This is a genomic window from Pedobacter sp. Leaf176 (genome assembly GCF_001424305.1).
Classification (GTDB): domain Bacteria; phylum Bacteroidota; class Bacteroidia; order Sphingobacteriales; family Sphingobacteriaceae; genus Pedobacter.
Window position 1 is genome coordinate 692,057 of the sequence record NZ_LMPD01000003.1, and the last position, 57,671, is coordinate 749,727.

At 37.2% G+C, this 57,671-nt stretch carries 59 protein-coding genes and 7 tRNA genes (2 of these 66 running past the window's edge); 23 read left to right on the top strand and 43 right to left on the bottom strand.

Features of this window, described 5'->3' with window-relative positions:
• The 11 genes from nusG to rpsU all read right to left on the bottom strand — a co-directional run.
• Nucleotides 1–52, bottom strand: partial view of a transcription termination/antitermination protein NusG gene (nusG, locus tag ASF92_RS11785; protein ID WP_056092813.1) — the start only. It extends 491 nt beyond the left edge of the window; 52 of the gene's 543 nt are visible here — the first part of the coding sequence; it begins with the start codon at nt 50–52; its stop codon lies off the left edge, out of view.
• A 7-nt stretch (nt 53–59) separates the two neighbouring features.
• A complete protein-coding gene (secE, locus tag ASF92_RS11790) occupies nt 60–257 on the bottom strand; it encodes a preprotein translocase subunit SecE (RefSeq protein WP_056092816.1) in 198 nt (65 codons plus the stop codon).
• Nucleotides 258–363: 106 nt separating this feature from the next.
• Nucleotides 364–434: transfer RNA gene (locus tag ASF92_RS11795), tRNA-Trp, on the bottom strand.
• Nucleotides 435–544: 110 nt separating this feature from the next.
• Nucleotides 545–1,732, bottom strand: coding sequence for an elongation factor Tu (gene tuf, locus ASF92_RS11800; protein WP_056092819.1), 1,188 nt, complete (start codon nt 1,730–1,732; stop codon nt 545–547).
• A 124-nt stretch (nt 1,733–1,856) separates the two neighbouring features.
• Nucleotides 1,857–1,928 (bottom strand) — tRNA-Thr (locus tag ASF92_RS11805).
• A gap of 86 nt (nt 1,929–2,014) precedes the next feature.
• Nucleotides 2,015–2,087: transfer RNA gene (locus ASF92_RS11810), tRNA-Gly, on the bottom strand.
• An 82-nt stretch (nt 2,088–2,169) separates the two neighbouring features.
• Nucleotides 2,170–2,252: transfer RNA gene (locus ASF92_RS11815), tRNA-Tyr, on the bottom strand.
• 38 nt (nt 2,253–2,290) lie between these two features.
• A tRNA-Thr gene (locus tag ASF92_RS11820) sits at nt 2,291–2,363 on the bottom strand.
• Nucleotides 2,364–2,595: 232 nt separating this feature from the next.
• Nucleotides 2,596–2,943, bottom strand: coding sequence for a ribosome hibernation-promoting factor, HPF/YfiA family (gene hpf / locus ASF92_RS11825; protein ID WP_056092822.1), 348 nt, complete (start codon nt 2,941–2,943; stop codon nt 2,596–2,598).
• 13 nt (nt 2,944–2,956) lie between these two features.
• On the bottom strand, nt 2,957–3,841 hold the full coding sequence (locus ASF92_RS11830; protein ID WP_056092827.1) for a tyrosine-type recombinase/integrase: 885 nt from the start codon (nt 3,839–3,841) through the stop codon (nt 2,957–2,959).
• A 136-nt stretch (nt 3,842–3,977) separates the two neighbouring features.
• Nucleotides 3,978–4,172, bottom strand: a complete 195-nt coding sequence (gene rpsU / locus ASF92_RS11835; RefSeq protein ID WP_056092830.1) for a 30S ribosomal protein S21 — start codon at nt 4,170–4,172, stop codon at nt 3,978–3,980.
• A gap of 249 nt (nt 4,173–4,421) precedes the next feature.
• Here rpsU and ASF92_RS11845 point away from each other — a divergent pair, with 249 nt between their 5' ends.
• Entirely contained in the window at nt 4,422–4,808 is a 387-nt protein-coding gene (locus ASF92_RS11845; RefSeq protein ID WP_056092835.1) for a hypothetical protein, read from the top strand.
• Nucleotides 4,809–4,835: 27 nt separating this feature from the next.
• Here ASF92_RS11845 and ASF92_RS21245 read toward each other — a convergent pair whose 3' ends face one another.
• The 3 genes from ASF92_RS21245 to ASF92_RS11855 all read right to left on the bottom strand — a co-directional run bounded on the left by ASF92_RS21245 (nt 4,836) and on the right by ASF92_RS11855 (nt 7,493).
• On the bottom strand, nt 4,836–5,012 hold the full coding sequence (locus ASF92_RS21245; RefSeq protein ID WP_197413284.1) for a DUF6496 domain-containing protein: 177 nt from the start codon (nt 5,010–5,012) through the stop codon (nt 4,836–4,838).
• 209 nt (nt 5,013–5,221) lie between these two features.
• Nucleotides 5,222–6,376 (bottom strand): acyl-CoA dehydrogenase family protein, encoded by a 1,155-nt coding sequence (locus tag ASF92_RS11850; protein WP_056092838.1) that lies wholly within the window; start codon nt 6,374–6,376, stop codon nt 5,222–5,224.
• 217 nt (nt 6,377–6,593) lie between these two features.
• Entirely contained in the window at nt 6,594–7,493 is a 900-nt protein-coding gene (locus ASF92_RS11855; RefSeq protein WP_056092840.1) for a ComEA family DNA-binding protein, read from the bottom strand.
• Between the two features lie 95 nt (nt 7,494–7,588).
• On the opposite strand from ASF92_RS11855, the gene ASF92_RS11860 reads away from it, so the two are divergent.
• From ASF92_RS11860 to ASF92_RS11870, 3 genes are all read left to right on the top strand, one after another.
• Nucleotides 7,589–9,340, top strand: a complete 1,752-nt coding sequence (locus tag ASF92_RS11860; protein WP_056092842.1) for a lysophospholipid acyltransferase family protein — start codon at nt 7,589–7,591, stop codon at nt 9,338–9,340.
• A 660-nt stretch (nt 9,341–10,000) separates the two neighbouring features.
• A complete protein-coding gene (locus ASF92_RS11865; RefSeq protein ID WP_369817093.1) occupies nt 10,001–11,215 on the top strand; it encodes a hypothetical protein in 1,215 nt (404 codons plus the stop codon).
• 121 nt (nt 11,216–11,336) lie between these two features.
• On the top strand, nt 11,337–11,612 hold the full coding sequence (locus tag ASF92_RS11870) for a hypothetical protein (protein ID WP_056092848.1): 276 nt from the start codon (nt 11,337–11,339) through the stop codon (nt 11,610–11,612).
• Here ASF92_RS11870 and ASF92_RS21250 read toward each other — a convergent pair.
• Nucleotides 11,609–11,761, bottom strand: coding sequence for a hypothetical protein (locus ASF92_RS21250; RefSeq protein WP_197413285.1), 153 nt, complete (start codon nt 11,759–11,761; stop codon nt 11,609–11,611). The genes ASF92_RS11870 and ASF92_RS21250 overlap by 4 nt on opposite strands.
• Before the next feature lie 146 nt (nt 11,762–11,907).
• Here ASF92_RS21250 and ASF92_RS11875 point away from each other — a divergent pair, with 146 nt between their 5' ends.
• Nucleotides 11,908–12,210 (top strand): hypothetical protein, encoded by a 303-nt coding sequence (locus tag ASF92_RS11875; protein ID WP_056092851.1) that lies wholly within the window; start codon nt 11,908–11,910, stop codon nt 12,208–12,210.
• Between the two features lie 63 nt (nt 12,211–12,273).
• On the opposite strand, the gene ASF92_RS11880 is transcribed toward ASF92_RS11875, so the two are convergent.
• The 14 genes from ASF92_RS11880 to rpsT all read right to left on the bottom strand — a co-directional run bounded on the left by ASF92_RS11880 (nt 12,274) and on the right by rpsT (nt 26,954).
• On the bottom strand, nt 12,274–13,731 hold the full coding sequence (locus ASF92_RS11880; protein ID WP_056092854.1) for a hypothetical protein: 1,458 nt from the start codon (nt 13,729–13,731) through the stop codon (nt 12,274–12,276).
• Nucleotides 13,732–13,814: 83 nt separating this feature from the next.
• Complete coding sequence (locus ASF92_RS11885; RefSeq protein WP_231729800.1) at nt 13,815–16,610, bottom strand: TonB-dependent receptor; 2,796 nt, start codon at nt 16,608–16,610, stop codon at nt 13,815–13,817.
• Nucleotides 16,611–16,721: 111 nt separating this feature from the next.
• A complete protein-coding gene (locus ASF92_RS11890) occupies nt 16,722–17,237 on the bottom strand; it encodes a DUF962 domain-containing protein (protein WP_056092862.1) in 516 nt (171 codons plus the stop codon).
• 93 nt (nt 17,238–17,330) lie between these two features.
• Nucleotides 17,331–18,902, bottom strand: coding sequence for a ribonuclease Y (rny, locus tag ASF92_RS11895; protein ID WP_056092864.1), 1,572 nt, complete (start codon nt 18,900–18,902; stop codon nt 17,331–17,333).
• Between the two features lie 309 nt (nt 18,903–19,211).
• On the bottom strand, nt 19,212–19,502 hold the full coding sequence (locus ASF92_RS11900) for a cell division protein ZapA (RefSeq protein WP_056092867.1): 291 nt from the start codon (nt 19,500–19,502) through the stop codon (nt 19,212–19,214).
• A gap of 32 nt (nt 19,503–19,534) precedes the next feature.
• Nucleotides 19,535–19,825 (bottom strand): hypothetical protein, encoded by a 291-nt coding sequence (locus ASF92_RS11905; protein WP_056092870.1) that lies wholly within the window; start codon nt 19,823–19,825, stop codon nt 19,535–19,537.
• 31 nt (nt 19,826–19,856) lie between these two features.
• Nucleotides 19,857–22,256, bottom strand: coding sequence for a phenylalanine--tRNA ligase subunit beta (gene pheT / locus ASF92_RS11910; RefSeq protein WP_056092872.1), 2,400 nt, complete (start codon nt 22,254–22,256; stop codon nt 19,857–19,859).
• Nucleotides 22,257–22,468: 212 nt separating this feature from the next.
• The gene (locus tag ASF92_RS21405; RefSeq protein ID WP_056092875.1) at nt 22,469–22,660 is read right to left on the bottom strand and encodes a hypothetical protein; all 192 of its coding nucleotides are present in this window, start codon (nt 22,658–22,660) and stop codon (nt 22,469–22,471) included.
• Nucleotides 22,661–22,667: 7 nt separating this feature from the next.
• Nucleotides 22,668–22,856, bottom strand: a complete 189-nt coding sequence (locus tag ASF92_RS11920; protein WP_056092878.1) for a hypothetical protein — start codon at nt 22,854–22,856, stop codon at nt 22,668–22,670.
• A gap of 1 nt (nt 22,857) precedes the next feature.
• Nucleotides 22,858–24,252 (bottom strand): radical SAM protein, encoded by a 1,395-nt coding sequence (locus ASF92_RS11925; RefSeq protein WP_056092882.1) that lies wholly within the window; start codon nt 24,250–24,252, stop codon nt 22,858–22,860.
• The gene (locus ASF92_RS11930) at nt 24,245–25,018 is read right to left on the bottom strand and encodes a prolipoprotein diacylglyceryl transferase (RefSeq protein WP_056092885.1); all 774 of its coding nucleotides are present in this window, start codon (nt 25,016–25,018) and stop codon (nt 24,245–24,247) included. Before ASF92_RS11930 ends, ASF92_RS11925 begins: the two co-directional genes overlap by 8 nt.
• A gap of 3 nt (nt 25,019–25,021) precedes the next feature.
• On the bottom strand, nt 25,022–25,858 hold the full coding sequence (locus tag ASF92_RS11935; protein WP_056092888.1) for an endonuclease/exonuclease/phosphatase family protein: 837 nt from the start codon (nt 25,856–25,858) through the stop codon (nt 25,022–25,024).
• A 69-nt stretch (nt 25,859–25,927) separates the two neighbouring features.
• Nucleotides 25,928–26,626: a DNA repair protein RadC gene (gene radC / locus ASF92_RS11940; protein ID WP_056092891.1), complete on the bottom strand. Its 699-nt coding sequence runs from the start codon at nt 26,624–26,626 to the stop codon at nt 25,928–25,930.
• A gap of 73 nt (nt 26,627–26,699) precedes the next feature.
• The gene (gene rpsT, locus ASF92_RS11945) at nt 26,700–26,954 is read right to left on the bottom strand and encodes a 30S ribosomal protein S20 (protein WP_056092894.1); all 255 of its coding nucleotides are present in this window, start codon (nt 26,952–26,954) and stop codon (nt 26,700–26,702) included.
• 235 nt (nt 26,955–27,189) lie between these two features.
• On the opposite strand from rpsT, the gene ASF92_RS11950 reads away from it, so the two are divergent.
• From ASF92_RS11950 to rodA, 9 genes are all read left to right on the top strand, one after another.
• On the top strand, nt 27,190–27,768 hold the full coding sequence (locus tag ASF92_RS11950; RefSeq protein WP_056092897.1) for a phosphoribosylglycinamide formyltransferase: 579 nt from the start codon (nt 27,190–27,192) through the stop codon (nt 27,766–27,768).
• 244 nt (nt 27,769–28,012) lie between these two features.
• Nucleotides 28,013–29,173 (top strand): tetratricopeptide repeat protein, encoded by a 1,161-nt coding sequence (locus ASF92_RS11955; RefSeq protein WP_157263850.1) that lies wholly within the window; start codon nt 28,013–28,015, stop codon nt 29,171–29,173.
• A 169-nt stretch (nt 29,174–29,342) separates the two neighbouring features.
• Nucleotides 29,343–30,869, top strand: a complete 1,527-nt coding sequence (gene purH, locus ASF92_RS11960; protein ID WP_056092901.1) for a bifunctional phosphoribosylaminoimidazolecarboxamide formyltransferase/IMP cyclohydrolase — start codon at nt 29,343–29,345, stop codon at nt 30,867–30,869.
• Nucleotides 30,870–31,061: 192 nt separating this feature from the next.
• On the top strand, nt 31,062–32,084 hold the full coding sequence (locus tag ASF92_RS11965; RefSeq protein WP_056092903.1) for a rod shape-determining protein: 1,023 nt from the start codon (nt 31,062–31,064) through the stop codon (nt 32,082–32,084).
• A gap of 36 nt (nt 32,085–32,120) precedes the next feature.
• Nucleotides 32,121–32,492, top strand: coding sequence for a four helix bundle protein (locus ASF92_RS11970; protein WP_056092906.1), 372 nt, complete (start codon nt 32,121–32,123; stop codon nt 32,490–32,492).
• Between the two features lie 58 nt (nt 32,493–32,550).
• Nucleotides 32,551–33,390: a rod shape-determining protein MreC gene (gene mreC / locus ASF92_RS11975; protein WP_056092909.1), complete on the top strand. Its 840-nt coding sequence runs from the start codon at nt 32,551–32,553 to the stop codon at nt 33,388–33,390.
• Nucleotides 33,387–33,902, top strand: coding sequence for a hypothetical protein (locus ASF92_RS11980; protein ID WP_056092912.1), 516 nt, complete (start codon nt 33,387–33,389; stop codon nt 33,900–33,902). Before mreC ends, ASF92_RS11980 begins: the two co-directional genes overlap by 4 nt.
• Nucleotides 33,902–35,884, top strand: a complete 1,983-nt coding sequence (gene mrdA / locus ASF92_RS11985) for a penicillin-binding protein 2 (protein ID WP_056092914.1) — start codon at nt 33,902–33,904, stop codon at nt 35,882–35,884. Before ASF92_RS11980 ends, mrdA begins: the two co-directional genes overlap by 1 nt.
• Before the next feature lie 14 nt (nt 35,885–35,898).
• Nucleotides 35,899–37,161, top strand: a complete 1,263-nt coding sequence (rodA, locus tag ASF92_RS11990; protein ID WP_157263868.1) for a rod shape-determining protein RodA — start codon at nt 35,899–35,901, stop codon at nt 37,159–37,161.
• On the opposite strand, the gene ASF92_RS11995 is transcribed toward rodA, so the two are convergent.
• Together ASF92_RS11995 and ASF92_RS12000 are read right to left on the bottom strand one after the other, a co-directional pair.
• Nucleotides 37,158–37,952 (bottom strand): SDR family NAD(P)-dependent oxidoreductase, encoded by a 795-nt coding sequence (locus ASF92_RS11995; RefSeq protein ID WP_056092921.1) that lies wholly within the window; start codon nt 37,950–37,952, stop codon nt 37,158–37,160. The two genes, rodA and ASF92_RS11995, sit on opposite strands and share 4 nt — an antisense overlap.
• An 8-nt stretch (nt 37,953–37,960) precedes the next feature.
• A complete protein-coding gene (locus ASF92_RS12000) occupies nt 37,961–39,121 on the bottom strand; it encodes a hypothetical protein (protein ID WP_056092924.1) in 1,161 nt (386 codons plus the stop codon).
• Nucleotides 39,122–39,242: 121 nt separating this feature from the next.
• On the opposite strand from ASF92_RS12000, the gene ASF92_RS12005 reads away from it, so the two are divergent.
• Both ASF92_RS12005 and ASF92_RS12010 read left to right on the top strand, forming a co-directional pair.
• Nucleotides 39,243–39,824, top strand: a complete 582-nt coding sequence (locus tag ASF92_RS12005) for a thymidine kinase (RefSeq protein WP_056092927.1) — start codon at nt 39,243–39,245, stop codon at nt 39,822–39,824.
• A gap of 212 nt (nt 39,825–40,036) precedes the next feature.
• Entirely contained in the window at nt 40,037–40,831 is a 795-nt protein-coding gene (locus ASF92_RS12010) for an SDR family oxidoreductase (RefSeq protein ID WP_056092929.1), read from the top strand.
• A gap of 31 nt (nt 40,832–40,862) precedes the next feature.
• Here ASF92_RS12010 and ASF92_RS12015 read toward each other — a convergent pair whose 3' ends face one another.
• The 6 genes from ASF92_RS12015 to ASF92_RS12040 all read right to left on the bottom strand — a co-directional run bounded on the left by ASF92_RS12015 (nt 40,863) and on the right by ASF92_RS12040 (nt 48,020).
• Entirely contained in the window at nt 40,863–44,246 is a 3,384-nt protein-coding gene (locus tag ASF92_RS12015) for a DEAD/DEAH box helicase (protein WP_056092931.1), read from the bottom strand.
• Nucleotides 44,247–44,282: 36 nt separating this feature from the next.
• The gene (locus ASF92_RS12020; RefSeq protein WP_056092934.1) at nt 44,283–45,143 is read right to left on the bottom strand and encodes an alpha/beta fold hydrolase; all 861 of its coding nucleotides are present in this window, start codon (nt 45,141–45,143) and stop codon (nt 44,283–44,285) included.
• Nucleotides 45,144–45,156: 13 nt separating this feature from the next.
• Nucleotides 45,157–45,624: a nucleoside triphosphate pyrophosphohydrolase family protein gene (locus ASF92_RS12025; protein WP_056092938.1), complete on the bottom strand. Its 468-nt coding sequence runs from the start codon at nt 45,622–45,624 to the stop codon at nt 45,157–45,159.
• 104 nt (nt 45,625–45,728) lie between these two features.
• The gene (locus ASF92_RS12030; protein ID WP_056092941.1) at nt 45,729–46,442 is read right to left on the bottom strand and encodes a LytTR family DNA-binding domain-containing protein; all 714 of its coding nucleotides are present in this window, start codon (nt 46,440–46,442) and stop codon (nt 45,729–45,731) included.
• Complete coding sequence (locus tag ASF92_RS12035) at nt 46,439–47,446, bottom strand: sensor histidine kinase (protein ID WP_056092944.1); 1,008 nt, start codon at nt 47,444–47,446, stop codon at nt 46,439–46,441. Before ASF92_RS12035 ends, ASF92_RS12030 begins: the two co-directional genes overlap by 4 nt.
• Nucleotides 47,447–47,537: 91 nt before the next feature.
• Complete coding sequence (locus tag ASF92_RS12040) at nt 47,538–48,020, bottom strand: GNAT family N-acetyltransferase (RefSeq protein WP_056092948.1); 483 nt, start codon at nt 48,018–48,020, stop codon at nt 47,538–47,540.
• 83 nt (nt 48,021–48,103) lie between these two features.
• On the opposite strand from ASF92_RS12040, the gene ASF92_RS12045 reads away from it, so the two are divergent.
• From ASF92_RS12045 to ASF92_RS12055, 3 genes are all read left to right on the top strand, one after another.
• Nucleotides 48,104–48,745, top strand: a complete 642-nt coding sequence (locus tag ASF92_RS12045; protein ID WP_056092954.1) for a DUF47 domain-containing protein — start codon at nt 48,104–48,106, stop codon at nt 48,743–48,745.
• An 82-nt stretch (nt 48,746–48,827) separates the two neighbouring features.
• Nucleotides 48,828–49,121 (top strand): hypothetical protein, encoded by a 294-nt coding sequence (locus ASF92_RS12050; RefSeq protein WP_056092957.1) that lies wholly within the window; start codon nt 48,828–48,830, stop codon nt 49,119–49,121.
• Between the two features lie 67 nt (nt 49,122–49,188).
• On the top strand, nt 49,189–49,788 hold the full coding sequence (locus tag ASF92_RS12055; protein ID WP_056092960.1) for an LEA type 2 family protein: 600 nt from the start codon (nt 49,189–49,191) through the stop codon (nt 49,786–49,788).
• A 135-nt stretch (nt 49,789–49,923) separates the two neighbouring features.
• Here the strand turns inward: ASF92_RS12055 and ASF92_RS12060 are convergent, their stop codons facing one another.
• Nucleotides 49,924–51,525, bottom strand: a complete 1,602-nt coding sequence (locus ASF92_RS12060; protein ID WP_056092963.1) for a S41 family peptidase — start codon at nt 51,523–51,525, stop codon at nt 49,924–49,926.
• Nucleotides 51,526–51,825: 300 nt separating this feature from the next.
• Here ASF92_RS12060 and ASF92_RS12065 point away from each other — a divergent pair, with 300 nt between their 5' ends.
• Nucleotides 51,826–52,251, top strand: coding sequence for an SRPBCC domain-containing protein (locus ASF92_RS12065; RefSeq protein WP_056092965.1), 426 nt, complete (start codon nt 51,826–51,828; stop codon nt 52,249–52,251).
• A 582-nt stretch (nt 52,252–52,833) separates the two neighbouring features.
• Nucleotides 52,834–53,970, top strand: coding sequence for a Gfo/Idh/MocA family protein (locus ASF92_RS12070; RefSeq protein ID WP_056092967.1), 1,137 nt, complete (start codon nt 52,834–52,836; stop codon nt 53,968–53,970).
• Nucleotides 53,971–54,107: 137 nt separating this feature from the next.
• Here ASF92_RS12070 and ASF92_RS12075 read toward each other — a convergent pair.
• From ASF92_RS12075 to ASF92_RS12085, 4 genes are all read right to left on the bottom strand, one after another.
• Nucleotides 54,108–54,180, bottom strand: a tRNA-Phe gene (locus tag ASF92_RS12075).
• Nucleotides 54,181–54,246: 66 nt separating this feature from the next.
• The gene (locus ASF92_RS12080; protein WP_157263852.1) at nt 54,247–54,606 is read right to left on the bottom strand and encodes a GNAT family N-acetyltransferase; all 360 of its coding nucleotides are present in this window, start codon (nt 54,604–54,606) and stop codon (nt 54,247–54,249) included.
• A gap of 12 nt (nt 54,607–54,618) precedes the next feature.
• Nucleotides 54,619–54,804 carry a hypothetical protein gene (locus tag ASF92_RS20815; RefSeq protein WP_082489547.1) on the bottom strand — a complete coding sequence of 62 codons (186 nt, stop codon included), beginning with the start codon at nt 54,802–54,804 and terminating at the stop codon, nt 54,619–54,621.
• Nucleotides 54,805–54,901: 97 nt separating this feature from the next.
• Nucleotides 54,902–54,974: transfer RNA gene (locus ASF92_RS12085), tRNA-Phe, on the bottom strand.
• A gap of 230 nt (nt 54,975–55,204) precedes the next feature.
• On the opposite strand from ASF92_RS12085, the gene ASF92_RS12090 reads away from it, so the two are divergent.
• Nucleotides 55,205–56,500 carry a 4Fe-4S dicluster domain-containing protein gene (locus ASF92_RS12090; RefSeq protein ID WP_056092974.1) on the top strand — a complete coding sequence of 432 codons (1,296 nt, stop codon included), beginning with the start codon at nt 55,205–55,207 and terminating at the stop codon, nt 56,498–56,500.
• 102 nt (nt 56,501–56,602) lie between these two features.
• Complete coding sequence (locus ASF92_RS12095; RefSeq protein WP_056092977.1) at nt 56,603–57,391, top strand: (Fe-S)-binding protein; 789 nt, start codon at nt 56,603–56,605, stop codon at nt 57,389–57,391.
• Between the two features lie 5 nt (nt 57,392–57,396).
• Here the strand turns inward: ASF92_RS12095 and ASF92_RS12100 are convergent, their stop codons facing one another.
• Nucleotides 57,397–57,671, bottom strand: the 3' portion of a protein-coding gene (locus ASF92_RS12100) for a hypothetical protein (protein ID WP_056092980.1). The gene runs 190 nt beyond the window's last position; 275 of the gene's 465 nt are visible here — the last part of the coding sequence; the start codon falls outside the window, past its right edge; it ends in the stop codon at nt 57,397–57,399.

Genomic DNA, 57,671 nt, shown 5'->3' on the forward strand with positions numbered 1-57,671 from the left:
TTTCTTTACCGCTTACAGCTCTAACAACATACCACTTTAAAAGATCGCTCATTAGTATATTAATTTGAAAGTGATTTGTAAAAAGTATCTAACACGAATACAGAACCTTTATCCATTGCAAAAATAATTAATGCAATAATTAAAGAGGCTACTAAAACAAGAACCGCAGAGTTTTGAAGTTCTCCCCAAGTAGGCCATGTAACCTTCTGGGTCATTTCATCATACGATTCTTTTATAAACTGAACTACTTTAGCCATATCTAAATTGTTGAATGAAAGAATGAGTGAGTGAGTGAATGGTACATTTGAAGATTTCTTTCAAATTCAATCATTCATCCATTCAAAAATCAATCATTATTTTAAGCACGGGAACAAGGATTCGAACCCTGATCAAAGGTTTTGGAGACCTCTATTCTACCGTTGAACTATTCCCGTGTATTTGTTTGTAGTTAGTATAAAGTACTTAGTACTTAGATTTTAGTCATTTTTGACCTAATCCAAGTACTAAGTAAGTTATTTATATACTAAGTACTATGTACTTAATACTATTTTAAAATTTCAGTTACCTGACCAGCACCTACTGTTCTACCACCTTCACGGATAGCGAAACGTAGACCTTTTTCCATTGCGATTGCGTTAATCAATTTAACTGTAATTGTAACGTTATCACCTGGCATTACCATTTCAGTACCTTCAGCTAATGAAATTTCACCAGTTACATCTGTTGTACGGAAATAGAATTGAGGACGGTATTTGTTAAAGAATGGCGTATGACGACCACCTTCTGCTTTTGATAATACGTAGATCTCAGCTTTGAAATCTGTGTGAGGTGTTACTGAACCTGGTTTACAGATTACCATACCACGACGGATATCAGTTTTCTCAATACCACGTAACAATAAACCAACGTTATCACCAGCTTCACCGTAATCTAAAATTTTACGGAACATCTCAACACCAGTTACTGTAGATTTTAAGTTCTCAGCACCCATACCTAAGATTTCAACCGGATCACCTGAGTTGATTACACCACGCTCAATACGACCAGTAGCAACAGTACCACGACCTGTAATTGAGAACACATCTTCAACAGGCATTAAGAAAGGAAGATCAGTTAAACGTGGAGGAATTGGAATGTAGTTATCTACAGCATCCATTAATTCCATAATTTTACCAACCCATTTCGGATCGCCGTTTAATCCACCTAATGCAGAACCTTGGATTACAGGAATGTCATCACCTGGGAATTCATAGAATGATAATAATTCACGAACTTCCATTTCAACTAATTCTAATAACTCAGGGTCATCAACCATATCCACTTTGTTCATGAATACAACCAATGAAGGAACACCTACCTGACGAGCCAATAGGATGTGCTCGCGAGTTTGTGGCATTGGACCATCAGTAGCAGCAACAACGATAATTGCACCGTCCATTTGAGCAGCACCAGTTACCATGTTTTTCACATAATCCGCGTGACCTGGACAGTCAACGTGTGCATAGTGACGGTTAGCTGTTGAATACTCAACGTGAGCTGTATTGATTGTAATACCTCTTTCTTTTTCCTCTGGAGCAGAGTCAATAGATTCGAATGAACGTGCCTCAGATAAACCTGCATCAGCTAAACATTTTGTAATAGCTGCTGTTAAAGTTGTTTTACCGTGATCGACGTGACCGATTGTACCGATGTTTAAGTGCGGTTTACTGCGGTCAAATTTTTCTTTTGCCATTTTATTTATAACTAATTAGTAGGTTAACTTTTTATTATTTTTATTTATTGTTTTGATACAATGCAACACAAAAAACCTTGTCCATTCTGTTATTTAACAGATTTAACAAAGCTTCTTTTTTATGAGCCAACTATGGGAATTGAACCCATGACCTCTTCCTTACCAAGGAAGTGCTCTACCGCTGAGCTAAGTCGGCTTTTTTTTCAGCTCATTAGTTCAGTAGTTTATCTGTTCATTAGGCTACAAATGAACCAGTGAACCAATTACTAATGAACTTCCAAGAGCGGAAGACGAGGTTCGAACTCGCGACCTATAGCTTGGAAGGCTATCGCTCTACCAACTGAGCTACTTCCGCTTATTAATCTACGATTTCAGATTTACGAATTACGATTAGCTTCAATCGTCAATCTAAAATCTCTCAATCTAAAATCAATTTGTGGGGAGAGAAGGATTCGAACCTTCGAAATCTTGCGATAACAGAGTTACAGTCTGTCCCATTTGGCCGCTCTGGAATCTCCCCGTCTTTATTCTAAAATGCGAACATTTTAAAATAAAAAGAGCCTCCTATCGGAATCGAACCAATGACCTACTGATTACAAGTCAGTTGCTCTACCAGCTGAGCTAAGGAGGCTTTTATTTTTTTTTTGCATCGTTTAAAAAAATGGTTTCTTAAACAAATAAATGCGTATTTTAATAATTTTATACTTTCACAGAACTACCCACTTCATTATTTGAGGTCACCCCCTTTCCGAATTGGAATGCAAATCTACACATTTATATTTCTATTCAAAATAAATTTAAAAAAAAATTAGCGGGCAGAAAGCGCCGCTAATTTCCTTTGGAAAGTTAAAAAAAATATTTGCTTAGTAATCAGATATTTCGCTATCAATTAAAACTGTTTTCTGCTCACTAATTTTTTTTCTTGTTTTTTCTTTATGCTTGGTGATTTGCTTTCTTAATGATTCAATTGCCAGGTCGGTAGCTTCCTCAAATGATTTACATTGTTCTTTTGCAAATAAAGTTCCGCCAGGCACAATCAGCTTTATCTCACTAATTTTGTTCGCTTCATCTTCTACATTCTCCAGCTTTAAGTACACTTCGCCACTAATAATTTGATCAAAGAACTGATCAAGCTTATTCGCCTTTTTCTGTATAAAATCTAACAACTTACTGTCTGCATTGAAGTGGATTGATTGAACTCCGATTTTCATTTTTCCTCCTTTTTTATGCCTTTGGATGGGCTTGTTTATAAATTGTTTTTAATCTTTCGATTGAATTGTGTGTGTAAACTTGTGTAGCAGCTAAACTGGCGTGACCTAACAGCTCTTTTATTGCATTCAAATCCGCACCTGCATTGAGTAGACTTGTTGCGTAGCTGTGCCGAAGCACATGCGGGCTTCTTTTATCATGCGTAGAAACCAAGCTTAAATAACTGTTTACGATCCGATATATTAATTTGGGATAAGCTCTAGCACCAGTATTGGTAACGATCAGGTAGGGCAAATTGTTATCCAAATTCTGCGTTTTTTTAAGGTCAATATAATCATTCAACTGGTTTATAAGCTGTTTATTTACCGGAATAATACGCTCTTTATTCCTTTTACCTAAAACTTTTATACTATTTGAATAGAAATCAACATCTGTATTTTTTAAACCAATTAATTCTGCAAGGCGAATACCTGTTCCAAAAAGTAGTTCTATAACAATATGATCCCTTTTAGAATTAAAGCTATCATCAAAAAATACTTCAGAATCTAGAAGTTTGTCCAGTTTTTGATTTTCAACAAAAACAGGTAGTCTTTTTGGCACTTTCGGCGACTTTATAAGTTGCATCGGGTTATTCGCGATCTTTTCTGCCCGGGATAGAAAATGATAAAAGCTGCGTAATGCAGAAATTTTCCGGCTAATAGTGTTTTCTGATGATTTATTCTCCATCAATTCAACCATAAAACTTCTGATATGGGTGTGTTTAATCTCAAAAAAATCAAGTTGAAATGTATTGGAAATGAAATCCTGAAATTGTGATATATCTGCCTGATAGGAAGTTATTGTATGAGGAGAATATCGTTTCTCGTGTGACAGGTAGGTTAGAAAACTGTTTAGCAACATGTATTACGAATTAGATGCTCAATGAGATTGAAGTTACTAATAGTTTTAAGATTAAGAAATTATTAACTCAAAATTTTCCACAAAAAAAATGCCCTTGAAAAAATCCAAAGGCATTTAATAATATATATTGATACAACTAAATTGCTGTATCCTGATTCATGTTTTGAATATAAACAGCATGTTTAATTTCAGTACGACGAGCTACAGATTTTTTCTCGTATGCCTGACGGCTACGTAATTCTCTTAAAACGCCTGTTTTTTCGAATTTCTTCTTGAAACGTTTAAGGGCTTTATCTAATGATTCGCCGTCTTTAATATTGATAATGATCATAACGCTGAAATACCTCCTCTCGTGGTTTTTAAATTTCCTTATTACAAGGGATGCAAATGTAAGCAAATTATTGAAAATAAGAAACTGTTCTTCTAAAAAATCAAGTCAAAATTTCCAGACCGGTTTTTTTTACGCTGAAAATTTAAACTGGATATTTTTTTTAAAAAAAAGAAACAATTATGCTATTGAACTTCTTACTAATATCTAACATACTATTACCATATTCTTATATAAGAAATCAATACTAATATGACAACAAGAAAAAAAACAATATCCATCTTAATTGCGGTGATTCTGCTATTTATCGCCGGCTTAGTTTATTACAAATACTTTTTTGTTTTTGGAGAAGGCGTCAAAGCCGGTGAACTTAATTATGTCGTTAGAAAGGGCTATATGTTTAAAACATACGAAGGCAAGCTCATCCAAAGTGGTATAAAATCACGACAAACGGGAACACTTCAAAATAATGAGTTCGAATTTTCTATAGCCAACAAAGAAATTGCTGAGAAAATGATGGCCAACAGTGGTGAATTTTACGAATTACATTACAAGGAATATAAAAACACATTGCCCTGGCGGGGATTTTCTGTTTATGTTGTGGATAGCATCTATTCAGTTAAAGACATACCAGAATAAGTAAGTCAATATATAGCCAACAGATTATTAATTTTTCTTTTTAGGAACTTTTGCACCTTCTTTTCTCGCTTCTGATAAGCCTATAGCAATCGCTTGCTTTTTAGATGTTACTTTTTTACCGGTACCACTTTTCAATTTCCCTTCATTCATTTCGTGCATGGTTTTTTCTACCTTTTCACCAGCTTTTTCTGAATACTTTGCCATGAGATTTTAGTTTTAGACTTTAGACTTTAGACTTTAGACTTTAGATTAAAAACAAAGTACTAATTGCTTTAGTTTGAAAATAAAACAAAAAATCCGGAGGTTTATACCATCCGGATTACTCATAATATATTTGGTTTGTTGTATATAAGGTTGATGGTGTAAGGCATAAGGTGTAGGGTGATCGACTTTAGCCTAAACCTTCTACCTTTCTACCCTCGCAATATTTCTCTCGCAATTACAATTTTCTGTATTTCTGAAGTCCCCTCGCCAATGGTGCATAATTTACTATCCCGGTAAAATTTCTCAACAGGAAAGTCTTTAGTATAACCATAACCTCCAAAAATCTGAACTGCTTCAGTTGAAACTTTTACAGCAACTTCCGAAGAGAAATATTTAGCCATTGCCGATTCCTTTGTCATGGGCAGGTGTCTGTTCTTTAAATCTGCGGCCTGGCGAATCAATAATTCTGCAGCTTCAATTTCGGTAGCCATATCAGCCAGTTTAAAACTGATTGCCTGAAAACTCGAAATTGGTTGTCCGAACTGATGGCGTTGTTTTGAATAGGAAACTGCAGCATCAAAAGCGCCTTTAGCAATTCCCAAACCCAGAGCTGCGATAGAAATCCTTCCACCATCCAAAACTTTCATAGCCTGTTTAAACCCCTCACCTACATTACCTAGCAAATTAGCTTTTGGAACTCGGCAATTATCAAAAATCATTTCAGTTGTTTCGGATGCACGCATGCCTAATTTATTTTCCTTTTTACCTGCCGAAAAACCTGGTGTTCCGCGCTCTACCACAATTGCCGATATCCCTTTAGAACTCCCCTGATCACCTGTGCGTACCATAACAACGGCTAAATCGCCACTTTTGCCATGTGTAATCCAGTTTTTCGAACCATTTATAATATAATCATCTCCATCCTCAACAGCTGTGGTCATCATCCGCAAAGCATCTGAACCAGTATTTGCTTCCGTTAAGCCCCAGGCACCAATCCATTCGGCTGTCGCCAGTTTCGGCAACCATCTTTGTTTTTGCTCTTCATTGCCAAACGCCAGAATGTGACCGGTGCAGAGGGAGTTATGTGCTGCTAATGACAAACCTATTGAACCACAAACCCTGGCCACTTCTACTATAACATCAACATATTCCTGGTAGCCTAAACCGGAGCCACCATATTCTTCCGGAACTAAAACCCCCATTAAACCCATTTCTCCTAATTGTTTAAACAAGCCTACAGGAAAAATTTGCGCTTCATCCCACTCCATAATATTTGGGCGGATGTGTTTCTCAGCAAAATCCCGAACCATTGCCTTAACATTTATCTGTGTTTCAGTCTCTGAAAAATTATAGTTCTGACTCATGAATTTTTATTTATTACAGTTAGATGCGGCAATGATAAACAAATATTTCCTAGTTATTTGCCATCCAAAATTTGTGAAAATGCAGAACGAAATGGTATTTGGTTCAATTACCAGTAATGGTTAATTTTAATCCTGATAAACCTTGCTAAAAAGTTTTTTTTATTTTTTATTGTTATTTACCACCTGATGGAATACCGCTTTGAAAGCAGATGAAGAATTAAAAAGAAAGATAAGGACTCAATTTATCTATAATCTGAGGTGTTAGTATTGCAACTTTCCTCAGGTCATTTACGCTGCTATAATTGCCATGCTGTTTTCGAAACTGAATGATCGCATTTATCTGCTTGTAAGATAAATAAGGTGATGTTCTCAGAACATTAAAGTCAGCAGTATTAATGTTAACTGTTCTAACAGATGAAGGGTTAATGGAAATCTGATCCTTTATTTCTTCGTATTTTAAAGAATCCAAACCATAAACTTCCATCAACTGCTCCTTTTTATGGAAACCGCCCAAACGGTTCCTGTATTTTAAAATCCTACTGGCAAAAGCCGGTCCTATACCTTTTATCTGATCTAAGACAGCAGAATCTGCCTGATTAATTTCAACAATTATTAAAGGTTTTTTGATGTATTCTTTTTTCTGATATTGAAAATCCTTTTTTGCATAGGGCTGGTTTTGATTTTCAATCGTTACATAAGGCAACAACTTTTTATACATAGCCGGAGTTATGGTATACATGCTTTCCAAATCTTCGGGCTTATAAAACTTGCCGCCTTTACTTCTATAATTTATTATCGACTGAGCTTGTTTTAAAGACAAGCCTAAAATTTGCCAACCTTCAGCATCAATTGTATTTGGATTAAACTTGAATAATCTCGGTCTTGTTTTACTATTAGAATATTCAGTTCTATTGAAGCTGGTGTGCGTACGCTGGCGATCAGCGATCGTTATTTTTTGAATGTTGGCTAATAAATTGGGATTGTCTATTTCGACTGGCTCATAATAGCTCCATATCAAAGGAAAAGATTTTAAAAGCACTATTATCAGAATTAAGAGGATTAATCCATTGAACTCGGCCTTACTGAAACCGAAATGTTTGTTTAGCCAAATTCTCATTATGACGATATTAAGCGTGTATTATAAATATAAATCTTATTTTTGGGATTGCAAAAACAATTAGTGTTCTGCGTATCAACAAGCCAATTATTTTTATGAAGATTATTACCACCTCAGAATTTGCGAAGGCGACGAAAATAGACAAGTTAGGGGTTCCTGGATTAGCAGGTTTAATGATGGAAATCATGAAACTTAACGACATAAACGATGTTTTCTCCCAAAATCAGCATTTCAAAGGTTTAGAGTTTGTAGATAAGATATTGGAAACCATTGGTGTTTCCATCGATTTTGATGAGGACGAATTAAACAGCATACCTAAAACAGGGCCCTTTATTGCCATTGCCAACCATCCTTATGGTGGCGTAGAAGGGCTCGCACTGGTGAAACTTTTATGTACAGTTAGACCGGATGCAAAGGTGATGGTTAACTTCATCTTAAAAAAAATACCTAATCTGGACGAATTTTTTGTGGCTGTAAATCCTTTTGAAAACGTTCAGCACTCTTCCAGCATCAGCGGTTTAAAAACAACATTCGATTTATTAAGAAACGGCACACCCATTGGTATTTTTCCAGCCGGCGAGGTTTCGACATTCAAACTTGATGCTCAACAGGTAACCGACAGAATGTGGCACCCGGTTGTGGGTAAATTAATTGCAAAAGCCAAAGTACCCGTTGTACCAATTTATTTCCATGGCAATAATGGCGTATTTTTTAATATTTTAAGTTTCATTCACCCTACACTTCGTACAGCAAAATTACCTTCAGAATTTTTAAATAAGCATGGCCGCACCATCCGGGTAAGAATTGGAAAAGCAATCGGACTCGACGAAATTTCCCACATGAATAAAACGAATAAGTTGATGGACTTTTTAAGAGCCCGTACTTATGCGTTGGGTGTTGGTTTAGACACGGAGAAAAAACTTTTCAATCCGCTTAAATTATTCAAAATTAAAAAGAAACCAGCAGAAGTAATCGAAGAAACTTCGAGGGTTTCGATAAAAGAAGAAATAGCCACTTTAGAAGATTTTAAAGTATGGACCGAAAAAAACTACGAGGTTTATATCGTACCGACGTTAAAAATCCCCAATACATTAAGGGAAATCGGCCGTTTAAGGGAAATTACTTTCCGCGAAGTGGGTGAAGGCACCAATAAGAAAATCGATTTAGATAATTATGATATTTATTACAACCATTTATTTATCTGGGATAAAGACCTGGAAAACATAGTTGGCGCCTATCGGATTGGTAAAGGAGATGAGATTTTAGAAAGCATGGGTCGCCGCGGCTTCTATCTGTCAGAATTATTCAAAATGAAAGACCAGTTTTACCCAATGTTAAAACAAGGGATAGAACTTGGCCGGTCCTGGATTAGAAAAGAATACCAGGGTAAACCGCTGCCGCTCTTCCTGCTTTGGAAAGGCATTTTGAAATACCTTATCGATAATCCGCAATACCGTTATATGTTTGGCCCGGTAAGTATTAGCAATAGTTTCTCAAAATTTAGCAAAGCACTTATCGTAGATTACATCACAAAAAACCATTTCGACTATGAAATGGCCAAGTATGTAAAACCAAGAAATAAATTTAAGGCGGATTTATTGCCCATATCGACCGATACTTTAGTTGACAGCAGTGATTCTTTCAAAGATTTAGATAGTATCATTGGAGACATCGAAAATTCGCATATTAAAGTACCTGTTTTGCTCAGGCAGTATATGAACCTGAATGCAAAAATTATTTCATTTAACATCGACCCTAAATTTTCTGATTGCCTTGATGGGTTTTTAGTTGTAGATACACACAACATACCGCCCGAAATGCTTGAAAAGCTAGGCAAGAATCTTTAGAATTAAAAACGAAAAACCCGGATATCCATCCGGGTTTTTTCTTATCAACTAACCTAAACTTTTATAAATACTAACCAAATATTTATGCCACAAATATGGGGTTATTGCATTATCAGAATATTAAGAGAATGTTATAAAATACAATTCATCTCTTCCTAAATTCTCCGTTTACAAATCGAAGAACGGAAAGGATATTAACTTCTGCTAGTTCATCGTTTATTCGTTTCCTATACATCTAGTTACCTTTTGTTTTTATTTCATCAGGCGATGCATGTAAATTCTAAAATCTTCTAAATAACAATATTGCATTACCATATAACAGCTGTAACGGATCTTACAATTTATTTCTATTGAAACAATGGCTTACTTTTAATCTGCTTAAACGAATATGCTCATCCCTACAAACTGTAAATCACTCCCTGAAAATTTAATAAAGATAGGTACGTACAAAAAATGAACTGGCAAATGATTTCCCAGATAGCTTCCTTTAAGAGCGTGAAACAGTAAATACCGAAGTACGTGTGACTGCCTTCACGTCAGGATAGATTATTGAATGACATAATATTAAACTAGAGTTAAGCAATTAGTTAACATTTACAAAAACAAAATGTTAAATCCTTATTAATATTATGTAAATTTAAAATCACCAAATATTTCAAATTGAAAGAAAACGCATATAAGTATTTTTCAATTGCAGTTTTATGCATCTGCATCATGTTTTCGTTTATTAGAACGAAAGCTCAAAACTATTCGCTTGAATTTTATACTGGTACGTTTAATTTCAGTGCAGAACCATCAATTGTTATAAATACACCAATCAATGCAACTTCAGAGACCGTTAAACACTTTTACAATGAGATTAATAGCGGAGATTATACTGGTTTAACCAAAGCCCTAACAGCCTATAAAGAAAAATATAAACTTAACGATTGGATTTATTATCAGCTAATTCGTAAAACTGCCGAATTGATAAGTCCAAAGGCGAAAAACTACAGCCGTTACACCCTTTATAAATGGTTTTTACTAAATAAATGCGGCTATGATGCAAGGCTAGCCGTTGGCAACGGACAAATTATTTTCTATGTAAAAAACAATGAAGACATCAGTGATATTCCTTTTTTCATGATTGATGACCGAAAGTATATGTGCTTAAATTATCATGATTATGGAAAGTTATTTCAGCAAGCTAATGCATATAAGCCTGTTAACATTTCAATTCCCGAGGGTCTACATGCTTTCTCATATAAAGTTACCAGGTTACCGGATTTTAAACCCGAAAGTTATGTAGAGAAAGATGTAGATTTTAGTTATAAGCAAAAGAACTATCATTTCAAATTAAAGGTGAATAACGATGTCCAGGCTATCTTCGCGAATTACCCTGGTGTAGATTTCGAATCGTATTTTAACATTCCGCTTAGCCGGGAAACTTATAGCTCTTTAATTCCAATATTGAAAAAAAATGTGAAGAACCTTGACCAAAAAAAGGGCGTGGATTATTTAATGCGCTTTACCAGATATGCTTTCTTATATGAGAACGATCAGGATAACTTTGGAAAAGAAAAACGATTATCTCCGGAACAAACATTATTAAATAAATACAGCGATTGCGATGACAGGGCTGCATTATTTTTCTACCTGGTTAAAGAAATTTATAACTTACCGATGGTTGCACTCCTATATCCTACCCATCTAACCATGGCAGTCCAATTTGATAAACCGATAAAAGGTGATTTTTTGATTTACAAAGGACAGAAATACGTTTTCTGTGAACCTACGCCCCAACTACAAGATTTAAAAGTTGGGCAACTTTCTGCTCAGTTGAAGAATATTGCTTATAAAGTTGTTTATAACTATGACCCTCTTAAGCGAAACTAAATGTTAATTTAAGATTAAATTAATATTAAAAAATCATTACGTTATCAACAACAGACTGATTCATGAGCTATTTAAGGTAATTTAGATTTCTTATTTTGAGTTAAATCTTAAAACCAAACTTATGTCAGCTGTTATATATACTGTTTTAAAGGAATTTTTTGTTGAGGTTAACGGTCATGCAATAAAGGCCAGAATTATGTCACCCATAAATGATGACAACGTTTTCGTTTTCAAAATCAGTTCATTTTATAAAAGCAAAACTGATGCTGATGCCTATGAACCGGCATCTACTTTTAACTCTTACGCAAATGCGGAGCGGCATTTACTTCAATACCTGGAAGGTTTCCAGAATACACTCGACCTGGGTGGCGACATTGCGCCGGGGAATCGTTTTTAAATATTTTCTTTATCATCCTTCTCCGGTGGAAGTTCTGACTGAATGGTCTCTTTTTCAAACACCTTCTTGTCCTTTTGGTTTCTCTTAATCAGGTAAGCAATTAAAATAACGACCAGAACTGCAACACCGATTAATATTGGGTAATTCATATTCGTGTGATTAAATTTTAACCTATGGATTTAAACTAAGTTATGGGAAATATTTTATATGTTAACCATTCCAACACTTGTTAACATAATCATAATACTAAATTAACACAGCGAAATTTTATCTTTGGTGAAATCCAGATCGTTCAATGAAAAAGAATAAATCCAAGTCGAAAAATCACTCGACGAGCAAAAAATTAAGTAAAGCGTTAGAGTCAAAATTAGCAGCTGTCATCAGCGAAACGGCAAGTCAGTTTGGCAAGGTAAAAAAAGCAGATAAAGTTATTAAGAAGTTTGCGAAACAGCTTTCTAAAAAAATCAGTATCGTTCCGGTAGAAGATTCAATAGCTTCATTCATTAAAGAGGAACAAGTTGCACCTATTGCAGAAAAAGTTGTTAAACCTGTGGTAAGAAAGACTTCAACGTCAAAAGTAAAAGAAATTTCAGAATAAGATTAATGCAAAAAGCCGGAACAAATATATGTTCCGGCTTTTTGCATTTTTGAGCTTTATATTTTATTTAACAGCACCAGGAGTTGTGTAAGCTAGAGTTTGAGCATCAACTTCTGCCCAGCCCGAAGCCCAGTTTTCTGAACCAAAAGCACCTTTGTAAGCTACCTGAGTAAAGAATGAACCAGATACTTTTGCGTTTGTGAATGCTGCACCTGTAGCTGCCACAGAATTAGCCGCTAATGTGAACCCTGCCGTACCTAACGTAGTACCTGAACCGAAATCGCTGAAGTATAAATAAGGACTTGTATATAATGCAGAAGCAAAAGTAGTTTGTGCAAATGTGTTGTCTAAACGTAATTTAGCTTCAATCGCCGCAGCTGCAGCAGCATTACTCACAGAAACTTCTGTCGTTTTTGTACCATAAACTAAGTTGTTTGCAATAACCATATTCCCACTCGTAAAGTTCGCTGAGGTAGAATTAGCGGTTACCACTTTAGTATCATCGATATATAAACCAATTGGGAATCCAGAAATTACTGAATTTAAAATACTGATTGAAGAGTTACGACGAATTTGAGCACCGTGATAGAAGTTTGCATTAAATGAACCGCCATTGGCTTTAATTGGACCTAAAACAGTTACGTTAGAGAAAACTGCAGACGTTTTGGGTGTCTGATCCGTTCCGGTTGCATTGTTATCAGATTCAAAACCGTTAGATTGAGACTGATCCGCAACGGTAGAAACACGTTGTGCCAAAGCAAATTGAACATTACCCGCATAACCAAAATCCGTATCGAAATCATCATCCCAAGTACCGATGGCCAATAAGTGTTTTGCATTCACTGTTCCACCAAACCATTCGAAAGCGTCATCACCAGAACGGTAAATCTGGATATAATCAAGTGTAGTACCGTTGCCGACACCACCCATGGTTAAACCGTTAATTTCATTATCAACTGAGTACGCTATGCCTCCGTATTCGATACGTACATATTTCATCGTTCCCGAGTTATCTGCAGCATCAGTACCGCCATAATAGATGTATAATTTTTCATCTTTACCAGTTGGCTGAACTAAACCACCTTCAATTTTTACGTCTGTACCTTGATTTACTGGTGCTTTACCTAACAAAATAACGCCACCCCAGTCGCCCTGACTACGAGCACCTGATGCTAAAGCCGATGTGAAAACGATTGGTTTATCTACCGTACCGGTTGCATTAATCTTCGAACCACGTGTTATAATTAATGTTCCTTTTGTTGCTTTATCACCTTTGATAATTGTTCCCGGCTCAATGGTTAATGTTGCACCATTGCTTACAAAAACGAATCCCTTTAATAAATAAATTTTGCTTGCAGACCATGTCGTATTTGCTGAAATCTCGCCGCTGATTTCAACAACATTTGTTGTAGGACCACCGCCTGGGGTTTCCGTAGAAGGCCCTTCCACAATCACATTCTTCTTACAAGAAGTTGAAAATAAAACTACTGATAAGGCAAGTAGTATAAATTGGTTTTTCATTTTTTTTGCTTTAATATTTTTTTACAAATAGAGATTTTTAATTTTTATTCAGGATTAATATCCTGTTACCAAATTGTTAATGACTAAAAAGTATAGTTAAATGATAATGAGATATTTCTTCCTGACCTGTAAGATGAAAACGTCTCGTCCCCACCGTTACCAATGCTGCCATTATATTTTTTATCGCCGTTGTAATCAAAGTAAATTATGCTTCTTTGGTTAAGGATATCACCAGCATTTAATTTAAACTCGCCTTTCGATTTAAGGACTTTGTAACTTACCTGAAGATCGATTACATCTCTTGGGTTTTCCCAGGTGCTTGGAAAGTTGATACCACTTGCCTGAACAATTCTTCTTCCGATTTTATTGTAAAGAACATTGAAATTAAGCTTATTATCTAAAGCGCTATGTTGCAAACCTGCGTTGACAACATATGGAGATTGACCAACCATTGGTCGGGTTTTATCGATATAGTTCTGGTCTGTCGGGTTGGTAACTTTAGATTTTATTAAAGATAAGTTAACATAGGCCGTTGTGTTCTTGAAGAAGTTATTGTCGCCTATAAAGTTTAAATTCTTCCTGCCTTCAAACTCTAAACCGTAAGTATAAGCTTTAGGTGTATTAAAAAATGAAACATCAGGTGTCGACAAAACATCGTAACGATACGATTCGATTGCATTGGTAAAGTGCTTATAAAAAGCGGACACTGAGAACAACTGACCAGCTTCCGGATAAATTTCGTATCGAATATCAGCATTATCAATTAACGAACGCTTTAAGTTTGGATTACCAGTAATGTTACCTAATAATTCGTAGTCATAGTATGATGATAGAGACAACTCTCTGAATTCTGGTCTTGCTAATGTGCGGTAGTAAGATGCCCGTAAGTTGGCTTTCTTAGTTAAGCTGTAAGTTAAGTTTACTGATGGTAAAACATCAACCTGCGAATCATCAACATAAGTCCTGCTGATACTCATCACCTTAACGTTATAGCTTTCTACCCTTGCACCGTAAACGGCTCTGAAATTTTCGCCAAATTTCTGATCAAGCATTACATAACCGTAATTGGTAAATGAATTTGCTTTATAGCTATCTAATTCACCACCAACTTCTGCAAGTCTGTAAACGCCTGATTCAAAAAGGGATTGAGAAAATATCTGATTTACCGGCAAGCTTCTGATTTGCGTTTGCAAATCTGGATTATTCGTAATTAATTCCGCACCAATAAACCTTGCAGCGAAGTTACGGTCACGATATTGAGAGCCTAAACCCAATTTAAAAGTTGTCGAAGCATCAAATAATTTGAATGGTGTGCTATAGTTTACATCGCCCGAATATATATCTTCATTTAAATCAGAGAATAAACGTGTGTTATCTTTACCTAAAGAGGTAATGTTTGCCTGATACAATACACTTGGATCGTTCTGGGCAGCTAAAGGTTTTGTATAGTTAATTTTTAACTGGTTTGGCTGATTATTACCGATATTACTGTAAGATGCAGTCCATTTCAATTTATTATTTCCCTCACCAATCTGATGATCACCTTCTAAAGTCGTTTTGAAAAGTGACTTCTGCATAACGTCATAGGCATAAAAACGGTTTAATGAGTTACCGTCTTTTATACCGGTTCTTTCTGCGTAAGTATCGTCGTAATTTCTGTTATAAATATTCTTGAAACTGATTTTATTCTTTCCGAACGAGTAGGCAAAGTTTGCCAATCCACCAAGGTTGGTAGAGAATTTATATTGATTATCGGTGTAATTGTAAACGTAAAAGTTACGTTCAACATCCTGATTTATCGTTTGTGCGTTTCTATATGTTGCCGAGATCAGGGCACCGAATGTATTGCCACTTTCGAAATGTTTTACCCTGCCTAAACTCAATTGATAATTCTGCGTTGGTAATGCAGACCTGTTTTTCACTGTTAAATCGTTTGGCAATGATTTTAGCGCAGCAATATTTTTAGAACTTGTCAATGTTCCTTTAGCTACTTGTTCACTACTAGGAAAGTTCTCAGCCAATTGTTTTGAACCATCTTCGAAGCCCAAATAGTTCTGAGCGTTTTTCTTTGTCGCTAAGAAATCTTTAAAAGTCGACTGACTGTTATAGCCATAACCTACGCCAAATGAAAGAAAATTTTGGTCCGGAATATCTTTAGTTACGATTTGAACCGCCCCACCTGCAAAATCCGCAGGAAGATCAGGTGTTGCAGTCTTGCTGATGGTAATTTTATCGACCAAGTTAGATGGTACAATATCGAAAGAAAATGCCTTTTTATTTGCTTCTGTACTTGGAAGCGTCGAATTATCCAAGGTGGCTGTATTATAACGATCACTTAAACCACGAACGATAACAAATTTATTATCCTGAATCGTTGCTCCGCTAACACGTTTTAAAACGTCAGATGTATTTCTATCTGGCGATTTTTTGATTTGTTCGCTGGAGATACCATCAGAAATTAACGCACTGTTTTTTTGCTGTGCATATAAAGTATTAATGGATTCTTGCTTAAAGCTGGCTTTAATAACAACTTCACCAAGATTTTGCCCGCTGGCCTCACTAAGTGTAACACTTAGATTAGTAACAGCCGGAGATTTAACTTCAATGTCTGAAACTTCTTTGGTTTGATACCCTACATAAGAAAATTCTAACGTGTATTTGCCATTTGCCATGGCTTGTAAAGTGTATTTTCCATCAACGTCAGTTGACACACCTTTCGTTGTACCTTTAATTTTAACGGTAACGCCAATTAAAGTTTCTCCTGTTTTCGTATCTGATACAACGCCTGAAATTTTACCGGTTTGAGCGTAAGCAGCTATGCTTAAAAATAAAACCAGCATTGTTAATGCTGCGCTTTTAAAAAGTTTGAGTGAGTTCAATTTGCCTGTATTTAATTTTAGGCAAAGCTATTACCACAATGTTAGCTATATGTTAGATGTTAATTAAGCTTTGTTTAGCTAAAGGTTAATTTAATGTTAATGGCTTTTGATTTAGTATTTAATACCCACTTTCCTGCAAATGAAGTGCAATAACCATATCGGGCCAATTAACAGGAATTTAACATCATCCAGGAAAGAAGGTTTTTTACCTTCTATTTTATGACCGATGAATTGCCCTATCCATGAAATGATAAAGATGATGAGACAAACTAACCAAACAGAAGGTCCGCCTGCTTTTTCCCATTGTTCTAACGATACGATTCCCCAACTCATAAGAAATACAAGAATTAGCATCATGTAGGAGAGAACAGGAGACAAACGGTAGTAATAGTAGATGGAAAAAGCAATTAAGAATGATGCCCAATTTACGAATCCGTTATACTTACCTAAAAAACCTAATTGTGGAAACGGGATTGACCAGACCAAACCTAATAAACTGAAGATAATTAACGGCACACAAATCCAGTGGATAACTTCATTGGTGTGGTTGTTATGGCTTTCCTGATATTTATCGAAATAAACATCTACAGGACGCTTTATTTCCGGTTTTTTGGTTTGCTTGCTCATTATGTAAAAATAAAAAAAGCGATGAAATATCCATCGCTTTTACCTTTGTTTATTAGAATCCATATAGGTTTTAAAACCTATATGGGCTATTTTTTACTTCGCAAAAGCCACTGAACGGGTTTCCCTGATAACGGTAACTTTAATCTGGCCTGGATAAGTCATCTCCGTTTGAATACGGGTAGAGATATCTGCAGCTAATAATTCAGCCTGTGCATCGGTAATTCTTTCACTTTCTACAATTACGCGAAGTTCCCTTCCTGCCTGGATTGCAAAAGTTTTCTCAACACCAGGATAAGACAGTGCCAACTCTTCTAAATCCTTTAAACGTTTAATGTAGCTTTCTACAACCTCTCTACGGGCACCAGGACGGGCACCGGAAATCGCATCACAAGCTTGGATAATTGGAGAGATCATCGACGTCATTTCGATTTCATCATGGTGGGCACCAATTGCATTACAAATTTCAGGATGTTCTTTATATTTTTCTGCAAGTTGCATACCTAAAATTGCGTGAGGCAATTCCGGATTATCATCAGGCACTTTACCGATATCGTGTAATAAACCGGCGCGTTTTGCCATCTTCGCATTTAGACCTAATTCTGCAGCCATTGTAGCACAGAAGTTCGCAACCTCACGCGAGTGATGTAAGAGATTCTGCCCATAAGATGAACGATAACGCATACGGCCAACCATACGAATTAATTCTGGATGTAAGCCATGAATCCCTAAATCGATAACGGTACGTTCCCCTATTTCGACGATTTCATCTTCAATTTGCTTTTTAGTCTTCGCTACAATTTCTTCGATACGAGCCGGGTGAATACGACCATCGGTTACCAAACGGTGTAAGGCCAAACGGGCAATTTCCCTTCTCACCGGATCAAAACCTGATAAGATAATTGCTTCCGGTGTATCATCAACGATAATTTCGATACCGGTAGCGGCTTCTAAGGCTCGAATATTTCTACCCTCTCTACCGATTACCCGACCTTTAATTTCATCACTTTCGATGTGGAAGATGGAAACAGAATTCTCTATGGCAGCCTCAGTTGCTGTACGCTGAATGGTTTGGATAACCACCTTTTTTGCTTCTTTACTTGCAGTTAATTTTGCCTCATCAACAATGTCCTTGATCTGAATCATGGCTTGTGTACGGGCAACTTCTTTTAAGTTATCTACCAATTGGTTCTTAGCCTCTTCTGCAGATAAGCCAGCAATAGTTTCCAGTTGTGTTAAATGCTGGTTTTTTAAAACTTCTACTTCTTCCTGCTTTTTAATGGCAAGTTCAGTCTGTTTTTCTAAATGAACTTTCTGTTTATCAAGTTCAGCTTCCTTTTTATTAAAATTTTCCAAACGCTGATTAACAGATTGTTCTTTCTGTTTCATTGTATTTTCGCGTTGGTTTATTGAATTATTTTTAGCGTTAACTTCCTGTTCGTGTTCTGCTTTTAACTGCAAAAATTTCTCTTTTGCTTCGAGAAGTTTATTCTTTTTTAAAATTTCAGCATTATTCTCTGCATCTTTTAAAATCTTTTTAACCTTATTCTGTGCAGCAACTTCCTGCTGTTTAAGCAAGTTGCGCAGCAGGAACCTGCCTACTGCTATACCGATACCTAAGCCTGCTATTAAGGCAAATATGTATCCTAAAATTTCCGTTATCTCCATTTTGTTTTTTAAGTAAAAAAAAACCGCAACTAATTTTTTTAAGTCTCATCATTTTAAACCTCAACTAAGCATAATTGGGATTTAAGCCATTTTCAGGTGCCGAAGCAGATGAAATACGCCCTCTTAACCCCATAGATATTGAAGTGTTAAGTTTTATAAAATTGAAACTCAAAAAACCAGCCGCGGCTATGTTTTTATGCTAATAAGAGCACCGTCATCCTGATCCAATAACTATCGGATTCATCAGAATCTCATTTATCAAGTCTCTGAAACAAGTTCAGAGTGACGAATCGCCCAAAGAACGAACCTTTATTTAGTGAAAAAACCGTTGAGTAAAACATCCAATTCTTCAACTTTATCAGCAACAGCAGTATCCTGGTTTTGTACTTTATTTTCTGTTCTTAATACAGCGGTTGCATAATGCAATACAGCCATAGAAAGAAGATCCTGCTTATCTCTGACCGCATAATTATCCTGATAATCCTTTATGCGTTCATTAATCATTTTTGCCGCCCGTCTCACAATCTCTTCCTCTTCTGTATTCACCTTTAAAGGATAAATACGGTCGGAAATGGTTATCTTAATCGAGATTTCTCCCATTGTTAGCTTAGTTTCTGATTTTGTCCCATCGCTTATTTTTTAAGCAATGCGATATTTTTATCAATCTCCCGCACAAAATCGTTAATTTTTTGTTTAATGTCAAGCGACTTTTCGCTCGTACCCTCAATACTTTTTGCAATCTTGGTAACCCTCAGTTTTTCCTCGAGTTCGCTGTGTTTGCCTTTAAAAGTATCAAGTGCAACTTTTAACGATTGGTTTTCAAGCTTTAACAAATCATTTTCTTCCTGCAAAGCATTACACAACTCGATTATACGTGCTGTTTTTTGTATTACTTTATCTAACTGATCTGCAACAGAAGTCATGAATTTATTTCTAAAAATACGAATTTAAATTTTATTTCCTAATTTCTGCACCTGCTTGTTGCGTTAAATTAGCGATTAGTTTCTGCATGATTTGTTCGATTTGTTTATCGGTAAGGGTCTGCTCTTCATCCTGTAAAATAAAATTTAAAGCGTAAGACTTTTTACCTTCCGGTAATTTATCACCTTCGTAAACATCAAAAACACCCACTTCTTTAATCAGTTTTTTATCGGTTTTAAATGCAATTCCTTTTAAAGAATCGAAGGTTATACCTTTATCCACCAACATAGATAAATCTCTTCTTACCTGCGGATATTTTGAAACGTCTTTGTTAACGATTTTATTCTTCTTAACAATGTCAAGCAATCCGGCCCAATCAAAATCTGCATAGAACACTTCTGCATTCACATCAGCCTGTTTCCTGTCGGCTTTTGTTGCAGCGCCAAAACTCACCAGGGTTTTATCCCCTCTGAAATATTTAATTCCATAAGCAAAGTTTTCATCCTGCAAAACATCGGATTGATAGGTTGTGATACCCAGACGGGAAATCACCGCATCAACCGCAGCTTTTAAATTATAGAATGATGCTGATTTTGTGCTTTGGTTCCATTGTTCGCTCTGTGTAGCGCCAGAAATTAAAAGCAATAACCTTGGGCGCTCAACATATTTCTCATTTATTAAATGATAGGTTTTACCATATTCATAAAACTTCACATCTGCATTTTTACGATTTTGGTTGTAAGCCACACTTTCCAGCGCAGGCATTAACAAACTCTGGCGCATTACATTTAAATCACTGCTTAATGGATTTAAAATAAATACAGCTTCATCTAGATTTTTGGAGTAAGCAGATTTTGTTAACGAATTACACCAGATTTCTGCAAAGCCGTTGGCGGTAAGCATATCGGCAATTACATTCTGGGTGTTTTCCTTATCGGGCCTTGAGCTGTTTGAAAGCGATGCATTTATTTTCGTCGGAATCGCAATGTTATTGTAACCATAAATACGCAAAACCTCTTCCGTGATGTCGCACTCGCGGGTAACATCAACTTTGAAAGAAGGTACTCTCAAGGCTAAAACATCATCTGACGTACTCGTAGCCGAAATTCCTAAAGCTGTTATAATATGTTTAATCTCTGCCGATGGAATATTGGCGCCGATAAGCTTATTGATATTTGAATAGCTTACCTCAAATTCGAAAGGCTTAATCTGGTTTGGATAAATGTCAGAAACCGGTGACGAAATTTCACCACCAGCAAGTTCTTTGATCAAAATCGCAGCATATTTTAAAGCTGTAACCGGTATTTCAGGATCAGTACCACGCTCGAAACGGAAAGATGCATCCGTTTTTAAACCATGTCTTTTAGATGTTTTCCGGACAGAAACCGAATTGAAGTAAGCACTTTCTAGAAATACATTTTTTGTGTCTGCATCAACCCCCGAAGTCTTACCGCCAAAAACCCCTGCAATACACATTGGTGCTTCTGTATTGCAGATCATTAAATCGTCTGCACTTAATTTACGCTCAACATCATCCAGGGCTACAAATGGAGTACCTTCAGCTACCTTTTTCACTAAAACTTTTCCGCCGGCAATTTTATCGGCATCGAAGGCATGCAAAGGTTGTCCAAAACCATGTAAAACATAGTTGGTAACATCCACAACATTGTTAATCGGACGTAATCCTATAATTTTTAATTTGTCTTTTAACCAATCCGGCGACTCTGATACGGTAACACCAGAAATGGTAAGGCTGCTGTAGCGTGGACAGGCAATTAAATCTTCGACTTCGACCGGAATAACTAAATTGTCATTATCAACCTTGAAGGAAGATAAATCTGGCATTTGATATTCACTTTTGAAATATGCTGCCAAATCCCTTGCAACGCCTAAATGTGAAGCTGCATCAGCCCTGTTGGGTGTTAAGCCAATTTCAAAAACATGATCATCATTGAGCTGAAAATGTTCTTTTGCCAGAATACCTATCTCCGTATCCGTAGATAAGATCATAATTCCATCATGAGATTTGCCTAAACCAATTTCATCTTCAGCACAAATCATCCCCTGAGACACTTCTCCCCTAATCTTCGATTCCTTTATTTTAAAAGGCTCACCTTCTAAGGGATAAACAGTTGTACCAACCGTGGCCACAACAACTTTTTGTCCGGCAGCCACATTTGGTGCACCACAAACAATTTGCAGATTTTCTTTACCGCCAATATTTACAGTGGTTACACGTAATCGATCCGCATTGGGGTGCTGCACGCAAGTTAAAACTTCTCCAACAACCAAACCTTCTAAACCGCCGGCAACAGGCTGAACTTTATCAACGCTTTCCACCTCTAAGCCCACATTGGTCAGAATTAATGAAAGTTCCTGAGGTGTTTGGTCTATTTGAACGAATTGTTTTAGCCAGTTATATGATATTTTCATTTGTTAGTATCAAGTATTGAGTATCAAGTATCAAGAAAAGGCAAGAGCGATACTCAGTTTCATAAAACGCAAAGATATTATTTAAAGCGCAAAGCAGAAAGCTAAACGAGAGAACTTGCTGGAAAAAATTCCGTCCTCCCCAATACGCCATAGTCTGTGTCCTCACACTTGGAATAAACTATACCCGATGTGATGGCGCCATTAAAAATAAATTAATGATTAATTTTAAGATTAGACAGGATTACCGCACAAGCACCGGCACCGATAACCAGCATAATAACCGAAGCAATGATTAAGCGTAACGCAGGTTTAAGTGGTTGGTTCTTTATTGATTTTATAATAAGCTGGATAATTCCGACAAATAAAAGAAATCCAACAATAGCCCAATAGATGATTATGCCCATAGTATCGTTAACTGTTAGCAAGAATAACTGCGCATGCGCCAAAACCAATTACAACCATGATTACTGAAGCGATGAGGAGTTTTAATCCTGGTTTTACAGGCGCATTATTCGATGCAGCTACAATCATCATAATTATACCAACAACAAATAAAACTACTGTCGCCAGTCCGTAAAGTATAAGAAGAAAAAACAGCATACTACTTCATATTTAATTCAGCCCTGATGGCGTCAATTTTATTATCGCGATAAAAAATATTCATGGTTTCGAACGGTACGATCTTATATTTTTCACTTACAATATGTACGCATGATTTCTTGACCGCGCGGACATCAAAATCCAGCGGATCCATGAAATTCATTATAATAATACGAAAAAGATTATCATAACTCAAGTTATCAGACTTCACCCTGGGCAAACAGCACATTAACTCACCGAAAGTATCCTCGGCACAATCTACCGATACGCCGGTGCTAAAGAGATTAAGCATATGCTCTTTCAACTTTTCATCATGCTCAAAAACGATTGTATTTTTTGAATTGTTTAATAAATCTTCGGGATTTATAAGGTGTGTCATCGGGATTACTTCGTCGCCGATTTTCAAAGCATAAGCCATGCAAAGCGCATCAGGATTACAAGGAACAGGGATTAAATCCTGTGGCGTAAAAGTCGGATATTGCTCATAAATTTTCCTGCGAACCTCGGTTAATGTAATTCTACCAGCCTGGTCATTATAATCATCGTTTCTGCCGGCAACCTGTGTGGGTTGAAAAGTAACCCCGCGAACGCATTTCTGTTTCGTAGCGTAATCAATGATATCACCGATTTCGCCATCGTTTAATCCTTTTTGTAAGGTAACCACAAGGGTTGTTGATACGTTAAACTGGTTGAGGTTGGCAATTGCTTTCCTTCGAACTTCTGTCAAATCTTCCCCTCTTAAACGTGTCAGCACATCGGCATTAAAACTGTCGAACTGTAAATAAATTTCGAAATCGGGCATATAAGAAGCCAGTTTTTCCACGAAGTTTATATCCTTGGCAATCCTGATGCCGTTGGTATTAACCATTAAATGCTTAATCGGCTTGGTTTTGGCCAAATCCAGGATCGCAAAAAAATCCGGATGGACGGTTGGTTCGCCTCCTGACAACTGCACTACATCTGGCTCACCTTCATTGGCAACCACCACATCCATCATGCGTTCTATTTCTTCGAGCGTTCGGTGCCTGCCATAATTCGGAGATGACATGGCATAACAGGTAGGGCATGCGAGGTTACACCTGTCGGTAACTTCGATAACGGTTAAACAGGAATGCTGTTCGTGGTCTGTACACAACCCACAATCATAAGGACAGCCATAATGCACTTTCGTATTAAACTTAAGCGGCATTTCCGATTGCTTGTTGTAATTTCTAATCTGCTTATAGTATTCCACATCATCAGCAATCATCACTTTACTATCTCCGTGTGTCTTACAATTTTTAAGCATAAATACCTTCGCATCCTGAAAAACAATTTTTGCATCACAAAGCATAAGACATTGAGGGCAAAGGCTTTTGGTATAGTCGTAGTAGATATAATCTCGGATATTAGCCATATTCTTTCGTTTGTTCAGTGAAGGCAGATTTCACTATTCTTATTATGAATCTATAATAATAAAGAAAAATAAACAATGCCGACCAATGAATACTGCTTAAATTTAAGAACAACGACTCATAAGGCTTGAGGAATTCGATGAGGAAGCGAAAAAGAAAATACGAAACCATTAGGAGTTTAAAGCGATCGCCATTAAGCATCTCTTTCTTTTTAAGACTGTTAAAAAGCAACAGTAATGCTATCAAAAACAACATTTCATAAAGCATGATGGGGTGCCTTTGAATGCCATCGCCCAAATCCATACCGGCAAGGAAATTGGTTGGTACGCCATAAGTTGGCTCATCTATCCCCATTGAAAAACAACCTATTCTACCGATAAATAAGGCGACCAGGATTGGGGTAACATACAAATCGCCTGAAGCAATGTTGACACCAATAATCTTTTTTATAAATTCCACACCAAAAAGTCCACCCAGCAAACCACCCACAATGGTTTTACTTTGATAGAGCGTAAAAAAAGTGATGTGATTCAATTGTCTGGGTGTTTCCAAAATCGCGACAACCCTCGACCCGATTAAAGCGCCAAGCATTGCGCCCAGCATGATCCACAAACGATTTTCATCCGAAATCTGATCGGCAGTACCTTTTTTTAGATAATAGTATATCCTAACGCCTATTATAAATGCCAGCGTTTCAAAAATATAATGATAGTGATAGTATTCACCAAAAAATCGAAACTGAAAGGGGAATAAGTGGTTTGCGCTCAATAATTATTTAAAGAAAAGCCTTACAAAAACAGGCAAATGGTCCGAAAAATATCTTTTGTCTTTACTGTCGCTAAGTACAGCAAACTTTTGAACTTTAAAACCTTTATTTACAAAAATATAATCAATACGGTTTTTTAATTCGCTGTTGAAATCAAATGCATTGAAGGTACCTGATGGTCCATAAGGCGCTTCTTCTGAAATTTCCTTTGCATCCTGAAGAAAAGATTTTATAGTGGCGATGGCCTCCGTTTCCGGCGTAACATTTAAATCGCCCGTATAAATCACAGGCAGCTTTGGTGCAATTTCCTGTATCTTCTGTTTAATGAGCTTTGCTGATTCTATCCTTGCCTTTACACCAACGTGGTCATAGTGGGTATTAAAAACAATAAATTCCTGTTTGTTCAGATTATCATACAATTTTACCCAGCTGCAAATTCTTGGCAAAACAGCATCCCAACCTTTTGAAGGAACATCAGGCGTTTCAGATAACCAAAAAGTACCGCCATCTTTTTTCCTAAACCGGGTTTTATCGAAATAAATAGCTGAAAATTCGCCTTTTCGCTTACCGTCATCGCGGCCTACGCCTACAACATCGAAGTTTGTATTTTCGCTTAGGGCGTCAAACTGTTCTGCCAGGGCCTCCTGAACGCAAAGGATATCGGCATCATGAAATTTAACCAATGCTTTGACATTATCTTTCCGGTTTGGCCATGCGTTTATACCGTCGCCGGGATTATTGTAGCGAACGTTATAAGTAATTACATTAACTGGAACTTGTTTTTTCTGAGCAAAAACCGAAATGTTAAAGCACAGACATAAGCCTAATATAAATGTTTTCATACGGCCAATTTACAAAAATGTTCCTTTTGTAAATTGACTTAATGTTAAATCATTGATATCAATTAAATTTTAGAGCAAGCCTTCATCTTTATAGCTATAATAGCCACTATCTGTAAAGATAAGGTGGTCTACAACATACAAATTTAACATTGTACCCGAAGCTGCTAAATTTCTGGTCAATTTATTATCGCTTTCGCTAGGCCTTAAATTTCCGGATGGATGGTTATGTGCGAGAATAATGTTGGCTGCATTATTTTCCAATGCTATCTTGAAAATAATTTTCGGATCGGCTACCGTGCCTGCTTGCCCACCTTTGCTGATAAGATGCTTGCTGAGAATTTTATTGGAACGTTTTAATAGCAAAATCCAAAATTCTTCATGATTTAAATGAGCAAAAGTGGGGTGCATATATTTATAAACATCGCTTGAAGCGGTAACCTGAATGGTTTCTTCATTTGCATTTTCATTGCGCCTTAAACCCAATTCCAATGCAGCCACAATGGAAACTGCTTTAGCCTCGCCGATGCCCTTGAATTTTGAAAGTTCTGAAATAGAAGCCTTACCCAGTTTAGTCAATTTATTTTCGTAAAAACTTAAAATCCGTTTACTCAAATCGACTGCCGTTTCATTTTTATTGCCAGAGCCTATTAAAATGGCTATCAATTCAGCATCTGTTAAATGCCTTCTCCCGTTTAACAAAAGTTTCTCTCTCGGCCTGTCTTCTTCAGCCCAAAGTTTTATACCAATTTTTTGTTCGTAATGCGCCATATTTTTCGATAAAAAAAAGGCATCCCAACTTTTGGTTGGGATGCCTTTTACTAATATCGTAAAAAAAAATAGCTTATGCTAAACCGTTAACGAATTTAGTTAATTTCGATTTATTGTTAGCCGCTTTATTTTTGTGAATAACGTTTTTCTTAGCTAAACGATCCAACATAGAAATTACTTTAGGCAATAAATCTGAAGCAGTTTTTTTATCTTCAGCTGCACGTAATCTTTTAATAAAAGTACGTGTAGTTTTTGCCTGATATCTGTTACGTAAACGTTTTGTAGCGTTTGCTCTAATTCTTTTTAATGAAGATTTATGATTTGCCATTTTAATTTAGCCTTTTATTTTTCTTATTCGTTTCCTATAATTCGGGTTGCAAATATAGGATTAATGTTTTTAAATCGCAAAACACTTTTTATTTTTTTATTGATTTTTTTTCAGCCCTTTATTTAATGTACAAAAATAGCTTTGATTTATTCTAAATCAATAATAAATACCACAAATAACGCCCTCCACTAAAATAGCTGTTTAAAAATGCTATTTTTGGTGAAACGAATTTTGAGTGAAAAAACGAATAGCCATCTTTGCTTCGGGTTCGGGCTCCAATGCCCAAAAACTCATGGAGCATTTTAAACGAAGCACCGATATCGAAATTGCCCTGGTATTAACCAATAATGCAGAAGCTTATGTTTTGCAAAGAGCTGATAATTTTGAAATTCCAAGTCATATTTTTGATAAGCACGAATTCTATAAAACGGACGACGTCATCGATTTATTAAAAAACCTGGATATAGATTTCATTGTACTTGCCGGATTTTTATGGCTTATTCCGAAGAACTTAATTGCTGCTTATCCAGGAAGAATAATCAATATACACCCTTCAATTTTGCCAAAATTTGGTGGTAAAGGTATGTATGGCGACCATGTGCACAATGCGGTACTTGCTGCAGACGAACCGGAGGGCGGGATTACCATTCATTATGTCGACGAAAATTATGATGAGGGGGAATATATTTATCAGGCTAAATATAAAATTGACAAGAACGATAACCTTGAAATGGTGAAGTTTAAGGGTCAGCAATTGGAACACCTCCACTACCCTAGAATAGTAGAAAGTATTGTTAAAAAGATAAAAAAGTAATTGCTTGTTAGTATTGTAATTAAGTTTCAACCTAAATAACAATTACACTTTACCGTTCAGCATAAAAATATGTCATGTTTTTGATCGAATGAGGCCAAGGCTATATATTTAATTTCCTCTAGCCTTGCATCAAATTTTAATAAGCGCATACTTATACAGCTTGCAATTTTTGCTTTAGCAAAACTTTATACCTTAAATCTTACTAAAAACCTCAGATAAGAATATAAACCCAGATGGCCTTTCCATGAATTTTCTCCTTATTCTGCTGATCGGAGCTATGCTCTGCCGGATTTCCTTCATGGTGATTATAGTTCTCCATGAACTTGGCCATGCAGTTACCGGGATGCTGTTTTCAAAGGCAGGCGCAACAATATACCTGGGCTCTTATGGCGATGCACCGGCGTCTTACAAATATTCAATAGGAAAACTCACCCTCTATATCCTCAAAAACCCTTTTAAATGGATCGGAGGAATGTGTTTGTTAGACAATCAGTTGATTTCATTAAATAAAAAGATTATCCAGCTCCTTGCCGGTCCCGTTATGCCTTTAATTGTGGCGGCGATAACCTTTACCTCAGCGTTATACTTCGATTGGCATGGCTCGGTTAAGCTTGGTATAGCAATCTTACTGGGCGTTGCTATCTATAGCATGTTGCAAAGCCTCATTCCTACATCAAAGCAAATCCAAACCAGTCAGGGGAAACCGATCAATAACGACGGCAAGCAAATCAAAAACCTGCTAAAGTTAAAACAAGTGGAACCTGTGGTCAATCGTGCATTAAAACTATTCGATGAAGGACACTATGCTGAAGCCGGGCCACTATTTTATGAAAAGGTTCTGAAAGTAGTCAGGCAACCGGAAATTTTCAAACTTGCTACTTTAGCCTATCTGCATGCCAAAAACTATGAAAGAGCCAGAGAAGTAACCATGGAACACCTTAAAGAAGGTGAATTCGATACTGACGATTTTTCGAATGCTGCGCTGGCCTGCTCGCACTTAGAACAAAATGAACTGGCTATAGAATATTATAACCTTTCACTAGCCCTTGATCCAACCCATAAATATTCACTAAACAACTTAGGCTTTACTTTGAATAACATTGAACAGTACGAAAATGCGATTGAATTATTCGACAGGGCCGTTCTGGTTGATCCAAGCTTCGCATATTCTTACAACAACAGGGGATTCGCTAAAATGATGCTTGGCGATTTAGAAGACGGACTTGCGGACATCGAAAAATCTTTTAAACTGGATCCTGAAAATGCCTACGCCTACCGCAACTTAGGCATTTATCAACTTAAACAAAATAACGACAAGAAAGCGCTTGAACTGTTTGAAAAAGCAAAATTAATTGATCCGTCAACCCACAAAATTGATTACTATATCGATATAGCCAGAAAGTAACGGTAAAGAGCATAACAACCACTTCTCACATTTCATTATGCTAAACTAGTTTAAAACTTACGCGATCATCCCTCCAAACCCCGCAATTAAATAATCCTTTTTTTACGCCATCATATTCTTAAAAAGCCATCACCTTTTACTACCTTTGCGGCTCAAAATTTACAGTAGAATGAGTCAGCCCATTAAAATCAAAAACGCTTTAATTTCAGTATATTATAAAGACGGTTTAGCTCCATTGGTAGAATTGTTAGCCGCCCAGGGCGTGCAGTTATATTCAACAGGTGGAACAGAACAGTTTATTAAAGATTTAAACCTTCCCGTTACAGCTGTTGAGGATTTAACCGGCTATCCATCCATATTAGGCGGACGTGTTAAAACGCTTCATCCAAAAGTATTTGGTGGAATTTTAAACCGCAGAGGCCTGGAAAGCGATAAACAACAGATTTCTGAATATGAAATCCCGGAGATTGATTTAGTGATTGTTGATTTATATCCATTCGAAGAAACTGTAAAATCCGGAGGAACACCGGAGGAAATTATCGAAAAAATTGACATCGGTGGAATTTCCCTGATTCGTGCAGCGGCCAAAAACTTTAATGATGTGGTAATTATTGCATCAAAAAACGATTATCCTACCCTACAAAGCCAATTGGAAGAACAAAATGGTGAAACGACCCTGGCACAGCGCAAGGCTTATGCTAAGAAAGCGTTCCATACTTCTTCACATTACGATACCGCTATTTTCAACTATTTCAATCAGGAAGAACCGCTTGATGTTTTTAAACAAAGCGTAACCGAAGCCAAAACTTTACGTTATGGAGAAAATCCTCATCAGGGTGGTGTTTTTTATGGTGATTTAGATGCCATGTTTACCAAATTGAATGGTAAAGAACTATCATATAATAATTTAGTAGATGTTGATGCCGCCGTGGTCTTGATCGATGAATTTGAAGACCCGACTTTTGCCATTTTAAAACATACCAACGCATGCGGTATCGCCTCTCGCCCAACTGTTAAACAAGCTTGGATCGACGCTTTAGCCTGCGACCCCGTTTCCGCTTTTGGTGGTGTACTGATTACCAACGTTGAGGTTGATTTAGAAACAGCACAGGAAATTAACAACCTGTTTTTTGAAGTTTTAATTGCACCGTCTTATCAGCCCGAAGCAATTGAATTATTCAGTAAAAAGAAAAACCGCGTTATCTTAAAACGCAATGAAGTCGACCTGGGTAAAAAGCAATTTAAAACGTTATTGAATGGTGTTATTGAGCAGGATAAAGATTTAATTATCGAAGGACCTGAGCAAATGACAACGGTAACTGAAAAAGCACCAACTGAACAGGAGTTAAAAGATTTATACTTTGCTAATAAGATTGTAAAACACACGAAATCAAACACCATTGTTTTGGTTAAGGATGATGTCCTGATAGCAAGTGGCGTTGGACAAACCAGTCGTGTAGATGCTTTAAGACAAGCGATTGAAAAAGCAGAATCTTTCGGATTCAGTGTAAAGGGCGCTTCAATGGCGTCTGACGCTTTCTTCCCTTTCCCTGATTGCGTTGAAATTGCCGCTGATGCTGGCATCACTGCTGTTTTACAACCCGGCGGTTCTATTAAAGATGCTGATTCTGTAGCGAAAGCCAATGAAAAAGGCATTGCAATGGTTACAACCGGTGTTAGACATTTTAAACACTAGTTTTTTGTTGTTTGGTTGTTTAGATTATTGGATGTTTAGCCATGAAGCAGCGAAATTTTCATTATAGGCTTTAATCCAAACAACTAAAAGACCAGTAAACTAAAAAACTAACTGACTAAACAATAAAAAAGCTATTTTTACATTAGGAATAGTATATAGATTTAACTGATATAAAATAAAGACACCTTCTACATGGGATTATTTAACTGGTTTACGCAGGAAGTTGCTATTGATTTAGGCACAGCGAATACCCTGATTATACATAATGATAAAGTAGTGGTTGACGAGCCGTCAATTGTTGCTTTTGATCGTACAACGAATAAAGTCATTGCTATTGGCCGCCAGGCGATGCAGATGGAGGGTAAAACCCACGATAATATTAAAACTGTTCGCCCTTTAAAGGATGGTGTAATTGCAGATTTCAATGCTGCAGAAGCCATGATTAAAGGCATGATTCGCATGCTGAATGGCGGCAAAGGCTGGATGTTTCCATCTCTAAGAATGGTTATTTGCATTCCTTCGGGCATCACGGAAGTTGAAAAACGTGCTGTTCGTGACTCTGCGGAAATTGCAGGTGCAAAGGAAGTATACTTAATCCATGAGCCAATGGCGGCGGCTGTTGGTATCGGAATTGATGTTGAAGAACCCATGGGCAACATGATTATCGATATCGGTGGGGGAACTACTGAAATTGCAGTTATTGCACTTTCTGGTATTGTTTGCGATCAGTCTATCCGCGTTGCAGGGGATAACTTCGACTCTGATATCGTTAATTATATACGCCGCCAGCATAACATAATGATCGGTGATCGGACGGCAGAGAAAATTAAAATCGAAGTTGGTGCTGCTTTACCTGAACTACAGGACGCTCCTGCTGATTTTGCCGTTCAGGGCCGCGATTTAATGACAGGCGTTCCAAAACAAATTACCGTTTCTTATACAGAAATTGCACATTGTCTGGATAAGTCGATTTCTAAAATAGAAGAAGCAATTTTAAAAGCATTGGAGATTACGCCTCCGGAACTTTCTGCAGATATCTATCAAACGGGTATTTACTTAACGGGTGGCGGCGCATTATTAAGAGGTTTAGATAAACGTGTTGCGGCAAAAACAAAATTGCCTGTTCACGTCGCAGAAGACCCGCTTCGTGCTGTTGTTCGTGGAACCGGTATCGCACTTAAAAACATCGGAACTTATAAATTCTTAATGCAATAAACAGATTGACGAATGTAGATTTTAGATTGACGATTGATGAATAGCGAGACGTTAAAAATAAGGACTAAGGCATATTCCATATCAATTGGAAAACTAATAATTTCTCTTCCATACAATATTATAAATAAAAACTATTCAAATCAGTTGGTTCGATGCTCGAGTTCTGTAGGTGCAAATTACAGGGCAGCCTGCAGAGCAAAATCTACTGCGGATTTTTTAAATAAATTAAAGATTGTTGAAGAAGAATTAGATGAGTCTATGTTTTTTCTTGAACTATTAGAAGAATTCAACCCTGAGTTAAAAGTTGGAATTCAAAAAAACTGGAATGAGGGAAATGAATTACTTTCAATAATGGTTTCTTCTATTATCACGATTAGAAAAAACGAACAAAATCGTAAAGCATCTTAAATCTTATTTGAAATTATGCAGTCAATCTTCAATCGTAAATCTAAAACCGTAAATTAATATGCGTAACCTTTGGATTTTCATAAACAGATACAACGCATTTTTCTTGTTTATCATCTTTTTTATCATTGGAATTTATCTTACGGTAAAAAATAATGCCTATCAGCGCAGCGTAACCTTAAATTCATCTAATGAAATTGTAGGCACCGCTTATGACAGGCTAAATGTTTTCAAAAGATATATGAATCTTGGAATGGTAAACGATAGTTTAGCTGTTGAAAATGCTAAACTAAAAACACTTTTATTAAACCTTACTACAGTTGATACCGCCAAAGATGTAAAAGTGATTGATACTGTTACCAACCAGCAATACACTTATCTTGCCGCAAAAGTTGTTAAAAATTCCATAACATTAAGGAATAATGTTATGACAATTAATAAAGGTACACTAGATGGTCTGGAAACTGGAATGGCAGTTATATCACCGCAACGGGGCGTTGTAGGCTTCATTCGAGATGTATCCGCGCATTTGGCAACCATCCAGTCCTTACTTCATAAAGACACAAAGATTAGTGTAAATATTAAAAAAAGCAATGCGCTCGGTTCATTGGTATGGGGTGATAATAATTTCGACATACGTAAGGCACTTATTAAAGAAGTTCCGAACCACATTAAAATGAATGTTGGTGATACGGTTGTCACCTCCGGGCTTGGACAATTTCCTGCAGGGATATTAGTAGGGAAACTAAGCAAAACCAATATTGCAACAAACGATAATTTTTTATCTGCTGAATTAAATTTGTTTAATGATTTCTCCACCTTACAATACGTTTACGTAATCAAGAATAAGTTGGCAAAAGAACAAGAACTTTTAGAAAATCCTGTTAAAACTAAAGAATGAACAGTAGGGCAATAGTCATAAATATCCTCAGATGGTTTGTTTTACTTTTCGTGCAGATATTTCTGCTCAAAAACATGGGCTTTTATGATCTGTCGACGCCTTTTATTTATGTTCTGTTTTTGCTACTGCTTCCATTTGGCATTCCAAATTTATTGCTTTATCTATTGGCCTTTGGTACTGGCTTAACCCTCGATGCTTTTTACGATACCATGGGTGTTCATGCCACGGCATGCGTGGTTTTGGCATTCGTCAGAATTTCATTTATTTCCATCAGTTTGAATAAAGATGCCATTGATGATCCGGAACCATCGCTGAGTTACATGGGATTTCAGTGGTTTTCATTATATGCTTTTCTTTGCGTAATTACGCATCACCTTGTTTTGTTCTTTTTAGAAACTTTCAGGTTAACAGAAATCGGTTATACCTTAATGAGATGTGGCCTAAGTTGTATCTTTACACTGCTTATTATTTTACTAATCGAATTTATCTTCTATAAAAGAACATCCCGCTGATGGAGCAATTATTTAATCGCAAGTATATTATCCAGGGCCTGTTTATAATTATTGCTATTATTCTATTAGCCAAGCTTTTTTATATTCAGATCATCAGCGATAAAGCATTTGTTGCCGCCGAGAGCAACGTCTTAAAAAAGAAATTTAAATACCCTGCGCGCGGAGCAATACTAGACCGTAAAATGAGGGTAATTGTACAAAACGAGCCGGTTTATGATTTAATGGTTATACCAAATGAAGTTAAATCATTCGACACGCTGGCATTGGCGAATGCTTTAGAAATTTCTGTTGAGGACGTCAGAAAAAACCTTCGAAAGGCAAAATTAAAATCAAATTATCAGGCAACGCCTTTTTCAAAACAGATTTCAGTTCAAAGCTATGCCCGCTTGCAGGAGATTATGTATCGGTTCCCGGGTTTTTCTACACAAGATAGAACCATCCGTCATTACCCGGATAGCGTTGGCGGACAATTATTTGGCTATGTGAAAGAGGTAGACAGTGCGGATATTGCACGATCCGAAGGTTTTTATAAGCCCGGTGATTATAAGGGTAAAAGCGGGCTTGAATTTTCATACGAGGAAACGCTGAGGGGAGAAAAAGGCGTTATTAATACAGTTTACGACGCAAAGAACATTCCCCAGGGAAGCTATGCAGATGGTAAATATGACGTAAATGCTATTTCCGGAGAGCGTCTTATTTCTGGAATTGACATTCAGGTACAGAAACTTGGGGAAGAACTTATGAGAAATAAAGTCGGGGCAATTGTAGCGATTGAACCGTCATCCGGAGAAATTCTGGCATTTGTAAGCAGTCCGGGTTATGACCCAAATTTGCTGGTTGGAAAAAGACAGGGGAATAACTATATGGATTTAATTGGCAACCCATATAAGCCTTCACTAGTACGCCCGATCCAGGGAAAATACCCTCCTGGTTCGTCATTCAAACCCATTGATGCACTCCTTGCATTACAGGAAGGCGTAGTTGATGTAAACACCACATTTAATTGTCCGGGTTACTACATGGCTGGAAATCATAAAGTAAAATGTGAGCATGTTGATGGTAATATAAGTATGCGGAGGGGCATTGCCAGAAGTTGTAACACCTACTTCTGCCATGTTTTTCAAAAACTAATTACTAAAAACGGCATGAAAAATCAACGTCAGACGTACCAGCAATGGCGTGATAAAATAGCAAAATTCGGTTTCGGTCAGAAACTGCATGTCGATTTGCCATTCGAAAAACAAGGCTACTTTTATAATGCCGACCATTACGATAAAATCTATGGCAAAAGGTGGGGCTATACAACGGTAATTTCACAAGCCATAGGTCAGGGTGAAATAACCGCTACCCCGCTTCAAATTGCAAATGCTATGGCAATTATTGCGAACCGCGGATATTACATCAGACCGCACCTGATTAGAGCAATGGGCGATAAAATAAAAAAAGAATACACAGAAAAAAATTACGTTGGTGTAGATGCTCAATATTTCGAGCCCGTAATCGATGGCATGCAGGATTGCGTGAACACGGCTTGGGGTACTGCTGTTTTATCACGAATTCCAGATATACTAATGTGTGGTAAAACTGGAACAGTCCAAAATCCACATGGAAAAAACCACTCCGTTTTTATTGGTTTTGCTCCGAGGGATAACCCAAAAATTGCAATTGCAGTTATCGTGGAAAATGCAGGTTTTGGTAGTACTTATGCCGCCCCGATTGCAAGTTATATGGTTGAAAAATACATTAAAGGAAATATTACAGGTGCAAGAGCAAACCAGGTGGAATGGATGAAAAACCAAAATCTTTTACCTTTGCTTATTGATAAGAGTAAAAAAATTAAATTAACAAAAGCAGATAGTTTAATAATCAGAAAAACAGATTCACTTAAACGCGTAAATGATAGCCTTAAAATCAAGGCAGCTACCGCTAAAAGACCACTTTCTGCTCAGGTTTCAAAGAGAACTGTAGAGGTAAAAAATTAGAAATTAATGAAATGATGCAGCAACAAGGCAACAGGTTTTTCTTTAATGTAGACTGGATTACTGTATTGATTTACATTTCGCTTTGTGCTATTGGTTTTACAAACATCTATGCCTCCATCCCTCATCCGGAGAATGCTACGGCCTTTGATTTTACCAGCAGCTATGGTAAGCAATTAATTTATATAATCTCAGGATTGATTTTAGGATTGTCTATCTTGTTATTCGATGGCCGGCTCTTTAATGTTTTCGCTCCTTTTATCTACGGTATTACTTTAATTTTATTAATGGCTGTTCTGTTTATTGGCAGGAATGTTGGTGGTAACCAGGCCTGGATTCCTATAGGTTCTTTCAGGCTTCAGCCCTCTGAATTTGCTAAATTCGGTACAGCACTTGTCCTAGCCAGATATGTAAGTACGTTCAATCCGAAATTCAGAGATTTTAAATCAATTTTTATTGCCGGAATTATTGTTGCTGTGCCTTTACTATTGATCATGCTCCAACCGGATACTGGATCCGCACTGGTATTTTTAGCCTTCATGTTTCCTTTATACCGGGAAGGTTTATCAGGCTATTTTCTATTGATTTTTTTAGGAATGATAGTGCTTTTTGTTGCCGATTTCCTGGTTCCAATCACCATCCTTGTTGCCATTTTGCTTACCATCAGCGGGCTTTTTATATATGCAAATAGGAGAAAGCAAAAGTTAATTATCACTACAGTTTTTGTAACTCTAATAGCAATAGGCTATCTTTTCCTGGTTAAAATTGCTTATGAAAAAGTGCTTCAGCCTCACCAGCGCAATCGAATTGAACTTATGCTTGGTCTTAAAACAGACAACAGGGGTGCCGGCTATAACGTAATTCAGTCACAAATAGCCATTGGCTCAGGCCAAGTTACCGGAAGGGGTTTTTTACAGGGGACTCAAACCAAATATGGTTATGTTCCTGCTCAAAGTACCGATTTTATCTTTTCTACCATAGGAGAAGAATGGGGCTTTTTAGGTTGTGCTATTGTAATCGGTTTGTATATTTTTCTGCTTTTAAGATTGATAAATCTCGCAGAAAGACAACGGTCTACTTTTTCAAGGGTTTATGGTTATAGTGTCGCCTGCATTTTATTCTTCCATGTATTTATCAATATCGGAATGACGATTGGTATTATACCTGTTATTGGGATTCCACTTCCATTCATTAGTTATGGAGGCTCTTCACTATGGAGCTTCACAATATTGCTTTTTATATTTTTGAAATTAGATTCGAACAGAATGGGCTTTATTTAAATAATGGAGCGAACCAAACCTCCCTCAACCCTTATTGCAGCACCATTAGTTCCCGATGCCAAAGGACTTACATAATAAGTTACGGTATTTGCGATTTCCTGAACATCTAGAAATCTTTTAATAAGCGATGTTGGTCGCATGTTTTTAAAAAAATCTGTTTCAACTTCTGCGACTGTGAGGTTTCCTGCTTTGGCCAAATCCTCTATAAAGCCTCCAACGCCTTTCGACTTTGTAGGACCAGGTAAGATCGAATTAACGGTTACCTCGGTGCCTTTTGTTAATTCTGCTAAACCACGACTAATCGCCAGCTGTGCAGTTTTAGTCATACCGTAATGAATCATTTCCTCAGGAATAAAAATCGCAGATTCACTTGATATAAAGATAATACGCCCCCAATTTTTCTTCAGCATTTTTGAAAACACTGATCTTGCCAGGCGGATGCCACTCATCACATTCACCTCGAAAAATCTAAACCATTCTTCATCAGTAATTTCTTCAAAAGCCTTAGGTTCAAAAATCCCGGCATTGTTAACCAGGATATCAATTTCGGGTAACTGCTCAATAAGTGAATTTACTTCATCTGCTTTTGAAAAATCAGCCACTATTCCGGTGACGCTTTCGCTACCAGAAATTTTTCTCAATTCCCTCAATGCAGCACTAACGCTCTCGTCGCTCCTGCCATTTATAATAACCTTAACGCCTTCTTTTAGTAAACTCTCGGCAATGGCGTAGCCAATACCCGCGGTAGAAGCACTTATAAAAGCAGTTTTGTTTTTCAGTTGTAAATCCATGATTGTATTTAGCGGGAGAATCTTCTATTTAGCAATTCATAAAACTGATCCACGGTGGATTGCTTTGAAGCCCAGTTATTTTTACCTGCATAATTGTTTTGCAGAAAACTATCTGCCGATTCGAAATTCGGCATTTTGTTAACAATATCCAGCGCTTCAGAATAAGCCATATTGTAGCCACTGAACAAATCCTTTATAAAAAGCAGTTTTTCATTTAAATTAATAGCTTGTTTTAAATCGGCAATCGGGGCTTTGACAGGTTCATTTTGAGCGCTATTCGTTTTCGCAAGTAAATCATTTAAAGACGGCGCTGGTTTTGATGAATCCGGTTGTTCCGCAGACTTAACAGGAACAGCATGAGGCGTAAATAACGGACGTTCAGTTTCTACTGGTGGAGAAATAATCTCATCATCGAGATTAACCTCTTTTAGCGCATCAATTGGCTCAGACTCTTTTTGAGCAAACAGCGTTTCCACTTCCGGATGGTTAATCGGATGTTCCTGCTCATGTGGAATTAAAAACGGCTCCGGACCAATCTCATCTTCGTCAATTGCTAAAGGCTCTTCGTTAACCAAATCATGTTCTTTTTCATGGATTCTTTTCTTCTGCGCAAGAATTTCTTCTTCAGCTGTACTTAGTGGTCTGTCGAAAATCTCATCAACAGATTTTTCCTCATAATCAAACTTATCATTATCGCTGTGGTTCCCCAAAACAAATTCAAAACTTTTGGATTCCTGATCAGGCTTGAAAAAGTCTTTCTCTATTAACTCTTCAGCCGTTTCTTCGTGAATGATTTCATTTTCAAATATCTCCTCTTGTGCCATAACATCAATACGCTCTTCTTCTTCCTCGGCTGTTGCAATTTCTTCCAGTTTCACAGGCTGTGGTGCAGCTTCTCTCTGCTGATAATTTTTATCAGGAAGTATGATTGTATTCTGTTCTTCAAGTAATAAACCAGAGTCGGTTTCTGTTATTTTTTTCGCTTCGGACAGGGTATTAAGTTTTTTGACTATCCTAACGTGGTCTGCGAGAAAATCAGCATTCGCAAGAAAAAGTTCCACTTCCAATTCGTTCAATATTTCAGGATTAAGCGCCAGAAATTCATACTGTTCGTTGAGCTCATTTAAAATACTGCCTATCTTTCTGAAAATATCTTGTTGATTCATCATAAATTATTAAACGATTTTTTAGCTGATTTATGTTGGTAACTATGTATTCAAAAATAACACTTAATTATGATATTTGTTCGGTTTAAAAATTATCATACGACGAAGAAAATAAGGATTGAGCATGTTATTCAGCGAACAAAATTTTAGAAGAAGAGGCGAATTTTCAGGAAGTATAGAAGTTGTATGTGGCTCTATGTTTTCAGGAAAAACAGAGGAACTGATTCGCAGATTAAAAAGAGCTCAAATTGCTAAATTAAATGTTGAGATTTTTAAGCCCCGCACGGATACACGCTACCATGATAGTGCTGTTGTGTCACACGATTTAAATTCTATTAATTCCACGCCTGTTGATAATGCATCGGCTATTCTCTTATTGGGTGCAAATACGCAGGTTGTAGGCATTGATGAAGCCCAGTTCTTTGATAACGAATTGCCTGATGTGTGCAACAAGCTTGCCATGAAAGGCATCCGGGTTATTGTGGCCGGACTCGATATGGATTTCACGGGAAAACCTTTTGGTCCAATGCCAGCGTTAATGGCTATTGCGGAACATGTAACTAAGGTAAACGCGGTGTGTGTGTGTTGTGGCAATCCCGCATTATTCAGTTACCGAACCGTGGCTGATGAATCTACCGTGCTTTTAGGCGAAAAGGAAAGCTATGAGCCAAGATGTAGGGCATGTTATAATTTGGAAAAAGGATAAGGGCTGCTTACTGCTTCAATAGTTCGTTGGGTTAACTGGTTAAATTGCTCAATTGTTAACATATTTCCATGATTCCAAGAGCAGCTTTATTAGCAATGATTACTTGTAATTGTATATTGTTCATTGAAAATTGTTAATTGTTAATTGAAAATTGGTCATTTCTAAGGTATTGATATTTAATCCCTCAAAGCCCATCCTCAATAAATAAAATAATGAAAAAACAGATTATATCTATCTTGGGCTGTGGCTGGTTCGGTTTTGCACTTGCCAAAAAACTGGTCGAAAATGGCAACGACGTTAAAGGTTCGACAACTAGCTTGGAAAAAATTTCGACCTTAGCGGAAGCTAAAATAAAGCCCTTTCTCGTAAATTTTACGACTGAGCAAATTGTTGCCAGCGATGATTTCTTCGATGCAGATGTGCTATTTATCTGCATACCACCGAAAAGAAACTCAGCCGAGCTGGAAACCTATCCTGATAAAATCAGGTTGATTTTAGAAAGTGCTAGAGATAAAAGCGCTAATATTGTCCTTATCAGCTCGACAAGTGTTTATGGCGACGAAAATACAATCATTAACGAAAATACGGCAACCAATCCCGATACCGATTCCGGCCGTGTAATCGTGGCTGCTGAAGAAATATTAAGAAGCAAATACCCGAACGATTATACCATTATCCGTTTCGCGGGATTAATTGGTCCGGAGCGAAATCCAGGGCGTTTTTTTGCAGGCAAAACTGACGTGCCAAATGGACTTGCACCTGTAAACCTACTGCATCAAAGTGATGCGGTAGATATTGCAATTTCTATTTTAGATAAGCAGGCTTTCGGACGGATTTACAATGCCTGTTCGCCCAGTCATCCCACAAGAAAAGATTTTTATACCAAAGCTGCAAATGATAGTGGTATGGTAGTACCTGAATTTATACCAGAAAAAACAAGCTGGAAAATAGTAGAAAGTGTAAATGTGCCTGAATTTTTAGATTATCAGTTTAAAGTGATAGTTTAATATTTTACTGCTCTCAGAGGATGGAAGCGCATTAACTCAATAGCCGCAGCAATTCCTGTTTGTTCAAATTCTTAAATAATCCATTTTCATTCTGAATTAAATCTTTAACCAAATCCTTTTTTACAGCCTGAAGTTTCATTATTTTTTCTTCAATCGTATCTGGACAAATCAGCCGAACGGCCATTACATTTTTATGCTGGCCAATACGATAGGCACGGTCGATCGCCTGGTTTTCCACTGCTGGATTCCACCAGGGATCGACCAGGTAAACATAATCTGCCTCGGTTAAATTCAAGCCTGTTCCACCGGCCTTTAAACTGATTAAAAAAACCGGAACATCCTTATTCTGAAAAGACTGTACAACCTCTTGCCGCTTTTTGGTTTGACCAGTTAAATATTCGTATTTAATTTCTTTAGCTTCGAGCTCCTTTTTAATCAAATCCAACATGGTTACAAACTGCGAGAAAACCAAAATTTTATGGTTCACTGCTTTAACCTGGATTTGCTCAATCAAAACATCAATTTTTGACGAAGCCTGCAGGTAAGATTTTCCGTCCGCCAATAATGCTGCTGAATTGCAAATCTGCCTTAACCGGGTTATACTTTTTAAAACATGCATAGCGCTTTTAGGCAATTCATCCTCAGTTTTACCTAAAATATAATCCTGAATTTCCTTTTTATTTGCTTCGTATACCTCACGTTGCTCCTCGCCCATTTCGCAATACAGAATTACCTCTGTTTTATCAGGCAGTTCTTTAGCAACCTGTTCCTTGGTTCGTCTTAAAATAAAAGGACGAATCTTTTTTTGTAATTCAGCAGCCCTTTTACTGTCTTTAAACTGGTCGATCGGGGTGGAATATAAATCAGCGAACTGTTGTTTGCTGCCGAACAGCCCCGGACAGGCAAAAGAAAGCTGTCCGTATAAATCGAAAGTATTATTTTCTATCGGTGTTCCGGTAAGGGCTACTTTATTTCTGGATTGCAGCATCCGGACGGTTTTATAACGCTGGGATTCTGGATTTTTTATATTTTGCGATTCATCCAGAAAAATGTAATTGAACCGGTAATCTTTTAAAAAACGGATATCCGAAAGCAATGTTCCATAAGAGGTCAGAATGATTTCAAACCTGTCGAAATCGTCTGAGGTTTTAACCCTATCGCTACCGTATATTGTTCTCACTTTTATAGACGGTGCAAACTTTTTCACTTCTGCTTTCCAGTTAAAAATCAGCGATGCAGGAACCACAACAAGATTGCTATTCTGTAGAACTTTTGTTCTTTGCGATAAAATGAACGCAATTATCTGTACAGTTTTGCCTAATCCCATGTCGTCGGCAAGAATGGAACCGAAGTTAAAATCATCTAGAAAATTAAGTCGATTTAATCCATCTTTCTGATACGGCCGTAGTATGGCATTAAGCTCCTTCGGTGTCTCTATATAATTAACTAAATCATCACCTTCAAATTTCTGTTTAAACGTTCTAAGCTCATTTTTTACTTTACCATCAAGCAAAGCGTCTTCATATAGCTCATTAATCGAAGCGAACTTAATTTTATGAGTCAGTAAAGTATCATCAACAATTTCGCCTGCGGTAAAATAATCCGTAAATTTTTTTAACCATTCCTCAGGCAGAATACCCTGAGTCCCGTCGTCCAGGGTAACAAATTTGCTTTTGTTTCTAATCGATTTATGCAAATGTTTTAGCGCAACATTCTGCCTACCAAACTTTACTTTTACTTTGGTTTCAAACCAATCTGTACCGCTTAGCACCTCAACGTTTATTTCTGCTTTATGCGGATTAAGCTTATTATTTTTTAGCTGATTAAATCCTAAAATATGGATATCCTTACTGCGCAACGCTTCAAAAGCATCTAAAAACCAGAGTTCTTCTAAAAATCTTTTGCGATGGAGGTAGTAAGAATCGTTGGTTTCCTGATCATAAAAAAATGGATGTTGCTTTAATATTTCAGCAGTAAACTGCAACTCTGCCTCTTCGTTACGATTTAAGGTGAAAAGGTTACCAAATTTATCTTGTGCCTGAATTTTCTTTTTGGATAAAACCGGAATTTCCAGATTACCATAACGCATAACCGGCGTAATTAAAATGAAATCTTCCGATTCGGAAAGATAAACGAGCTTTTCCAGCTCTAAATCAAAACCTTTCTCTTCGATTTGCCTGGGTGTGGCTGGTTTCAGGTAGGAATAATCGACGTGGATGTTATTTTCCAATTGAATCAGAATGTGCTTCTGAAACTCCGGATATTTATTTTTATGGATGACAAGACGGTTGCTTTGTTTAACGAAAAAACCGATAACCTTTACCAAATCGGCATTTCCCAAAAGATACAGGTGATTTTTTAGCTGCACAAAATAGTTATACCGAATGACCAGATTATCCAGTGAATAAGAATTCCCGTTTATAATCAAACGTCCGTTAATCTCGAAGAAATCGTCTTTTTGATTGACAGATAAATGCAGGTCACCATCAAGAAGATAAAGTTCAACAGCTGAAACCGAAGAAGCCTGAATATTGGAATGCTGTGTATTATCATGCAGGTAAACGGGGATTTTCAACGGATTCTTCACAATTGCCTTTAAAGCTTCAATTTCTGCCTCACTATTTTCCACTGCGTAGTTATTCTGAAACTTTGCGATTCCGCCGTAGAACTTAAGTTCATCACTGTCTTCCGCTTTGAAAATTAAATCGCTTTGATTAATACTTTTGAGTGGGTTTTTAGCATTTCCAGCTTTTGTTAATTGCGCACAGTACAAATTAACATTAAGGCTATTGTAATACCGGTGATTGGCTAAAACCAATATAAGCTGGCCATTGTCTATTTTAACTGACGGGGTTACCGCTTTCTTTTCGGGTAATAATGCAGACTGGAGTTGCTGCAGTGCTTCTGTATTAAAGGCCTGCAAAGCAGCAACTTTCGGCTTTATGGTGAGTTGTCCATCATTTTCAAACTTAATGATAAACAGTGTTTCCAGATTGGCTTCCTTTTCCAAACCATAATCTTTCGCGATTTTTGCAAGCCTTTGCCTACGCAAGTTTTCATCGAAAAAAATCAACAAGTCCTGACGCTGCAAAATATTGTACAAAACCTGAGCCTGATGTGAACAAAGTTTGCTTTTGGGTGCATCACATCTGCAAGATAACCTAACAGAATTTTCAGTCTGTTGAACCTGCACAATAGGAAAAGGTTGTGGCGGCGATGGATGACTAAAAGCGGCAAAATTTATCTCAATTTGTTCGGTATAAAGATTGTAAAAACCTTTAACATCCGTATAAATCTGATGATTAAGGTGTTTCAAAATGAAAAGATTGCTCAGGTCTTTGAGGTTAAAATCATTTAAAACATAATCATATGGATTATTTGCCTGTCCCTCCAACCTTGAGTTTTCTCCATTCATTACCGCAATATAACAAGAAAATAAGTTAAGGTTCTTTTAGAAAGACGAATTTATAAGGTTTAAAACATCACTGATAAGCTCTTGCGACTTCAGAATTTTGTAATGTCCGGTGCCAGGATATGCTTTTGCCTGTATTTCTTTATTCTTCGAAAGAAAGGCCGTCAGAAATGGATAAGGCGATATATGGTCCTCCTCGTCATAAGCCAGATAATGATTAAAATCTGCTTGCAGTTTATAGAGCGCTGTCAGGTTGAAATGATCTGCTGTCACAGGAAACTCTTCACTAAAATTCTTAAAGAAATTATCTTGTGCTGATTGGCTGATGTTTATTGAATCCATACTTTGCTCGAAGTTTTCTTTCAATCTGATTAACGGCGCAATACTGATTAACCGTTTAGGATTAAGTGCTGCCTCCTGAATTGCGATTACATTGGCCATACCGCCAAGTGAATGTCCGATAAGAAAATCGGGCGCCCCGTAGTTTTCCGCGATGGATTTTACAGATTCAGCATACAACATCAGGTTGGAGAATTCGGAAACCGAACTTCCATTTCCCGGTGCATCGAAGGCAATAATTTCTAAAGCATCAATTTTCCGCAGGGCTTCAATAAGTTCATAAAAATCTGCGGCTTTCGAAGCCCATCCGTGTGTAAGTATAACTTTCACATCACCCTTCCCCCAGCTAAAGCAATTAATATCGAGATGGGCTTGAGTAAAATACGCATCATAAACTTTTAGCGTAAACCGTTTCGATTCAGCCAGGAGCGTTTCCTGATGCAAGCGCAAAGGCATTTTCGGCGAATAAAAAACAAATTCGCGTATTAGCTTTCCAGCATCCTGCTGCTCTATTTCTGTTGAAATTTTAAGCTCATTTATGATTTTCTTTAGTCTTTTCAATCCCTCAAGTTAATTAGAGCAGTAGACCTTTTATATCTGCCGGTGAATAATTAACTGATTTTAAAGTTTTGTCATCCGATTTCCGGAAAACTAAAAATAATCCATCGATTTCTTTAAGGTAAGATTCAGTCCCGTCTTTATCCAGGTAAAACCGGATGGTTTGTTCCGCTTCTTCAACAGTTTTACAAGCTTTACTCATATTCGAGCGGTGAACCTCATCAAACAAAGTTTTGAACTTGCCGCCCAAACCAAATTCGTGAATTGCACCGGCCAACACATATTGCAAATCGCAAAGTGCATCGGCAACTTCCACCAAATCATCATTTTCCACGGCTTCCTGCAGTTCCTTCAATTCTTCTGCCAACAACGAAATGCGAAGGTTTGCCCTTTGTTTGGAAGGAATAACCGGGGCATCTAAAATCGGATGTTTAAATGTTGTATGGAATTCTGCAACCTGATTTAATGAATTTGTTTCCTGCATAACATGTTTGGTTTATGCCAGCAAAGTTAAAAATATTGTTCAATTGTTAAATCGCTATATGTTTTAATCGGCTAATTCTTTAAAATGTTAACCGACCAGAAAGGTTACTTCTTCTCTCTCACAATTTTAAAAAACTCTTCCCGATAGGTATCCCCTATCGGGATAGATTGATCGCCAATGTAAAGCGCATTGCCATCAATCATTTTAATTTTTTCCAATGATATTATATACGATTTATGCAGACGATAAAATGGTGGCTGGGGCAATTGGGTTTCCAGTTCGCGCAGGGCCTGATAAGTTACAATTCGCTGACTTTCAGTGTAAACCGATACATAATTTTTTAGACCTTCTATGTACAAAATCTCGTTATAGTTCACTTTTATAAACTTATTCTTGGTATCACCTTTTACAAAAATAAAGTCGTTTATCTGATTTGGTGCAGGGACGACCTCATACTGTGAGGGCGAAATAATTTGCTGCGCTTTTTGCGCCGCCTTATAAAAGCGTTCGTAAGAAATTGGCTTAAGCAAGTAGTCAACCACATTTAAATCAAAGCCATCTAAGGCATATTCCGGATAAGCCGTTGTTAAAATCACTCTACACTTATCACCACATATTTTTAGAAACTGAATGCCTGTCAACTCGGGCATTTGTATATCCAGAAAAATTAAATCGACTTTGTGTTCCTGAACCATAGCTAGTGCTTCAAAAGCGTTGGTTGTTGTACCAACCAATTCCAAAAAAGGCGTTTTACTAATAAATGAAGCAATAATATCCGAGGCATATACCTCATCATCAACAGCTAAACAGCGGATCATAAATTTAATATTAAAGTGGTTTTGTAGGTATTTCCATTGTTCGAGATTAGCAATTCATGCCGGTCTGGATAAATTAAATCCAGTCGCCTGTGTACATTTACCAAACCAACCCCGCTTGAATGGTCTTTTTGAGCATGGCTGATTTTATTGCTGACTTCAAAACTTAATCTTTTGTTCTGAACCTTCAGCCTGATGCGAACGGGTTGTGTTTCTTCGTTTAGAACACCGTGTTTAAAAGCATTTTCAACAAATGGAATCAAGACCAAAGCGGCTATTTTCTGTTCGACAACACCTTCCTTAGTGAAATCTACATAAAAATTTGGTTCAAAACGCATTTTAAAAAGCTCGATATAACTCTCCAGATAGTTAATTTCCTTTTCCAGACTAACCATACCGTCCGGGCTTTCGTTTAACGTATAACGCATTAAATCTGAGAGCCGCAATACTGCATTCGCCAACTTATCAGAAACCGGTATTGCCAATGAATAGACATAGTTTAAAGTATTATACAAAAAGTGAGGATTTATCTGTGATTTCAGGAAAGCGAGTTCCGATTTTAACACCTCATCTCTTAATTTCCGGTTGGCTTTTTCAGCTTTAAAATTCTGCTGAATACTATATATCGCGGCCGGAACGACCAGAAAAGCAATGCTGTAATAAATATTATCTGAGATATATTTTGATATAGGCGTATCATCTGTATAATTCTTCATCCCGAACCATTCAAAATACAAAACCTGTTCAATTAAATACCTCAATGAGATAAAAATGGCCATCGTGAACAGAATTGCTGCGACCAGCTGGAAAACTTTATCTCGTTTTAGAAAAGATGGATAAACCCATAGATAACAGATATAAAATTCCACTATCTGTATTACATTCATTGAAATATCAAATGCCGATTGCCTTAAAGTAACACCTTTAATTAATGCTTCGCCATAAAGATAAGCCAACACGGCCACCCAACAAATGAGGTGAACGAGTACTGCTCTGGTTTTTTTCATAATATAAAACTGAAAAAAATAATCTGCTTGCTCTATTTTGTTATGCCAACTGTCTCATAAATTATCCCAACGACTATTTTTTTGTAATAAATTACAAAATCAGCAACATCCAAACATTACAAGCAAAATGCCCAGAATTGCCCAATGCACCATCAAGCCTTTTAAAACCTGCTTTTTCATACATACCAATAGCAGTATGAAGTTCAGGAAACGACTCAAGATAAACTTCATTGTAGCCAAAATGCTGTGCTGATTCGATGCTCTTCTGCATTAATGCTTTACCTATTCCTTTACCTCTCGCTGCCGCCGAGAGGTAAAACTTAACAAGCTCTACGCAACCATCAGGCAAACCTTCAGTTGGAAAAATGCCGCAGCCGCCCAATAATACGCCATCTTCTTCTGCAAGCCAATAGACAGATCCATCTTTTTTAAAAACCTCAGATAAATGATCCATTGTCGGGTCTGTGTAAACGGTACCGGGTTTGTCAATTTTAAATTCTCTGAAAATTACACGGATTAAATTGGCTAAGTCCTGGTTATCTTTCTCTTCTATTTTTCGAAAATTAATGCTCATAGTCTTTCTTGTTCAACATCATAATGAATGCTTGATGTTGTGTTAATATACCAAAGGTACATTTACTAAATTTTAAAGGAAACATGAATCAGATATTTAGTTTATTTATACCCAGGGATAAGACTTTTCAGCCTTTATTTGAACAAAGTGCGGAAAACCTGGTCAAAATTTCGGAAGCCCTTGTTTCCTTCATCCGCACCCCGGAACAAATTCATAAAGCAAAATTCGCAAAAGAGATCAAAGCTTTGGAACTGCTTGGCGATAAGGCAACCGATACAATTTATGATGAACTGAACAAAAGTTTTATCGTTCCTTTTGATAAGCAGGATGTACATGCACTTGCAACTACAATTGATGACATAGCAGATGATATTTTAGCTACAGCAATGAACATAGAGCTTTATCAGCTCGACACATCGAATGTAGCAATGCTAAAATTGAGCGAAATTATTCTGCAAATGTGCAGTCAGCTCTGCAAAGCCATCAAAGAAATTAAAAACTTCAAAAATAAACAGCTGATTATAGATGTTTGCGTGCATACAGGTCAGCTGGAAAGCAAAGCTGACAGACTTTATGAACAGGCTATTTCTTTACTTTTCGACTATGAAGCCGACGCAATTTCCTTGATCAGGCAGTCTGAAATTTTGGGCCAGCTCGAAAAAACAACAGATAGATGCGACGATTTAGCAAATGTTATCGAAACAATATTCTTGAAAAACGCTTAGTCAAATTCGTATTAATTGCTTAAAATTTAAAATAATACAAACAAAAGCTTAGGTATAGTGCTTTCTTATTAAAAAAAGCGTTATGGAAAATCAAGATATTAAACCGCAGGTTTCAAATTCAAATCCTCAGCCAAAACCTACTGATGATGCACAATCTTTAGTGGAAACCATTATCCCATCTACTGAAGAAAAAGCAAGCAGCACAACAAAAGTGGAACAAGCCAGCAGTAAATCGGAAAGCCCTATAACTAAGAAAAAGGAAGACGATGGTGAACAAACCGATGCAAACTCGGAAGAAACCAACATTAAAACGACTGACGAAGCCGGCAAAGATCAGCATGATGAAGGCGATAAAATTGAAACTTTAGCACCATAAAGAATAAGCAAAGCTCAAAATATGCCGGCAACCGAAATAGTTTTCCTATTTTGGCGTTATGATAAGCATGAAAAAGACAATATTATTTTGTTTTCTAACCATTTCGATATTTGGTTGCGGAATAAACAAACAAGCACAGCAGATAAAAGCACTCGAAGACTGCACTTATAAAATAAAAAACGTCAATCAAATCACATTAGCAGGTTCAGATTTAGGTAGATTAATCAATCAACAAGATTTTAATCTGGCAAGTTTACCCGGTGTTGCCTTAGGTTTATTGAGAAAAGACATTCCACTAAGGGCTAACCTCAATCTGGAAATCACCAATCCTTCAGGAAATCTAGCTGCAATAAATCAGTTTGAATATAAGATCCTGGTGAACAACACCGATTTAGCGGAAGGAATCGTAAACCAGGCGGTAAGCATTCCGCAAGGCCAAACCGTTACTGTACCTGTGCAAATGAGCAGCAACATTTACGGTCTTATATCTAATGGTAACGTTTTAAATGATGTGATAAGGGCCGCACAAAAAGGCGCTAAAAGTGATGAAAAATTGGGTTTGTTGACTATTAAGATAAAACCAACAATTATGATTGGCAATACACCCGTAAAATATCCGGGTTACATCACCATTAATAAAGACATCAGCAATAAAATACTATTATAAATTTAGAATGATTGTGCATAAATTAATTCGTTATTAAATTTGTCACGTTGAGCTTGTCGAAATACCTTAAAACTAATTAAAAAGTCCTTCGACAAGCTCAGGATGACGTTTCCTATTACAAAATCAGCCTCTCCTTTATTTAAAAATTCTATGTGGTTTGTATATCATTCCTTTAAAACCATTTTGATCTAACTGCTCGGAAACAATTTTTAATTCGGCAGCAGATAATCGCTCCGGAATTGTTGTGGATTGGGCACTCAAACTAGCACTTTTTGATCCCGTTGTTATGAAACTACCTGTTCTGGCATATAGCAGGGCAAACGCCAGCAAAGTTTCACTTTCATCACCCCAGGCTCGGGTTAAATCATCATAGGCATCCTTATCTACAGTTAATCCTGAATAATAACCGCCTGTTCCCGATTGGTTCTTGGTTTCAAATTCTGGAATGTACATATCAAATTTATCAATTTTTATTGGAAAAAAGCCTACTGGTTTGCCATAAGTCGTTGCACCAATAAGCTTCACATCCATAACAGGTTTTAAGCAATTAACTGTAAGTTCGCTCGCAGATGCTGTTGAACCAGTTACAATAAAATAAACACGACTTAGATTTAAAGAACCTGACTTTGCAAATTTTTCAATGTTATCTGAAGATGTTGCTGAATAATCCAAGTCGGCGTAAGTTGCATATTTCCCATTAACACCAGACGTAAAGGTTTGCAGCTTACCAGCATCATCCAATAAAGGCTGGTGCGCCAGAACAGAAGCTTTGCGTTGTGTGGTCGTTAAATTTTGAAGGTATGAGTTGTAATAAGTTGAAAACATAATATTTCCTGTTTGTGCCACCGGGCTTAAAATATTAATAATCTGAGTCGCCGTACTTACATACCCACCGCCATTATACCTCAAATCAACAACAACTTCAGTTACCCCCTGAGTCGAAAAATTTGAAAAAGCGTTATTAATTGATGCTGAAGCATTATTTGTAAAACTGTTGAACACGATATATCCTACTTTTTTCGTTCCCACAGTATAAACATTGGTAAATAATATCGGATTTACGGTGTAAGTTGCTCTGGTAATGGTTACATTTTTAATTGCACCTGTTAAATCAATAAATGTTAAACTTACTGATGGAGATGTGCCAAATAGTGCATCATTTACAAAATTAACATTCGCTGCAGAGGTATATGAAATGCTGGTTCGTCCGTTTATGGCAGTTAATCTGCACCCTCTCGTTAAGCCTTGCTGGCTCGCTGGCGAATTTGGATAAACATATTTAACACGCAAATCAGATGTTGTATTATAAGTCGCAGAAAAACCAAAGTCATTTTCGGTTCCGTTTACATCGGCCTTTAAGGCTGAGGTTTTGCCGGTAGTACCGTAATCAAAAAAGGAATATTTTGGAGAAGTAGGGTTACTGCTTGAATACTCGTAAGGCCTTCCTGTTTCCGGATTAACCGAAAATTGTGTAATAGCAAATAATTCCGATTCATTAGAACTGTAAGTACGTGGTTTAAACACGTCAAATGCGGGCAATGATGTGTTCCAATAATAAAGTTCCTTTGAATACAGGAAAATTGAATCTTTTGTTAATTCCTCGCGACTGCCAGTAACGGTCGTCGTAGGAGTAGGTGGCGTTACCTCAGGCGTGAGGGTAGTTTTCTTACAAGCCGTAAAAAGTGAAATACCACATATCAAGTAGATAAGCAGGTATTTAAAAGTATTTTTTTTCATATTGGGGCAATTATCAAAACGGACATTATATATACGTTAATCCTGACTTAAAAGTTCACTTGTAAATATCTTTACAAATAATAGATAAACTAATCTAACATTAATTAAATCATTTAACGTGATTATATCTTTAAAAGACAATATTTAACAATAAATAGTGATTAAAACGCAATAATAAAGTTTTGTTATAATTCCGGATTATGATAAACCCTGTTAATTTAGCCCGAAATTTGTCGCTTACGCACCCCAATTCCAAACGCTATTATCTGCATATTTGATTTGGAAATTAAATTAGTCAAAATGGAAAAAGTGCAATTTAAGAAAGAAATCAATGCCTCACCCGAAAAGGTTTGGGATATTCTTTTGGGTAACGAAAGCTACCCATTATGGACTGCTATTTTCGCAGAGGGTTCCAGTGTAGAAACGGATTGGCAGAAAGGTAGCAAGGCCTTATTTCTAGACGGCAAAGGAAATGGTATGGTTTCGAGAATCGAAGAAAACATCTCTAACCGTTTCATTTCGATAAAGCATCTGGGCGAATTTAAAGACGGCAAAGAAGATCTAAATCAGGATTGGGGCGATGCATACGAAAACTATACGCTTGAAAGCAAGGATGGTAAAACAGTACTAACCATTGATCTGAATGTAAGCAAAGACTGGATAGATTATATGGAAAAAACCTGGCCGGAAGCATTGAACAAGGTCGCGGAACTGGCAGAATCCTGATTAAAATATAAGATGCTGAATCAAATTAAAATATAGCTTTGAGGTCAGAATCTATTTCGTTTCATCCGTCGTTCTCGTGCAGGCGGCAATCTTAAAGCACTCAGCAATTAGCATTAGGACTTCCAATTAAATTGGGAATGATGTATCGAAACATAATTTGCTTTTGAGTCAGCGTAATTTTTTTTGAGACAACCTCTTTATAAACTGCGTGATTTCGATTTGAAACGAACGCTCTTTAGCATACACCAAAAATCAGTATAAGCAGGGTCTAAGTAATATGTGCAGTCAATGTTCTCAGGTATTCCCGCATAATACTTTGTCGTTTACTATTCCAAAGCGAATACCGCTACATCTGTTATAGCCAAATGACGGCTAAAAAGTTCTCGGTCAGGCCGCTATACTTTCCCGATGTCGCGAAACGAGATAGTAATTATAATCGTTAGAATGCAACCCCGGCAGGTTGACGTTACCCACAAAATTCCTATTTATATTTTCCACCAAACTTTTAGGCTTCTCACGCTGTTTTTCAAAAAGATGAGGCGGGGGGGTCGATCCTCACTTACAGCGATAAATATTTTAATAATGAAAAAATACAAAGTTGGAATTATCGGTTACGGAGGCTTCGGTAGATTCCTTCATTACTGGTTGGATAGATTGGAAAATGTAGAAATTACTGCAATTACAGATTCGGGCAATCATTTTCAGGCCAGCGAAAACTTAAAATCATTTACGGATTGGAAAGATCTGATTAATGATACTGAAATAGATATTGTTTGCATCGTTACCCCCCCAAACCTGCATGCTGATATGGCTTGCGCAGCGATGAAATCAGGGAAGCATGTTTTACTTGAAAAGCCTGTAGCAGTTACACTGGAGAGCGCCGAAAGGTTATTAGAGGTACAGAAAGAAACCGGAATGGTGATTACTGTTGACCACATGATTCGTTATAATCCGATTATCCAACAATTTATGAAGCTTGGAAAAAGTAACGCGTTCGGGAAACTAAGACACGTAGTTGTCAATAACTATGCTCAGGATGCCGCGCTACCTGTAGACCATTGGTTTTGGGATGAGGCAATTTCCGGTGGTATTATGGTAGAGCATGGTGTACATTTCTTCGATATCGTTCATGCGCTTGGCGATCAAAATCATAAACAAGTATTTGGTTGTTCGCATCAGCGTAATGAACTGCAACGCGATCGTGTGGCTGCGATGGTCTTGTACAATGATGGGCTAATTGCTGACTATTACCATGCTTTCTCTGGCCCTGGCTTATTTGAACAAACAACGATACACCTTGCTTATGATTTGGCACGTGTAGAAATAGAAGGCTGGATGCCTTTAAAAGGTACCCTGAAAGCACTTGTTAATGATCAGACAAAAAAGCAGCTACAACAAATTCCCGGCTGGGAATTAATCGAAAATAACAGACTCGATGCACTTAGAGATGTTTCCCGTCCTGAAGGTTGGGGTGATTCTGATTCCGAAGGCTCGCAAAGTAACGAATTAACCTACTGTGGAGGAATAGGATATGATGTTAGTGACATGATCTCGGGTAATTTTGAAATTCACCAAACCAAGGGTGAAGTTTACGGAAAATGTGTACAGGAAATCCTCTCTGATATGATACTTAAAATAGAAAATAAGGATCATAAACTTACTATAACCATTGAAGATGCAGTTGAAGCATTGAAAATTGCACTCCTTGCTTCACAATAATTCATCATTTGTGATGCTGGGCTTCTTATGAGCAGGTGATACGGCATCTGATACGAAGAATATTGTGCTAATTGTAATTCGATAATGCCATGACACTGGTTTAAAAAAAAGCCTCTCTGAATGAAAGGCTTAAAGAGTGGTGCCACCTGGATTCGAACCAGGGACACAAGGATTTTCAGTCCTTTGCTCTACCGACTGAGCTATGGCACCATCCGCTTGGGATTGCAAATGTAATATTATTTTTTAAACCTGCAATCCTTCTTTTTTTTAAAGTAATTAATCATTAATAACATTCATTAAAAAAATATATTCCAAACCGTCTACATCGTCCATAATCTCACCAATTTTTTTAAAACCTAAACCTGAAATAAGATTAAGCGAATTTTCATTATCTGGCGAAACCGATACGATAAAATTTTCGACTCCAAAGATTACATTCGCCCAATTGATAATGGCAATAACCGCTTCTTTTGCATACCCATTCTTTCTATAAGCCTTAAATACTTCATAACCAAACTCCACAGCATTATTGGCATAATCTTTTAAGTATTCCGGATTGGGACTGCTGTGGAATCGCACCAAACCTACCATTTGATTTTCTTCAGGGAGAATTATTGCTCTAGCCGTCCAGGGCAAATAATTTTCATCTTATTCGAATTGCCTTAAGGCGTATTGCAAACTACTTAGCGAATCAAAAAATGCTACAGGAATCCGTGTTTGTAACAAATGCTCCGCCCCTTCCAGATTTTTGTTCAGACAATTAGAAACAACTTCTTTATCGATTAAACGAAGGATTAACCTGGAAGTCATAATATCTTCTGTAGATTTTTGCATAAAAGTAAAATTGGGATTACTGAAGAAAATAATGCTAAATGTGGACTTAAAGCCTAAAAACCAAAAAAGCCTCTCATTTCTGAAAGGCTTTTGGAAGTGGTGCCACCTGGATTCGAACCAGGGACACAAGGATTTTCAGTCCTTTGCTCTACCGACTGAGCTATGGCACCTCCCGTTTGGGATTGCAAATGTAGTGTTCTTTTTTATAAAGCAAAAACTTTTTTAAAAAAACCTTCTCATCGTCTGATAATCAATTAATTAATTTCCCATGCTTTTACAGCCCCGTATTCAGTCAAACTTAGAATCGTTATAAACAGTAATTATTAATTATTTTTTTTATGCATGCATAGTAATTTATTTAAATTAAATATCCTAATTTAGCGCTACAAACCTAAAATACATGGTAAGTCAAATCCTTTTTCTCCTACTTACACTGGCAGCTATAGCGCTGTTTACGGTTAATTCCCGAAAAATTATTCGCAACATCCGTTTGGGTAAAGCCATAAACCATTACGACCAACCTCAAAAAAGGTTAATGACGATGTTACGTGTTGCATTCGGTCAGTCGAAAATGGTCGTTCGCCCTATCCCTGCTTTTCTTCACTTCTTCGTTTATGTTGGTTTTGTGATCATCAACATCGAGGTTTTAGAAATTATGATTGATGGCCTTTTCGGTACACATCGTATTTTTCACGGTATGGGTGGGCTATACGATTTTCTAATTGGCTCTTTCGAAATCCTGGCGCTTACGGTTTGGCTTTCATGTGCTATATTCCTCGTTCGCAGGAATATTTTGAAATTAAAACGTTTCAGAGGCGTTGAAATGACCAGCTGGCCAAAATCCGACGCAAACTATATCCTGATAACAGAAATTTTATTAATGTCTGCTTTTCTTCTGATGAATGCTGCAGATGCAAAACTTCAAAGCCTTGGCGCCGGCCATTATGTTAGTGCGGGTTCATTCCCGGTTAGTCAGTTTTTGATCAACATCCTGCCAAACACAGAAAACTCGCTAATTATTCTGGAGAGAGGCTGCTGGTGGTTTCACATCATCGGCATATTGGCATTCTTGAATTACCTACCTTATTCAAAGCACTTCCACATTCTTTTCGCTTTTCCAAATACCTATTTCTCAAACCTCGAACCAAAAGGTGAGTTTACAAATATGGCTTCGGTTACCAATGAGGTAAAAGCGATGTTAGATCCTTCCTTCGTTCCTGCAGAAACTGAACCAGGAAAATTTGGCGCTAAAGATGTAACCGATTTAAACTGGGTAAACCTGATGAATGCTTATACCTGTACTGAATGCGGAAGATGTACCTCTGTATGCCCTGCAAACATAACAGGTAAACTTTTATCACCCAGGAAAATCATGATGGATACCCGGGATAGAGTTGCTGAAGTAGGTAAAAATATTGACATACATGGTGTAGACCACCAGGATGGAAAATCTCTTTTGGATGACTACATTTCAAGAGAAGAAATATGGGCTTGTACAAGCTGTAACGCCTGCGTTGAAGCTTGTCCGGTAAACATCGACCCCCTACAAATCATCATGGAATTACGCCGATTCGCGGTAATGGAAGAATCGCAGGCCCCGGCAAGTATTAATGCCATGATGGGAAATATAGAAAATAACCAGGCACCCTGGAAATATTCACCTGCCGACCGTTTCAACTGGGCAGAGGAAAATTGATAGTTAACTCTTATATATAAACATCATTCTATCACGCCTCTCGATACTTGATACTCGATACTTGATACTTGATACTTGATACTAAATACTTGATACAACGATATGGAATTTAAAGTCCCTACAATGGCCGAGTTGATGGCTGCAGGCGAAGAGCCGGAAATATTATTCTGGGTGGGATGCGCAGGAAGTTATGATGAAAGAGCACAAAAAATCACCCGCGACATTTGTAAAATTCTGCATCATGTTGGGATAAAATATGCTGTGTTAGGCACAGAGGAAAGCTGTACCGGCGACCCTGCAAAACGAGCAGGAAATGAATTCCTTTTTCAAATGCAGGCGATGACCAATATTGAGGTATTGAATGCCTATAACATAAAAAAGATAGTTACAGGTTGTCCACATTGCTTCAATACAATTAAAAATGAATATCCGGGCTTAGGCGGTACTTATGAAGTTATTCACCATAGCCAATTAATACAGGATTTAATTAATGAAGGCAAATTGAAAGCCGAAGGAGGCGAAAGTTTCAAGGGACGGAAAATAACCTATCACGATCCATGCTATTTAGGCCGGGCCAACGGAATTTACGAAGCTCCGAGAAAAGCTTTGGAAGTTTTAGACGCGCAATTGGTTGAAATGAAACGTTGCAAAAGCAATGGTTTATGTTGCGGTGCAGGTGGTGCACAAATGTTTAAAGAACCCGAAAAAGGAAATAAAGACATCAACGTGGAGCGTATTGATGAAGCCTTACAAACGAATCCTGAAGTAATCGCTGCAGGATGCCCGTTTTGTATGACCATGCTGAGTGATGGCATTAAACTTAAAGATAGAGAACAGGATGTTAAAGTATTGGATATCGCCGAAATTACGGCCAGGGCAAACGGTTTATAATTTAATTAGGGCTTGGTAATCTTTGTCAGGTTTTGCCTGATTTGATTCAAATCTTCTGCCTCTATATTTTTAAGCGGAATTACCACACAGGTGGCCATAGAATCTACATCGCCATTTTTGTCGTTATAGGTTTGAACAATAACATCGTCATTTTTGGTCCTTAAATATAACAGGCCGGCTTTTGTGGTTCCATAATAATCTAGATCCCTGAATTTTGCTAATTTAAATGCAAAATACTCTATTTTACCGTTGTTGAAATAACGTTTATACCTGCAAAACC

What these genes read in the sequence shown, in the direction of transcription:
- ASF92_RS11920 (WP_056092878.1), bottom strand. Translation starts at nt 22,856, where the DNA reads ATGCTGTTTTTTCTTCTTATACTTTACGGACTGGCGACAGTAGTTTTA.
- ASF92_RS12070 (WP_056092967.1), top strand. Translation starts at nt 52,834, where the DNA reads ATGAAAAAATACAAAGTTGGAATTATCGGTTACGGAGGCTTCGGTAGA.
- hpf (WP_056092822.1), bottom strand. Translation starts at nt 2,943, where the DNA reads ATGAAAATCGGAGTTCAATCAATCCACTTCAATGCAGACAGTAAGTTG.
- ASF92_RS11965 (WP_056092903.1), top strand. Translation starts at nt 31,062, where the DNA reads ATGGGATTATTTAACTGGTTTACGCAGGAAGTTGCTATTGATTTAGGC.
- rny (WP_056092864.1), bottom strand. Translation starts at nt 18,902, where the DNA reads ATGGAGATAACGGAAATTTTAGGATACATATTTGCCTTAATAGCAGGC.
- ASF92_RS12095 (WP_056092977.1), top strand. Translation starts at nt 56,603, where the DNA reads ATGGAATTTAAAGTCCCTACAATGGCCGAGTTGATGGCTGCAGGCGAA.
- ASF92_RS12040 (WP_056092948.1), bottom strand. Translation starts at nt 48,020, where the DNA reads ATGAGCATTAATTTTCGAAAAATAGAAGAGAAAGATAACCAGGACTTA.
- pheT (WP_056092872.1), bottom strand. Translation starts at nt 22,256, where the DNA reads ATGAAAATATCATATAACTGGCTAAAACAATTCGTTCAAATAGACCAA.
- ASF92_RS12025 (WP_056092938.1), bottom strand. Translation starts at nt 45,624, where the DNA reads ATGCAGGAAACAAATTCATTAAATCAGGTTGCAGAATTCCATACAACA.
- ASF92_RS12010 (WP_056092929.1), top strand. Translation starts at nt 40,037, where the DNA reads ATGAAAAAACAGATTATATCTATCTTGGGCTGTGGCTGGTTCGGTTTT.
- ASF92_RS11925 (WP_056092882.1), bottom strand. Translation starts at nt 24,252, where the DNA reads ATGGCTAATATCCGAGATTATATCTACTACGACTATACCAAAAGCCTT.
- ASF92_RS12090 (WP_056092974.1), top strand. Translation starts at nt 55,205, where the DNA reads ATGGTAAGTCAAATCCTTTTTCTCCTACTTACACTGGCAGCTATAGCG.
- rodA (WP_157263868.1), top strand. Translation starts at nt 35,899, where the DNA reads ATGCAGCAACAAGGCAACAGGTTTTTCTTTAATGTAGACTGGATTACT.
- ASF92_RS11880 (WP_056092854.1), bottom strand. Translation starts at nt 13,731, where the DNA reads ATGAAAAACCAATTTATACTACTTGCCTTATCAGTAGTTTTATTTTCA.
- ASF92_RS11890 (WP_056092862.1), bottom strand. Translation starts at nt 17,237, where the DNA reads ATGAGCAAGCAAACCAAAAAACCGGAAATAAAGCGTCCTGTAGATGTT.
- rpsT (WP_056092894.1), bottom strand. Translation starts at nt 26,954, where the DNA reads ATGGCAAATCATAAATCTTCATTAAAAAGAATTAGAGCAAACGCTACA.
- ASF92_RS11900 (WP_056092867.1), bottom strand. Translation starts at nt 19,502, where the DNA reads ATGGGAGAAATCTCGATTAAGATAACCATTTCCGACCGTATTTATCCT.
- ASF92_RS11830 (WP_056092827.1), bottom strand. Translation starts at nt 3,841, where the DNA reads ATGTTGCTAAACAGTTTTCTAACCTACCTGTCACACGAGAAACGATAT.
- ASF92_RS21405 (WP_056092875.1), bottom strand. Translation starts at nt 22,660, where the DNA reads ATGGGCATAATCATCTATTGGGCTATTGTTGGATTTCTTTTATTTGTC.
- ASF92_RS12030 (WP_056092941.1), bottom strand. Translation starts at nt 46,442, where the DNA reads ATGATCCGCTGTTTAGCTGTTGATGATGAGGTATATGCCTCGGATATT.
- mrdA (WP_056092914.1), top strand. Translation starts at nt 33,902, where the DNA reads ATGGAGCAATTATTTAATCGCAAGTATATTATCCAGGGCCTGTTTATA.
- ASF92_RS11855 (WP_056092840.1), bottom strand. Translation starts at nt 7,493, where the DNA reads ATGAGAATTTGGCTAAACAAACATTTCGGTTTCAGTAAGGCCGAGTTC.
- purH (WP_056092901.1), top strand. Translation starts at nt 29,343, where the DNA reads ATGAGTCAGCCCATTAAAATCAAAAACGCTTTAATTTCAGTATATTAT.
- ASF92_RS11935 (WP_056092888.1), bottom strand. Translation starts at nt 25,858, where the DNA reads ATGAAAACATTTATATTAGGCTTATGTCTGTGCTTTAACATTTCGGTT.
- ASF92_RS12045 (WP_056092954.1), top strand. Translation starts at nt 48,104, where the DNA reads ATGAATCAGATATTTAGTTTATTTATACCCAGGGATAAGACTTTTCAG.
- radC (WP_056092891.1), bottom strand. Translation starts at nt 26,626, where the DNA reads ATGGCGCATTACGAACAAAAAATTGGTATAAAACTTTGGGCTGAAGAA.
- rpsU (WP_056092830.1), bottom strand. Translation starts at nt 4,172, where the DNA reads ATGATCATTATCAATATTAAAGACGGCGAATCATTAGATAAAGCCCTT.
- ASF92_RS11870 (WP_056092848.1), top strand. Translation starts at nt 11,337, where the DNA reads ATGTCAGCTGTTATATATACTGTTTTAAAGGAATTTTTTGTTGAGGTT.
- ASF92_RS12035 (WP_056092944.1), bottom strand. Translation starts at nt 47,446, where the DNA reads ATGAAAAAAACCAGAGCAGTACTCGTTCACCTCATTTGTTGGGTGGCC.
- ASF92_RS12050 (WP_056092957.1), top strand. Translation starts at nt 48,828, where the DNA reads ATGGAAAATCAAGATATTAAACCGCAGGTTTCAAATTCAAATCCTCAG.
- ASF92_RS11980 (WP_056092912.1), top strand. Translation starts at nt 33,387, where the DNA reads ATGAACAGTAGGGCAATAGTCATAAATATCCTCAGATGGTTTGTTTTA.
- ASF92_RS12000 (WP_056092924.1), bottom strand. Translation starts at nt 39,121, where the DNA reads ATGATGAATCAACAAGATATTTTCAGAAAGATAGGCAGTATTTTAAAT.
- ASF92_RS12060 (WP_056092963.1), bottom strand. Translation starts at nt 51,525, where the DNA reads ATGAAAAAAAATACTTTTAAATACCTGCTTATCTACTTGATATGTGGT.
- ASF92_RS11970 (WP_056092906.1), top strand. Translation starts at nt 32,121, where the DNA reads ATGAATAGCGAGACGTTAAAAATAAGGACTAAGGCATATTCCATATCA.
- mreC (WP_056092909.1), top strand. Translation starts at nt 32,551, where the DNA reads ATGCGTAACCTTTGGATTTTCATAAACAGATACAACGCATTTTTCTTG.
- secE (WP_056092816.1), bottom strand. Translation starts at nt 257, where the DNA reads ATGGCTAAAGTAGTTCAGTTTATAAAAGAATCGTATGATGAAATGACC.
- ASF92_RS11955 (WP_157263850.1), top strand. Translation starts at nt 28,013, where the DNA reads ATGAATTTTCTCCTTATTCTGCTGATCGGAGCTATGCTCTGCCGGATT.
- ASF92_RS12055 (WP_056092960.1), top strand. Translation starts at nt 49,189, where the DNA reads ATGAAAAAGACAATATTATTTTGTTTTCTAACCATTTCGATATTTGGT.
- tuf (WP_056092819.1), bottom strand. Translation starts at nt 1,732, where the DNA reads ATGGCAAAAGAAAAATTTGACCGCAGTAAACCGCACTTAAACATCGGT.
- ASF92_RS21245 (WP_197413284.1), bottom strand. Translation starts at nt 5,012, where the DNA reads ATGGCAAAGTATTCAGAAAAAGCTGGTGAAAAGGTAGAAAAAACCATG.
- ASF92_RS11850 (WP_056092838.1), bottom strand. Translation starts at nt 6,376, where the DNA reads ATGAGTCAGAACTATAATTTTTCAGAGACTGAAACACAGATAAATGTT.
- ASF92_RS12015 (WP_056092931.1), bottom strand. Translation starts at nt 44,246, where the DNA reads ATGAATGGAGAAAACTCAAGGTTGGAGGGACAGGCAAATAATCCATAT.
- ASF92_RS12005 (WP_056092927.1), top strand. Translation starts at nt 39,243, where the DNA reads ATGTTATTCAGCGAACAAAATTTTAGAAGAAGAGGCGAATTTTCAGGA.
- ASF92_RS12065 (WP_056092965.1), top strand. Translation starts at nt 51,826, where the DNA reads ATGGAAAAAGTGCAATTTAAGAAAGAAATCAATGCCTCACCCGAAAAG.
- ASF92_RS11995 (WP_056092921.1), bottom strand. Translation starts at nt 37,952, where the DNA reads ATGGATTTACAACTGAAAAACAAAACTGCTTTTATAAGTGCTTCTACC.
- ASF92_RS20815 (WP_082489547.1), bottom strand. Translation starts at nt 54,804, where the DNA reads ATGCAAAAATCTACAGAAGATATTATGACTTCCAGGTTAATCCTTCGT.
- ASF92_RS11905 (WP_056092870.1), bottom strand. Translation starts at nt 19,825, where the DNA reads ATGACTTCTGTTGCAGATCAGTTAGATAAAGTAATACAAAAAACAGCA.
- ASF92_RS11845 (WP_056092835.1), top strand. Translation starts at nt 4,422, where the DNA reads ATGACAACAAGAAAAAAAACAATATCCATCTTAATTGCGGTGATTCTG.
- ASF92_RS11860 (WP_056092842.1), top strand. Translation starts at nt 7,589, where the DNA reads ATGAAGATTATTACCACCTCAGAATTTGCGAAGGCGACGAAAATAGAC.
- ASF92_RS21250 (WP_197413285.1), bottom strand. Translation starts at nt 11,761, where the DNA reads ATGAATTACCCAATATTAATCGGTGTTGCAGTTCTGGTCGTTATTTTA.
- ASF92_RS11875 (WP_056092851.1), top strand. Translation starts at nt 11,908, where the DNA reads ATGAAAAAGAATAAATCCAAGTCGAAAAATCACTCGACGAGCAAAAAA.